A 51,693-nucleotide genomic window follows, 5' to 3' on the forward strand; every position below is an offset into this window, starting at 1 on the left:
GAGGGGTCGTCTTCTATCAGCTCTTAACTATCTCTTCTTCAATAACCTCAGGTGCTTCAATTTCTTCTACACTACTGCTGTCATCTACTTGGCCTTGATTAGATAGAACTCCCTTTAACCAGCCCATTGACTTCTTTGAATCCTTGGTCATATCTTCATCTCCTATCTACGAATGAAATAGTTGCTTCTCTAACTCTATTAAAAACGATGCAAGGGGGAAAATACCCCCTACTAAAGTAAGTTTTTTCTCTATTAATAACAGTATCCGACAATATCCCTAATATATCTTAATCTTGTTGTATGGTTATGTAGAAGAATGTCAACTGCTGTCTGATAAATAGTACGAATGGAAGGGTGGTAAATACTACTATCTACTCAAATAGAGAGTAATTTAACAGGTAAAATATGTTAAAATAAAGATAGAGATAATACTAGAATAGGGGTAAATCATGCTAGATCAAATGATGGTTGTAAAAGAAATACTTTTTCAACTTTCACAGCAAGGAAAGACCATCTTCTACTCCTCTCATAGTATGGATGTCGTGGAGAAGACCATTAACCGAATTGCATGGTTATCAAAATGGAGAAGTCATTGCGGATGGAAGCTTTGATGAGCTGAAGGAACACTGGAAAAGATATTTAATCAGCTAACTGGTTTTAATGAGCATAAGGAAATAGCAGCTGATGTTGTTTCCATTGTTCATGAGGTATGAAGTTGAAGGATCCTATCATCGTAAGAATACTAGATACGTTTAAAGGTCTATTTACTAGATTTGGTGTCGATTATGGCGTGATGAGAGAGATCTTACTCATAAAGCTGATGATGGATCAAAGAAGAGTGCCAACCATCTTTAGCCAAAACTCCTCTAGCCCTAAGAAGGAAGGAAACAAGTTCATCAAGTCACTTTGGCTATATGCCCTATATGGTTTGGTGTTAACTCCGTGTATTCTGCTAGATATACTGTAAGTTATGAATGTAGTAGTATAGGGGAGTAAAAAAAGCTTTCCGAGAGCAGGTTAAAGCTATCCAAAGGAGAGTACAGTTTACCAGATATTTCTGATAAAATAGAATAAAAAGAGTGGAGGTTTTATTTTAATTAAGTTAATGAAGGATTATGTTGATGATATTTTAGTGAGAGCTACCCACCACTCTTTGGCAATTGAAAACAACACTATTACATTAAATGAAACAATTTCTATTTTGCTTCATAATACAATCCCAGGAAGTGTGTCCGTTAGAGAGTTTTATGAAGTGGATAATCATCGTATAGCCTTCAATTTCTTGATTCAAAATCTTGATCAAGAGTTCACCTTGTCTATTTTGCATGGGGTACATTCAACATTATTGGACCGGTTACATCATGAAAGAGGAAGATTCAAGTCGCAAGGGAACGCAATAATAGGAGAAACTTTTACTACAGCTTCTCCTTTGGAAACGCCAATAATAATGAATCAGTGGGTTGATAATATCAATTATCGAATTGAATCTGCACTGTCAGAAGAGGAAATCATTCAAGCGGTATGTGAGAGCCACATTTACTTTGAAAGAATTCATCCATATGCGGACGGAAATGGTAGAACAGGCCGCCTACTTATGCTTTATCTGTTACTAAAAAACAACATTCAGCCATTGATTATTAATAAAGATGATAAGTTTAAATACATTACGTTTCTAGCTGAGCAGGATGTTTTGGGGTTTACTGAATATGCTAATGGAGTTATCCAAAGGAAGTGAAAGGTAGCAGGCCTTCTTGAATAGTGAGCCAGTGGAATAGGAAAAGGATGGAAGAATCCATATACAAAATTAACCCTTTTTCGGTATGTTTTTCAATTACTAAACAAGAAATAGAAAGCAAATGAAAATAACAGTCCAATTACTTATTAATTGGACTGTTTGTAGAGAGTTGTAGGGAGAGGAAATTATCCAATTTTTCAAGATAGTTTCCATGCTGGTATGAAAGAGTAGAACAAAAAAACCTCATAACAATATGATAGAGTATAGACCTCTACCCTACACGCACTTCACTCATCAATGCATGTGTGTTCTGATCTGGATCTTGGAAGAACACCATCCATGTTTCGGTTTGTCCTACTTTAACCACTAGGTGTGGCTCGTCTGTAAATGGGACTCCTTTTGCTAGTAAATCCTCATAGGCTTCTTTTATTTGATCTACATTAAAATAAATGATCGAGCTAGAGTAAGCAAATTGTTCTTTCTCTGGAAAAATTAAGAGAAGTCAAACTCCATGACAATCAAAAAAGGCTAAGCGATCTGTGTTAAATAATAATGGTGAGCTAAGTTTTTCCTTATAAAACTGAATAGCCTTTTCTAAATCATGAACGGGTATCGAAATTTGCCCTAATCTTTGGATCATAGTACATGTCATAACGAATAATCCTATTGTTTGGATTCCATTTTACAATAGAAGTGTTTAATTTTGGAATATATATCTAATCTTCCGCCACTGCTTCTTCTAAAACAGTTAACTTTAGCCTCGTAATTCGCTTATCTTTCATCTCATCAACTGATAATTTAATGTTTTCATAGATGATTGTTGGCTTCTCGTCTACATTCGGTATATAGCCAAGTTGACCGATGATAAATCCACTGATTGTGTCAAAATCTTCATCAGGTAAATCTATCTTAAGCCTTTCTTCAATTTCATAAAGATTTGTTGTTCCACTTATTAAATAGGTATGTGGACTAATTTCGATTATTTCCTCCTCATCTAGCTCGGGCTCGTCATGTTCATCGAAGATATTGCCCACAATTTCTTCAATTACATCCTCAATCGTTACAACTCCATCTGTTCCACCATATTCATCAATGGCAATTGCCATGTGAACATTGTATTGCTGCATATCTTTAAAAAGCTCATGTATTCGTTTTGATTCCAATACAAAATAGGGGTCGCGAATGAGTTCTCTCATATTAAAAGTTGATTCATCACAGTTTTCCACGAACTGAATTAAATCCTTTGTATGTAAAATACCAATGATTTTGTCAATATTCTCGTCATAAACTGGAAAACGTGTGTATTTTTCAATGTTAGCCATTCGGACTGTCTCGATCAAAGTTGAATCAATTGATATGGAGGCGATTTCCATTCGATGAGTCATGATATCAGAAACGGTTTTATTATCAAATTCAAAGATATTATTGATCATTATTTTTTCTATTTCTTGAATGGTTCCTTTTTCTTTTCCTACATCCACCATCATTCGAATTTCTTCCTCTGTGACATTTCCGTCCTCAGCGTTTGGATCTACTCCGAAAAGCCGAATGATTAGATTGGTTGATAAAGTCAGTAATTTTACGAAGGGAGAAGATATTCTTGATAAGTACGTAAGTGGAATAACGGCAATCATAGAAATGGCTTCAGCCTTTTGAAGGGCAAGCCGCTTTGGTACAAGCTCTCCTAATACTAGGGTGAAATAAGAAAGAACAAGAGTGACGACAATGACTGAAATCGTTCCAAGCATATCTCGGTCAATGGGCACACCTAAATTTACTAAAGACTGTGCAAGTCTACCCGCAAAGCTTTCTGCAGCAAAGGCACTAGCTAGGAACCCAGCAAGTGTAATTCCGATTTGGATAGTAGCAAGAAAACGGCTAGGCTCTGATAAAAGCTGATAAAGCATTCTTGCCTTTTTATCCCCAGCATCAGCCATTAGCTTAACTTTATTGTCATTTAATGAGATAAGGGCAATTTCAGATGCCGCAAAGAACGCATTTAAAATAATTAACACTACAAGTATGATTAATTCTGTTCCCAATGCATCAACCTCCAAGATTAACCCTATGTAAGAGCCCTCTCTTGTTTAGAGGGTCATGTTTGAACTATTAATTCGCCAATATTACTTAGATTGTGTTATTTTTATCCTTATTATGTCTAATCTGACTAATTGACTTTAGATTCCTTTTTCCGCTTCAGATGAGGTTTTTTCCTTTGATAAAAACCACCCACAAACTGCAATTAAGATCAGGACAACATAGAATGTGATCTTCCACTCTGGTGATTTGGCAAAGGCTTCAGGTAGGATCGCTAAGTCTGGGTGTGCGAGTGTGTATACGGCTAGCTTTACCCCGACCCAACCTACAATAACGAAGGCAGCAATCTCAAGACCAGGCCTTGTTTGCAATAGCTTCACAAAGAAGGTTGCCGCAAAGCGCATAATCACGAGTCCAATTAAACCTCCGGCAAAAATCACAAGAAATTTACCCCCATCTAATCCTCCGATTTGAGGTAGATTCGTATCAGGGAGCGTCATAGCTAATGCGACAGCAGCAAGGATGGAGTCAACGGCAAAAGCAATATCTGCCAATTCAACCTTGAAGACAGTGACCCAAAATCCAGATTTTTTCTTTTCTTTTGCTTCCTTTTGTTTTCCTCGATTGATGACGAGCTTCCTAAGGATATGATTAAAGGCAATAAACAGGAGATATAATGCTCCGATAGCTTGAACCTGCCATACGTTAACAAGAAATGAAATGGCAAAAAGGGATGCGAAACGGAAGACAAATGCTCCCGCGAGTCCGTAAAACAAGGCACGCTTTCTTTCTTCCTCTGGTAGGTGTTTGACCATGATGGCTAATACAAGTGCATTGTCAGCTGCTAAAAGTCCTTCAATGCCGATTAATAAGAGTAAAACCCAACCATACTCTAATAATATTGAAAGCTCCATTTGATGTAAAACCTCCTATAATTTTAATTTAGTTTTACTTGCTACGAGCATTTTGATACTTATTTTTTAAGGTTTAATGCTTGTCATCTATAGAGCCTTGGATCGAGCTAACAATACTGCTATGAAAACGAGGTGGATTCTTAATCTCCAAAGTCACCAAGGTCATAAGACTTGTTTCAAAAACAGTCAATAAAGTAACAGCAAAAAACAACTGTCCCAATGTTTCTTTCAATTAAAATCGTTTCTCCTCATACTAGTACTATTTAAAGTGAATGGCAAGAAGTCGATTTTTCTTTTACAACGTTTTTCTTCCTTTCTTTTCGAATAAAAAACCCCTACCGTTATCTGGTAGAGGTCAATTAAAAAATAAAGACCTCTACCAATAGGTAAAGGTCTTGCTAACAACGTAATGTTGCCAACAAAGCCGGGAGTGGTAAGACTCCGGAATGACGACTTTGCTGTAAAAGCTACTCCCCTTTAGGAGTTCTATTCGATTTAGTTGAGACCATCATAAGATAAAAATGAGAATTTGTCAATTACTAGGCTCAAAGATATGTAGATTGAATGAATACTATGGATATCAGGCCATAAACCCGAGTATATATAAATATAAGTAATCTAAAGGGGGAAATGGATAATGGGTAGATATGAAAAAAACTATACATATAGAACAACTCCAGCTGGCACCCTTCATGTTGTTGATCCCTCTCCGTTAAACTGGCTGTATGTTCTCTTTAATACGATGGAGGAAGCGGTTAGAGCTGATCACGAAGGGAGAATCATTCCTTCATTGGCACAGGATATGAAGTGGATAGATGACACAACTCTTCAGTTACATTTACGCAAAGGTGTGGTCTTTCATAATAATCAATTCTTCACTTCTAAGGATGTTGAGGAGAGTTTCAACCAAGCCTTGCATTGGGATGCCCCTCATCCACCGGGTACGTTTATAAATATACCAAAGGAAACGAAGCTAGAAGTTGTGGATGACTATACAGTGCTGCTTCATTTTCCAAAACCAGAAGGCTTAGCACTTGGAAAACTGCGGGGCTATCACTTTGCTAATTTGTTGTTTTGGAAGATGCTTGGTTTTGGGTATGTAAAGCTTGGAACAGCAGAGGGACATTGGTGAGTCCTTGATGCACCAGGCCCGTGGGGCACTGGGCCATTTATCCTATCAGTTGGATATTCATCTATTTATAATGTACCGGCAATCATAAAGACTGAGCCGTTTTCAGCAACATGGATTACAATGAGGGAAGATCGAACACCGTTTGTGGTTCTAGACGCAAATAGGCAATATTGGGACCGACAAAGAGGCCCGAGGGTCAGTCGTGTTGTTTTCCGTAATGACTTAACACAGAAGGATGCATTAACATTATGCACGACCACTGAGGGACGGGTAGACATTGTGACACAGGTTTCACCCGAGGATGCGTCAAAGGTAAAAGGGTCGTTGTATGCGGACTTAGTAAATGTGAATGGGAATAAAGTAGTAGCTGGTGTGTTTAATGGCTTCCTTACAGATATTGATTTTAACGATAAAAGATTGAGATTGGCACTGAATCTGGCAGTCAATAGGGATAAATTAGTTCAAGAAGGATTCTTTGGATATGCGGATGTGGTGCCGGCTCTAACCCCGCCTTGGGCATTTGATTTTCCAGGGGAGCTAACACCAAGAGAATACGAACCTGGCCAGGCTAGGCAACTTTTGGTGGAAGCAGGGTGGCCGGCAGGAAGAGCTCTAGAGCTCGCAGCACCAAAGGAGTTTGAACATGCTGCATTTGTAGTGGGATCTCAACTACAGGCATCTCTTCAAATTAATGTGAATGTCACTGTCTTCTCAAAAGAAGAAGAAGTGAAGTGGCGTAGAATTGCCGCAGAAAAGAAGTTAGTTCCGAGCTGGGATATCCTTTTAGCTACTACAACGGCACTGTTCTTAGAAGGAACACCAGCCTTTTTCCACCGAGAATTCTTTGGAGCAGATGGGGCGTTCCGAACAGGACCAGAAAACCCAGAATTTGACGCTTTATATAAGAGGATGGCAGCACAAACGGATCAAGTGAAGCTGTTAGAAGGAGCAAAGGAAATAGATAGATACACGTTTAATGAAGCACTAGGACTTTTCCTATGCAGTCCACAGGATTTATATGCCGTGAATAAACAAGTGAAATTCAGGCCGTATCGTACGACTTTTGAGTTAGCGGATACTGAGGTTACACCGTTGCATTGGTCGAGAAGATAATGCTTGAAATGGGGGGTTTGATTTTCAAATCATGCCCTATTTTTGTTTAGACTTAAAAATAGATCCGTTACTTTATAAACGATAACCCAATAAGGTAGAATGGAAGATAGGTATTTTAAAAGGGGAGTGCTCGAATGATCGTAAACTGGGGAGTTTTAAGCACAGCTACCATTGGGAGAAAGGCTGTTATTCCAGCTATTCAAAGTGTGGAAAATTCAAAGTTCTATGCCATTGCCAGTAACAATGAGCGTGTACAGGAATTTGCAAGCGAATTTGACATCCCGCATGTTTATTCTACCTATGAAGAACTGTTAGATGATCCGAACATTCAGGCTGTCTATATTCCATTACCGAACACCCTACATAAAGAATGGGTAATCAAGGCTGCTGGAAAAGGAAAACATGTCCTCTGTGAAAAACCAGCAGCTTTGACTAGCAAGGATGTTGAAGAGATGCTGGAAGCTTGCAGGGGAAATAATGTCCTATTTATGGAAGCATTTATGTATCAATTTCATCCTCAGCACCACCGGGTTAAAGAACTAATAGCGAACGGCGAAATTGGTGAAGTAAGAAACATCCGCTCAGCATTCACTTTCAATTTGGACTTTGAAGAAAACCAACAAAATATTCGCTTGAATTCGGAGTTGGGTGGAGGAAGTATGTGGGACGTTGGTTGTTATTGCATTCATGCTTCTCGCTTTCTTCTCGACCTGGAGCCAACGGAAGTGTATGTCACGGGTAAAGTACATCCCAAGTTTCATGTAGAAACAAGGGCAACAGGTATTTTGACGTTTCCAAGTGGTGTCACGGCAAGCTTTGATAGTAGCTTTGAACAACCGATGTCTGAATGGTATGAAGTATTAGGAACAAAAGGCTCGATAAAGGTTCCGTCCGCCTTCCGTCCTGATAAACGTCCAAACGGATTGGGTGAGATCGTGGTCGTAGGTGAGCATGGGCAGGAGAGAATCGAAACCTTTGGCGGGAATCCATATGAGCTACAGGTAGATCATTTTTCCGAATGTATCCTTGAAAATAGGCAGCCGAGATACAGTGGGCTTCAAACCATCCATAACATAAAGGTCATTGAAGCGAGTTATGAATCATTACAAAGGGGATTACCAGTTAAGCTATAATGACTAGAGTACTTGATTCCTATTTTAATGCCCAATGGGTTTCGATACTATTTACTTGCAAGGACAAAAGGAGAAGAGGCAGAATGATTCGGCGTTTTTTTACGTATTATGCCCCACATAAGAAATTATTTACACTCGATTTTAGTAGTGCCGTGATCGTAGCTCTATTAGAATTAGGCTTTCCACTGGCTGTACAGTGGTTTATTGATGATTTGTTGCCAACACAAAATTGGTCAATGATTGTGTGGGTGAGTATTGGGCTTTTAGCCTTGTACGTTATGAGTATGTTCCTACAATTCATTGTCAACTATTTGGGTCATATGCTAGGTATTAATATAGAAACGGATATGAGACAACAGTTATTTCAACATGTTCAAAAGCAATCCTTTCGATTCTTTGATAACACCAAAACAGGTCATATTATGAGTCGTATTACGAATGACTTGTTTGACCTAGGGGAGCTTGCGCATCATGGACCTGAGGATGTCTTTATTTCCATCATGACATTTATCGGAGCATTTTGGATTATGATGACAATTAATGTTCAGCTTGCGTTCGCTTCAATTGTTGTGATACCATTCCTGATTTGGATTGTTGTTTTCTGCAATGTGCGAATGAACAAGTCATGGAGCAGTATGTATACCAATATTGCGGATGTTAATGCACGTGTAGAAGATAGTGTGTCAGGAGTACGTGTTGTTCAATCATTCACTAATGAGGAATATGAAATTTCTAGGTTTTCTAAAAATAATCAAAAATTCCGTCGTGCCAAGCTAGATGCTTATAAAACGATGTCTTTTAGTTTATCTGGGATTTATATGGTAACACGAATCATCACACTCGTTGTTCTTGTCTATGGGGCTTGGTTAACTTTTAATGGAAAATTAACACCTGGGGAGCTCGTTGCCTTTATTCTTTTTGTCACCGTGTTAATTAAACCGATTGATAAAATTAGTGCCATTATGGAGCTGTATCCAAAAGGAATGGCCGGCTTTAAAAGGTTTATAGAATTGATGGACATGGAACCAGAAGTCAAGGATGCCAAGGATGCCATCGAGGTTCCATTACTCCGAGGCGACATTCGATTTAATGATGTGAGTTTTAGCTATGACGAGCATAAAAGTGTACTCGAAAATATTGACCTAACTATTAAAGCAGGTGATACAGTTGCGTTTGTCGGTCCATCCGGAGCGGGGAAAACAACCATTTGTTCCTTAATTCCACGTTTTTATGATGTAAACACGGGATCTATCACAATTGATGGAATGGATATTCGAGACATGTCACAACGCTCCTTGCGTTCTCAAATAGGAATTGTTCAACAGGATGTGTTCTTGTTTACTGGAACATTAAGAGAAAATATTGAATATGGAATGCTTGGGGCATCAGATGATGAAATTTCAGCTGCAGCTAGACGGGCACATCTAGAAGACTTTATTCAATCGTTGCCATATGGCTACGAAACCCAAATTGGGGAAAGAGGTCTAAAGCTCTCTGGTGGGCAAAAGCAGCGAATTGCTATTGCACGAATGTTCCTAAAGAATCCACCAATCCTTATTTTAGATGAAGCAACATCAGCACTTGATACAGAAACTGAGTTAATCATTCAACAAGCTTTAACAGAGCTTGCCAAAGACCGAACCACCTTAATTATTGCACATAGGCTTGCGACAATCCGAAATGCAGACCGCATTGTTGTGGTAACTGAAGAAGGAATTGCAGAGGAAGGTCGACATGAAGAACTCATTGAGCAAGGTGGGATTTTTGCAAATCTTCACCGTGTTCAGTTTCAGCAATAAGTATTAGAAAACCCTTAGTTAATACAACGGTTAAGGGTTTCTGTTATCTGTTTTTCGGATGAAATCGCAGGGAATACACTGCGAATGGTTTGACTATTATAAAAGAGTATTAAAAAGTAATATTGTAGAAATAAAAGGAATAGATAAGATCCATACAGATAATAAAAATGGATAATCCCTTCGTAATTGACTGTATATTTAAAATTCATCACTTTTTTAAGATAAATCATATTGGGATATATGTATTGATATTCAACGGATGAGGATGGCTAAAGGTTTTTTTGGTTAGATGAACTTTAGGTAGAGATATGTTATTTTTTATATAGATGGAAATTTTGACAGGTAAAAGTCTTATTTATAAGAAACTGCTTATATTAGGTGGTGTGAGATGACAGAGAAGGAAAAATCTTTTGAAATAATAGAGCTCTGCTTATTGGCAGGGAAGGTTATGCTACAGAACGGGGCAGAAACGTATCGAGTTGAGGATACGATGACTCGGATTGCTGCTTCGTTTGGTATTCATCAATCTCATAGCTATGTTACACCTACTGGTATTATTTTCTCCATTGATGGGATGGAGCCAACGAAGTTCGTGCGTATTTTGGAACGGACCATTGATTTGTATAAAGTCACGAAGGTTAACAGTATCTCAAGAGGTATAAGTAGTGGAGAGATTAGCTTAGCTGAGGCAATAAAAAGACTAAAGGAAGTGGAAGCAGGAGGATTTGCTTTTCCAATTTGGATTCAAATCCTAGCTGCCTCCATTGCAAGTGGCTGCTTTTTAATCATGTTTCAAGGTGATTGGACTGACTTTATTCCTGCTTGTTTAGCAGGTGGTGGCGGATTTTCTTGTTTCTTGTTTTTTAATCGACTGATTGAAATTAAGTTCTTTGCAGAGTTTTCTGCAGCACTCGTAATTGGGATCATTGCTTTTGTACTAGTCTTAATAGGGATTGGTCATGAGTTAGATAAAATCATTATTGGTTCGGTGATGCCTCTAGTGCCAGGTTTGTTGATTACAAATGCAGTGAGAGACCTTATGGCAGGTCACCTTGTTTCGGGCATCTCAAAAGGGGCTGAAGCGTTTTTAACAGCATTTGCTATCGGGGCAGGAATTGCCTTTGTACTATTACTCTTCTAGGGTTAGAAAGGAGTCAAAATGTGGATTGAACAGCTCATTACAAGCTTTGTGGCATCAGGGGCATTTGGTATCCTATTTAATGCACCGAAGAAATCCTTATTAAAGTGTGGATTTGTCGGGATGGTTGGTTGGATGGTTTATATCGTATTTGTAGAGATTAATTTAGACGTGATTCTAGCTACATTTATCGCTTCCTTTTTTATAGCTAGCATTAGTCAGTTTTTCGCTAAAATCTATAAAACACCGAGTATCATTTTTAGTGTAGCAGGAATTATTCCTTTAGTACCAGGAGGTTTAGCCTATGATGCCATGCGAAACATCGTAACAAATGATTACAATGTCGCGATCCAACTCGGGGTAAAGGTATTCCTGATTTCAGGTGCTATTGCAATAGGGCTAGTTTTTTCTGAAGTGGCGAATCAGTTGGTGATGAAGGCACAGGCACAAGGGAATAAGTGAGCAGTATCCGATAACAGGGATACTGCTTATTTTATTACTGGTTATTAGATTTTTTATCTTATCAATAAGTAAATAAGGGATATAATCTATGGCCGGAGCGGTTACGGGCCCATTGTATGACACGTGGATCAACCCAAACATTGAAAGCCGTGTGAGAGCTACCGTGCTTTCCTTGTCCAGCCAGATGAACGCTTTAGGGCAAACCATTGGTGGTCCTGTTGTTGGAGCTGCGGCTAGTCGTTACTCGTTACTCATTACGAATGGGTCTATCGTTAGCGGCATTCATTCAGCTTCCCATTCTAGTGATATATTTACATGCAATGAGGAAAAAGAAGGTCAATGTTGAAATAAAGAAGCAGGATATCACAATTGATCCCTCATAAAAAGAGAAACCCCCAACAGCATAAAACTGTTTGGGGGTTTTCTTGATAAGTTCTAGTATGTTCAAACGCTTTATTACGTTAAAGGAGTGGGGGCCAGGCCCCCGCTCCTTCATATGCCGATTTAGGGGCTACCGCGAGAAAGGGTTACCTATATTTGGTTAATTAACAGACGTGATAACCACTACTTTTATTGAAATATTCCTATGTGTCTGAGCAGTGTTTTAATTTAACTTCAACTTAGAATACTAAACTATTAAAATTGATAGAAGTTATAAAAAAAGGGAGTGATTAACCTTTTTAGGAAGTATGTATTTAAGAAATTACTTGTGCTACTAACTGTAGTTATCTCGTTAGTTAGCTTAAATTTTTATCCATTTACGAGTAGTAATTCACATGCAGCACAGTACGAAGAACTAAAAATAGAAATTGTAGATAAAGGTAAAAGCTTTGTCAATCTAGATTGGAATAATGTTGGTGCAAGTTATTATGTGTTAAGAAATGGCCAAGAAGTAGTTTATGAAGGAAGAAAAACTAATTATAAAGAAAAGAATTTGGACGCAGCTACATTCGTTGAATATTCTTTATATGCCTATGATAAACAAGATAAAGTTATTGACACTTATGAAATGACTTCTTACACTTCTTTTGAAGACAAGAACGTAATAAACTACGCTATAGGTACGAGTGACTCAGAAGTATCTTTAGATTGGAGTGATGTGCCTGATGCTTTAAAATACGAAGTATACTTAAATGATCAGCTGTTAGCTACAACAAGCTCATCTCAATTTATTCATAATTTAGAAAATCAGGGGTCAGCTCTATATAGAGTAATCGTATATTTACCGAATACTGATGAGCTACCAGAAAAAACAAATTTATCAGGAAGAGAAAATATTCCAGATAGTGAGGAAATAGTCGAAGGTGGAGAAGAATTAGGCTTAAAATATCAATATGACTTCAAATCATTATACTTCGAAGTAAATCCATTAGAAGATAAAAGTGGGTTTGATAAAGTTGAGGTAGATAAGGAATCAACTAGTAATTACTCTCTTTCAACAATCTCTGCTGCAGCTGCAACCACTACATCTGTATCAGTAAGAATTCGAACATTCATTGCAGAATCTTGTTACGAGGAATGGATTCCTGGTTCTGGTGACGGTGATGGAAGAGGACCTTCAGCAACATCAGGAACACATAGGACTAAAATTGATGTAACATCGTATTTTGGTGCAAGGAAAGATGTTACATTTTCCCTAAATGCAGGAGAAACAATAGCGTATAAATCTAATGGTTGCAAATCCGATGATGTACTAGATCGGGGAACACCTCCAATGAATGAGAGTGGAACCTACACCCATCATGGTACTTATACAAGTGTGTCTGTAAAACATAGTGTAGGCACTCCTGTTTTTGCAAATCTTTTACCGAATATTGATTATGAATTTGATCTAACTGTTTATCAAGGTGGATTCACATCAGTATCAGGAAGTCATGATGGATTTCCTGATTATGAGATTTACAGATCATCAAGCATTGGATGGGTAAGATTGTATCATTGGGATGCAAGTGCTAAAGGCCAAAGTATCTATAGCCTAAATCCACCTATGGAAATAGATTTTTAAATTTATTAAAATGAACTAATGTAATCTTCAATGTAATGGCGATAATTGAGTAATTAATTATCCCCTTATTTCTTAAAATAACTAACTTACTTTATTTTTTATCAATATGACTTTATTATTAAAATAATGAAGATACATTAATTTAAAACAACTTGCTGTGCTGTGAAATATTATTCAATAGAACGGAGGGTAATTCTTGAAAAGAAAATTACTTACATCATTAATTACATTATTAATTTCTATTCCAGTAGTGGCATACTTCTTTAATGATTTCATTTTACCCGCACATCTTGGATTACTGGGATTTGTTTCTATCTTTCTTGTACCAATTGTAATATTCTTTGGTGTTCCAGTCTCTATTCTTTCAGATAAGTTAACCAGTAGGTATACTCAAGCAAAGCGTAAATATATTTCAATAACTATACATATTTCTTCAAGTTTATTATTTTCATATCTCTTTATACTAATATTCGATAATAGATTCGTACCTTCCATTAGCAGTCCAATTGATAGATCTCTGATACTTGGGTCAGCTTTTACAGCTTTTGTTTTCTGGTCTGTTAGTGAGTACTTAAGTCATAAAACTAAAAGATAGTTATTTGCTAAAAAAAACAGAATTATTGACCACTTATATGGACTGATAAGATTAAGAGTTTCACCCTCAATCTTATAAAGAGGCTACTATACCGTTGTAATATTCTTTCGTATGCCATTGGAGACATATAGTCGTATGTCGAATGAATTCGTTTAGAATTATAGAAACTAGCTAAATACTCAAATATGCTCCTCTTTGCTTCATCTTTCGTTATGTAGCTATGGTGAAGAATCAACTCTCTTTTGATAGTGCCATGAAATAATTAAATGCAGGCATTGTCTTAACAGTTTCCTTTTCTACTCATACTGGTTGCAACGATTAGAATAATGGATGATGAAAGGCGATGGTTTTTGCGCCACCGTTGCCCTTTTCAAAGCGTTTATTACTACCTCCTTGGTCATCCGAGTCTGTATACCCCAACCTAGTATTCTCCTAGAATATAAATCCATGATAGTCGCTAAGTACAGCCAGCCTTCCCTTGTTCAAATATAGGTAATGTCACCGACCCAGGCTTCTCCGGGACGATTGACTGTAAAGTTTTGATTTAACAGGTTAGGAAATACAGGTAAAGTATGATTGGAGTTAGTGGTCGCCTTATATTTTTTAACCATTTTGGACCTTATCTTATTCCCCTGCATAATATGTGTAACCGTTTTTTTTGAGACGTTTATCCCTTTCTGGTTTAATTGTTTTGTTATCTTTGGACTTCCATAAGTCTTTCTTGACTCAATATGAGCACTTTTATTTGAACTGTTAGCTTTTCTTTGGTAATTTCTGATCACTCATTGGACAATGTTTTAAAGGAGTAGGGGCCAGGCCCCCACTCCTTTAATGCGTTACTTTCCTCCAGTGAACGATATGCCTTTTATGAAATATCGATTGAAGAATCCGTACAGGATAAGGACGGGTAATGTGAACACCATGGAGGCGGCCATGATGTAGTTCCAGTAGCTGATGTATTGTCCTTTAAATGAGTTCAAGCCAAGTGGTAAGGTGAACATTTCTGGGCTTGACATGATAATAAGTGGTTTCATAAATTCATTCCATGCACCCATGAATACAAAAATGGCTTGAGCCGCTAGTGCGGGTCTTGCTAAAGGTAGCACCACTCGGAAAAACGTACCAAACTTTGAAAGGCCATCTAGTTCTGCTGCTTCTTCAAGTTCTTTTGGGAAGTTGATAAAGAACTGACGCATCATGAAGATGAATGTAGCATTTATCGCTCCAGGGACAATCATGGCTTGATAAGTATCCAGCCATCCAAGGCTCTTTAAAATCAAGTAGTTAGGGATAAGAGTTACTTGTCCTGGAATCATTAGGACAGCTAGGATGACGATGAAAATGGATTTCACACCAATAAAGTGAATACGGGCCAGTGCATACCCAGCCATAGAATTAAACAGTAAGTTTAAAAGGGTGATAGAAATTCCAATAAATAAGCTATTAAATAACCATCTTGGAAAAAGCTCCTGCTTTATAAAGATTTGTTTATAGTTATCTAGCGTAAAGTTTTGTGGAATAAAGCTGATTGCTCCACTTACAATCTCCTCTAAAGTTTTGAAGGAAGAGGAGAGTGCCCACAAGAATGGAATGATGGTGATTATCGCATAGATCACTAACACGGTGTATAGAAAGGCTTTTCCGATTGAAAATGATTTCTTCTTCATTCGTCTCACTCCCCCTAGTATAGTTGTTCTTCTTTTGAGAATTTCCGTTGAATAAGAGTTGCAAGAAGGATGACAATGGCTAAAAAGAAGGCCAAGGCTGCTGCATATCCCATTGTATTTAATGTTTTAAATGCATATTGATAGATTAAAAGAACAACCGTTAAGGTAGCATTGTTTGGACCACCTGACCCACCGGAGAATATATAGGACTGATCAAATAGTTGGAATGTACCGATAATCCCCATAATGATGACAAATGAAGTGACAGGACGTAAGAAAGGTACAGTTACATATATGAATTTTTGAATGGCATTTGCACCGTCTAACTCTGCTGCTTCATAAAGAGAATCCGGAATATCCTGAAGGGCAGCTAAGTAAATGACCATGAAGAAAGGGGCTGTTGCCCAGATATTCATAATCATAATGGCATTCAAGGCAATGTTAGGATCTCCAATCCAATTGTACGAAGGAACACCGAAGAAGCCTAAGAAATGATTAATGAGTCCGTTTTTGTTATACATCCACATGAAGATTAGCGTTAAAACAGCAGAGGATGTTAAGGTTGGTAAAAAGTACACGATACGGAAGAAACGTTCTCCTTTTAAACCAGCATTTAGAGTGGCCGCTAGAACAATGGCTAAAAGAGTTTGTAAAGGAACAACAATAAATACATATTTAGCCGTATTCTGTAAAGCAATAATGGCCCGTTGATCTTCTATAATGTTAGCGAAGTTATTTTATTATTAGCAACTTCAATGGCTTTAAGTGTAGTGTTTCATCAACGGTACTAGCTGAAAAAGAAGAGACACGAACTGAAACACTAACCAAAGAAGAAGTGACATTCTTCTCCGAGGCTGATGCTGCAGACATTGCATTACTATTTGTATTAAACAACATGAACGAAGAAAACAACTGGGACAAAAGTACAAAAGTAGCCGAGGTCCACACTTTGTATAATCTAGAAGGACTTGTTACAGGTTACACTTTCGAATTAATGACTAAAGGGGAATATAGCGGATACATAACTATTTCTTCTAGATTAGATGAAATGCCGATTCAAGAATACTCCTATGAAAGTCTACCAGTCTTTGAAGAGAAGGTTCAACCGGAACTTCTAGAAGAAATTAGGAAGGATAAGAAGGATAAACTCATTTATAATGGCCCATTAGAATATTTTGTATTAGTTGATGGAAAGCACATTGACATGGATAAAAAAGAGGTTAAAGACTTAACCAAGATTAATAAGAAACTCCAGAAGGCTAAGAATAATGTAGATGTAGAAAAGATAAACAGGAATATGAAAAGGCTCATCAAAGATAGTTACATGGGCGGTGAATACAATGGACAACTAGAAGGATATGCTATTTCCGACCGCTTCGCATTCATGAGCGATAGATGGGGAAGTTATAATTGGCAAAACTCAGATTTCCTTTCTTCTTACACTGGTTTAGATATGAATAACTACGGTAGTAGCAACGATTGTGTAGTAGTAGCAATCACTACAGTAGCAAATTGGTATGATGATCACGGTAAACCAAATATTCCTAACTCAACATACGATATTTACAAGGATGTTTTAGTAAAGGCAAAAACTCACGGTTATACACCAAGCGGAGGGACAAATCCTACTGTTATAGATAATATTATTGAGGATAGCTTTAGGACATGGGGATATTCCGTAAATGCCAGCAACACATACGCTTGGTCATACAGTACTTTTACTAACGAGATTAATGCTAATAGACCTGTACTTTTTAATATTGGTAGCGGCTACTATGCAGCACACACTGTTTCTGTCTTTGGATATGTAGAATACGATGTAGCAAATTTTTTACAGGTTAAAGATAACTGGACTACAGCTACTAGATATATCCACTGGGGTTCAATGTGGAACGGAATTGGAAGTGTAACTAGCTTCAGGTAATTCTAATACCCTTTAATTACTCAACTTATAGAGGGTGTTCAAAAAGTCCGGCAAAAATAGCTTCAAATTTCTTCGTCAGCTCGTCTCTCCGCTCCTCACGTATACAAAACATACGCTGGCTATAAATAATTTGCCTAATTGGGTTTCGAATTTAGATGAAGAAGATTGGAGTTTTATAAAAAACTTTATTCTTTCATCTGGCTCATTAAAAGAAGTAGCTTCTCAATATGTAGTAAGTTACCCTACAGTTCGTTTGAGACTGGATAGGCTAATACAAAAGATAAAATTAAATGATGCTATATCAAATGAACCATACGTACTACTTATCAAAAAATTAGCACTAGACGATAAGATTGACATTAATACTACAAAATTATTAATTAGTGAATATAAGAAAACAATGAGAGGGGATTAGAAGTAGTGAATATTATCTGGCTAATAATAGCTATTCCTATTATATTTGCAATTTGTTTTGTGTAATATCTTCTATTAAAGACTAATCACAAACTCGGACTAATTATTCCATTCTTATCTGTCATTTTGATCAAACCCTTAGGAAATATAGGTATCATCTTAACTGTTATAACGTTTCTAATTTACTTTATACAAAGCTACACATTAGACAAAAGAAGAAAAAGACAAAAAGAAATTGATAAAATGCGAATAAATGATTTGCAATAGAAAGGAAGGAATAAATTGAAAAACAAAAAGATTTTCTTATTATTTCTAATTGTGGCTATCTTATTTTGTGGATTATATGCTACTACCTATTTCCCTAAGAGAATCATTACCATTGATCCGTCAGATGTATCTAAGATAGAAATCTTCGATGGAAATCGTGGTGATTTGCTTACTGTAACTCTACCAAATGAAGTAGAGCATATTGTTTCTAACATTAATAGTATCACTTTTAAGAAAGGAAAGTTCAGTTTTGGTTACTCTGGATACAAATTTAGATTAACTTTATACGACAATGCTGGAAAAGAGCATAAAGAGATTATTATAAATAGTAGCGAAAAAATAAGATATAATGGTTTCTTTTATACTGATGAATTAAGCAGTATTGATTATGATTATATAGACGGACTCTTCAAGGGAAATTAGTAATTGTTTGTTGATTATGTATTAGGGGATTATTGTTTGTTATCCTTAATCCATCTATTAAAGGGCATTGTGAGTAGGAAAATGCCATTTAATAGATCACTATCTTTATTGCACTAATAGTAGAGTCATTGTTGATTTTTTCAAGACCATTATTTCTGCAGTCGCTTTCTTTGTCGTACCTTTAGTTAGTGGCTTTGACATGGCTAATAATATTCAGTCACATTCAACGCCACTGGCCGAGGTTTAGACAGTTAATTTACAAAATGATCATCCTATTAAGAAGCTTCTTAATTCTTCTTCTAGAATCCCATTTATCTTTTGTAATGCTTCTCTTTTAATAACTCTGCTGTCAAATCCAAGAACATGAGGTGAAGAGAAAATGAAAAAAAGAGAAGAAGATAAAATACATACGAATTTTTCAAAAGAAATGAGCTATGGAGATTACCTTCAGCTAGATCGGATTCTAGGTAGCCAAATTCAATTATCAGATCACCATGATGAGATGCTTTTTATTGTGATTCATCAAACAAGTGAGCTTTGGATGAAACTGATCCTTCACGAAATGAATGCAGCGAAGGAGCATATTTTAATAAATAATTTAGAACCAGCTTTTAAGATGCTTTCTAGAGTAGCACGTATTCAACAGCAACTGATTCAATCATGGGAGGTATTGTCCACATTAACACCTGCTGAATATATGGAGTTCCGTGATAAATTAGGACGATCATCTGGATTCCAATCTTTCCAAAATAGAATGATTGAATTTTTATTAGGACATAAACAATCCAACGTACTACCCGTTTATCAGCATGAACCAGAGAGATACAAAATGCTAGATAATTCATTGAAAAATCGAAGCTTGTATGATGCTGCCATCCTGGCTCTATCTTTGAGAGGATTCCAAATCGATGGGGATTGCTTAAACAGAGATTGGTCAATCAGTCATTCTTATAATGAGAGTGTAGAGAAGGCATGGCTAGCGGTGTATCGGGATGTCAAAAAACATTGGGACTTATATGAGTTAGCTGAGAAACTTATAGATATCGAAACAAGGCAGCAACAATGGAGATATCATCACATGCTAACGGTTGAACGAATTATCGGGAATAAACGTGGAACAGGTGGCTCATCAGGAGTGGAGTATTTGAAGAAAGTGCTAGATTACCGGTTTTTCCCTGAATTATGGGCGGTACGGACACAGCTTTAGGTCTTTAGGTCAAAAAGAAAATATGAAAATTCACGTGCCTTTCTTACTGTGAAAGGGAGTCAGAACCGAAACTTGATGCCTCTAAGGCATCTTTTTTTATCCCCATATTCACATTTAACTACATTTGAAAAATCAATACTGAGGAAACGTTAAGAGCCGTCTTTACAACGTAACAATGTTATGTTAAATTTATATCGATGTAACATAACATTGTTTTACTAGGAGGTGATAGCATGGATGAATCATTGTTATCAAAGAAGGAATTGCTCGAACACACAGGTATATCCTACGGACAGTTGTACCGATGGAAACGCATGAATATCATTCCGGAGAATTGGTTTATCAAAAGATCTAGCTTTACAGGGCAAGAAACCTTTTTTCCAAAAGCTAAGATTCTAGAGAGAGTAAGGAAGATCATCGAGTTAAAAGATGAATATTCGTTAGAGGAGCTAGCAAAATTCTTTTCACCTAACCCATCTGATATAGAACTAGCTATAGATGACAGCCAGGCGAGCAAGCTAGTCAAAGAGGAAACGATCCAACTCTATAAATCTATCTTTACTGATTTGGATAAACTCACATTCAACCATTTATTTTTTATGTATTTTGGTGAAATTCTTTCAGCTAATAAAGTAATCACCCTAGAAAGAGCCTTCCTGGAGTTATCCTTTATCCAAAATTTAAACCATAAACAAATTGATGGGCCTTTACAACTAATGGCCATTTTAAAGAATCAGGAAACAATCTGGTTACTTGCGCCATTTGGGACTTCAATCAAACTCGAGGATCAAGCAAGTATCTATGTGGAGATCAGCTTAGTAGAACACTTGAATGAATTGAAGATTAAGCTTTCAGGATTAAATAAATAAAGGGGATGGGACGGATGAAAACGGAAGCAACTGTCAACCAAAATGTTAAAATTAATGGCTCAGGTACGGCTGGTGGTGGAATATATGATGAAGTGAAGATCAATGGTAGTGGGAAAATTACAGGAGACATTGAGTGCCGAGTGTTAAAGATTGATGGTTCGGGCAAGGTACAAGGTGATGTTAAATCAGAGAGCGTAAAGTTTAATGGCTCAGGAAGTTTTGAAGGAAACGTGTATGTGACTAAAATGAAAATTAATGGATCCACGTCAGTCCTTAAAAATGCGATTGTGGATGATTTAGAGATCAATGGATCCAGCAGCTTTAAACAAGATTTACAGGTGGGGAATTGTGAAATCAATGGAATCAGCAAGGTTTATGGAAAAGTGACCGGTGGAGAAATCAAAGTGAACGGGATGCTAAAAGTAAAAGAAAGCTGTGAGGTAGAGCGTTTCATTTCGTATGGAGCTGTTGAGATAGAAGGTCTTTTAAGTGCCGACCATATTGAGTTAAACCTCGACTATCATTCATCTGCTAAAGAAATAGGCGGTGAGAGAATCTCTGTCAGACAATACAGTTCACACAAAATGATTAAACATATTATCAACTTTTTTAGACAGCGTACAGATCTGCTTGAGGCTGATTTGATTGAAGGTGATGAAATCGATCTTGAAATTACAAAGGCCAAATTAGTTAGAGGGAAAAAGATTGTGATCGGGGAAAAGTGTGAGATTGAAAGAATCGAATATACAGATTCAATAGAAATCCACCCTAGCTCAAAGGTGAAGGAATCGGTGAAGATATAGATGATGCATAGTTGAATAAGTAAAACAGCGGGCATATACCGGTAACCAAAGAGGTAGTTAGATGCCCATGAACGGAACGGGGAAAAGGGCGTTTGACGTTAACCAAAGGAACTCCATGAGGCCAAACTTAGGAGATTTTGTCTTACAAAATGTCAACTTCCAAAGTACTATCAAACTAAACAACAAAAAAAACGGAACTCTTTATAACGAAGAAGTTCCGTTCTTAATTTAGGATTTTTTAGTTTTGATCGGCTAATTCCATTTGTAAATATCTTCTTGTGTTGGGTCCATAAATACCATCATCGGCAAGGGCTGCGTAAGTGGACTGAAAACGGCGAACAGCATCCTCTGTTAATGGACCATAAGATCCGTCAATGAACTTAGGGTCAAAGTTGATTTGCTGTAATGCTCGTTGTAGTTGCTTTACGTCTTCACCTGTGTCACCAAAACGAAGTGTCTTTTCAGGTAAAGGAAATTCATTTCTAGGATTACTTGAACCAAGTACTTCGTTTAATTTGTCCAATGTCAAAGGACCAACTAAGCCATCTACTCTCAGACCGTACCTTCGCTGAAATCTCATGACGGCAACTTCTGTTTCTGATCCAAATCTTCCGTCTGCACCGTATCTAGGGAGTGGGAAGCCAGCTTGAATCAAGTCTTGTTGAACCTCTCGAACAAATTCTCCATTATCACCTTCACGTAAAGGTAGACTGACCGTAACCCCTTTTACAGCGGGAGCGGGAGGTGTTTCGACAACAACAACACCAGTATCTTGACCCTCAACAAAAATGGTTTGATAAGTTTCCTTAACGTCAGACAAAAACTGATTAAACGAAATGCCATAACGTTGTAAGGCATTTTCAGGATCACGTCTTCGTTCAGGATCAAGTGTGCTATGCGCGACAATGTCATCATTTGGATTTAGACCGAATAAATCAAGCAGATACGCGTGGTACCATACATATCTGTTATAGGCTTCAGTGAAATTAATACTACCACCAAAGCATAGTTCTACACCAATAGCTGCTCGGTTTGCGTCAGCCCCGTAAAGTCGATTATCAGTAGATACGTTATATCGTACATGATAGGCAATTTCATCAAGTGGAATAATCTCTAAAATATACTTGTCATCTATAAACGTGTGGGCAGAGGCAGAGGGCTGTAAATTATTAAAGTAGTTTCGGTTTGCATAAGCTGTAGACCCGGCATTTCCGGTATCATGACTAACGATAAACCGAATATCATTGTTACTTGTTCCAGGACGTGAGTTTCCCTTGTCAATATAATCTCTTGTAATGGTGTATTTCATGTGAACCTCCTTTAAATTTAAATTCATAGTAAGTATATGAAAAAAATTTAAAAGGGGGTTAGGCAAAATGTAAGATTAGTGTTTTTGTCTGCAAAATGTAACAAAAATGAGAAAACCGTACCTATATACTAGATACGGTTTTCTTCCTTTTATTCGGCAGAAATCTTCTTTAAAGGCTGATCGGCTGGACCTTCTACAACTTGACCCTCATATGAGAATCTTGAACCATGACAAGGACAATCCCAAGTGCGTTCCCCATTATTCCACTCGACTTCACAGCCTAAATGAGTACAGGTGGTATCCACGATATGCAGCTTTCCATTGGCATCCTTGTAGCAGCCTGCTCTTTGACCATTGACCTTTACAACCGATCCTTCATCGTTCTGAAGTTCCTCTATCTTTTTATGAACCATTCCTACTTTTCCTGAAACAAAATGCCCTGCAACATCTGCATTATGTGTAATAAATTTCTTAATAGAAGGATCACTGTAGAACCTTGAAGGACTGTATAGTTCTTGATAAGGGCTATCCTTCTTTAAGATAAGGTTGCTTAACAGCAAACCAGAAGCAGTTCCGTTTGTCATTCCCCACTTCCGATAGCCCGTTGCGACTAAGATGTTCGGACTATCCTTTTTGATAAACCCAATATACGGGACTTTATCTAATGTAGTTAAGTCTTGGGCAGACCAACGATTTACGATTTCTTCTATCCCAAAATGCTCCTCACCAAAAATGGCTAAGTTTTTATAATGCTTCATTGTGTCTGTGCCATGGCCTGTTTTATGCTCATCTCCAGCTACAATCACGAGATTTTCTCCATTGTAAGGAGTATACCGGAGGGAACGGGTAGGTGATTCAGCCGTTATGTACATTCCGCCTGGGTATTTCTTTTTCGTACGAATAGCTAGTAAATACGAGCGCTCTGCATACATTCTTGTAAAATAAAACCCCATACCATCGTAGAATGGAAAATGAGAGCAAGAAACTAGATAGTTACACGTTATATGGTGCCCATCACGTGTTGTGACAATAGGGTTTGTTCCCTTTTGAACCTCTGAAGCAGTTGTATGTTCAAATAGGACTCCGCCATTGGCTATAATCTCATCTACAAGTACTTTTAAGAACTTTAATGGGTGATACTGTCCTTGCTCCTTCATGACAATCGCGGTTTTCATTTCTAAGTCAAGAGGCATGGAAGATACCTTTTCTCCCGGAATCCCAAGCTTGAGATAGGCTTCTGCCTCTTTTTCCATTTTAGAGACATACTGATCTGAGTTCGTATAAATATAGGCATCATCCTCGATAAAATCACAGTCGATTCTTAATTCATGTGCTGTACGCTTGATAAAATGTAAGGCTTCAGTATTGGCTTCGTAATAAAGCTTTGCTTTTTCTTCCCCAAAATGTTGAATAAATTCATCATAGATAAGTCCGTGCTGTGCGGTAACCTTGGCTGTTGTATGTCCCGTTGTTCCGTTGAGCAATTTCCCTGCTTCTATTAGGGCTACCTTCAAACCTTGCTTTGAAAGAAGATAGGCAGTTGTGATTCCTGATATACCTCCACCAATAATGGCTACATCTACAGACATATCCTCACTAAGCTTCGCAAAGCTTGGAAGCTTTGTCGTATCTCTCCAATAAGGCTCTGGAAATTGAGGGAGTTTTGATTCCCAATTTGTCATGGCAATACCTCCTAAAATAGTTCTGTGCTTACTTTTACCTATTATTCCCTTCTCTATACTTTCACGTGGTAAAACAAAAAAGAGCACTCTAGTGAGTACTCTCTGCAAGGATAAATCGGATTTGAGAAAAAAACCTGCTTACTCAGCAGGTTCATCCTTTAATTTACTGTGCTTTTTTGTGACCATTCTTCTACATCCCAAACCTTTGTAATCCAATCCTCGTAAAAATCAGGTTCATGGCATACAAGAACGATTGTGCCTTTATAAGCCATCAATGCTCGTCTTAACTCTTCTTTTGCAACCACATCAAGATGGTTCGTTGGCTCATCAAATAATAGCCAGTTACTTTCATCCATTAGGAGTTTACAAAGTCGAACCTTGGCTTGCTCTCCTCCACTTAGCTGGCTCAATGGACGAGAGATGTGTTCATTTTTCAAGCCACATCTTGCAAGAGCTGCCCGTACTTGGTGTTGATCCATCCCAGGATATGCATTCCAAATAACATCAATGGGTGTAATGTTTTCAACCTTAACTTCCTGTTCATAATAACAAGGGAAAAGATAATCACCTTGAATGGCTTTACCGCTTAGAGGCTTAATCTTGCCTAAAATCGTTTTTAGCAGGGTTGATTTTCCGACACCGTTACAACCGACAATGGCAATCTTTTCCCCACGTTCAATGATCATTGAAAGCTTGGGAAGGAGCGGGGTTGTGTACCCTATTTCAATCTCCTCACCTTCAAAAACATAACGACCACTTGCACGAGATTCCTTGAATTCAAAGGTCGGTTTAATTGCTGTTTCAGGCCGATCTATACGTTCCATTCGATCCAACTGCTTTTGACGGCTTTTTGCTCGTCCAGTTGTCGAGTAGCGTGCTTTGTTTTTGGAAATGAACTCTTCTTGTTTTTTAATATGATCTCTCTGTTTTTCGTACGCGTTAATATGCTGATTCTTATTCATCTCAGCTAGCTCTAAGAATTTCTCGTAAGTTGCTGTGTAACGGGTAAGCTTGCTGAATTCCAAGTGGAAAATAACACCCGTCACCTGGTTCATAAACTCAGTATCATGTGAGATTAAAAGAAACGCATTTGGGTACTCTCGTAAATAATTAATGAGCCAACGTATATGCTCAACGTCCAGATAGTTAGTTGGCTCATCTAGTAAAAGAACTTCAGGCTGCTCTAGTAAAAGTTTAGCTAGTAAGACCTTTGTTCGCTGACCACCACTAAGTGCTGAAACATCTCGGTCTAGTCCAATTGCATCAAGACCAAGCCCACGAGCAGTTTCCTCAATTTTAACATCAAGCATATAGAAGCCACCTGCATCAAGTCGGTCTTGTATGTCAGCCATTTCATCAAGAAGCAGTTCTAATTCTTCTGAAGTAGCTGTTCCCATTTTTTCAGTGACAATATTTAGTTCCTTTTCTTTCTCATAAAGCGGCAAAAAGGCATCACTTAAAATGTCACGTATCGTTTTACCACGAGTCAAAACGGTGTGCTGATCAAGGTATCCATATTGAACAGTTGGTAACCAATCAACACGACCTTCATCATATACAATGTGACCAGTTAATATATTCATAAGTGTCGATTTTCCGACCCCATTAGCCCCGACCAAGCCAATATGCTCACCAGCTAAAAGGCGAAATGACACATCCTTAAATAACGTACGATCACCAAAAGTATGGCTTAAGCCTTCAACAGTTAGTATACTCATAATCTATTAAAGCCCCCAATTTCTGCATTATTTCTTGCATCATCATACTATGTTCTGCACATAAACGCTACACTTCTCTACTGTTAAACGAGGAAAAATTAGGGCGAGTAACTGTGGAAAATGTCGTTTTCCTTGAGCCTACTTTGAATTAATAGGAAAGAAGAAGTAAAATGTAGATAAACAATTGAGGAGAAAATTAAAACGATGACCAGAAAGTTTGCGGTTACAGAAGCAGGAAAACAGCGAACACAGGAGTAAAATATGATATCCTATAAAGGGATAATTTAATAAGCAAATACTTTCTTCTTTTTTCGAGAATTCTTTTGTTTTGTAAATACATAAGCGCTTACATTTTATATGAATTAAAATCATGGAGGGATTGAATATGTCGAGTAAAACATTAGAATCATTTTTAAATGAAAATCTTGAGGACTTAAAAACCAAGGGCTTGTACAATGTGATCGATCCGCTAGAAAGTCCAAATGGTCCTGTCATTACAATAGATGGAAGAGAGTTAATCAATCTTTCTTCTAATAATTACTTAGGGCTTGCAACGGATGAGAGATTGAAGAACGCAGCTATTGAATCTGTCAAGAAGTATGGTGTTGGGGCAGGTGCTGTTCGTACGATTAATGGTACATTGAAGATTCATCTTGAGCTTGAAGAAAAGATTGCTGAGTTCAAACATACAGAGGCAGCGATTGCATATCAATCTGGGTTTATGTGTAATATGGCGGCCATATCAGCTGTTATGGATAAAAATGATGCCATTCTTTCTGATGAGTTGAACCATGCGTCCATCATTGATGGCTGTCGTTTATCAAGAGCGAAGATTATCCGTGTGAATCACTCTGATATGGAAGATCTTCGTGCAAGGGCGAAGGCAGCTAAAGAATCTGGACTTTATAAGAAAATCATGGTGATCACGGACGGAGTATTCTCGATGGACGGTGATATCGCAAAGCTACCTGAAATTGTTGAAATTGCTGAGGAATTTGACTTAATGACCTATGTGGATGATGCTCACGGATCGGGTGTACTTGGCAAGGGGGCGGGAACAGTTAAGCACTTTGGATTATCTGATAGAGTGGACTTCCAAATCGGAACACTTTCTAAAGCCATTGGGGTTGTAGGTGGATATGTGGCCGGTAAGCAAAACCTAATTGACTGGTTAAAGGTAAGAAGTCGTCCGTTCTTATTCTCAACATCTTTAACTCCAGCTGATGTTTCAGCTAGTATTGAGGCGATTGATATTCTATCCTCTAGCACAGAGCTACACGAAAAGCTTTGGGAGAATGGGGACTATTTGAAAAAGGGCTTAAAAGAGCTTGGTTTCAATATCGGAAACAGTGAAACACCGATTACTCCTTGTATTATCGGAGACGAAGCAAAAACACAAGAATTCAGCAAGCGTTTAAATGAGGCTGGGGTTTATGCGAAGTCCATTGTGTTCCCTACCGTTCCACAAGGTACTGGAAGAGTCCGCAATATGCCAACTGCTGCTCATACAAAAGAAATGCTAGACCAAGCAATTTCTCTATACGAAAAAGTAGGGAAAGAGATGGGGATCATATAATAGTTATTTGCGAGGGAAATCAATTGGTACATTAAAAACATTTTGGGGGATACTTTTCATGAAAAAAATTATGTTGACCGGAGCGTTAGGTCAAATTGGAACAGAACTAACCGGAAAGCTAAGAGGAATTTATGGTGCAGACAATGTCATTGCGACTGATATCCGTATGACTGAGAGTGATGTGGTTACATCTGGACCGTTTGAAGTATTAGACGTAACGGACGCAAAGAAAATGCATGAGATTGCCAAAAAGTATGAAGTAGACACGATGGTTCATTTAGCCGCTCTTCTTTCAGCAACGGCAGAAGCAAAGCCTTTACTTGCTTGGAACTTGAACATGGGTGGTCTTGTTAACGCATTAGAAGTAAGTAGAGAATTAAGCTGTCAATTTTTCACGCCTAGTTCGATTGGTGCATTTGGTCCAACCACGCCAAAGGATCAAACTCCACAGGAGACCATTCAACGACCAACTACCATGTACGGAGTGAACAAAGTAGCTGGCGAGTTATTATGTAATTACTATCACCATAAATTCGGAGTGGATACGAGAGGACTTCGTTTTCCAGGCTTAATCTCGTATGTGGCCCCACCCGGTGGCGGAACAACAGATTATGCGGTAGAAATTTACTATGAAGCAATCAAGAAAGGTGCCTATACTTCCTATATAGGAGAAGGAACTTATATGGATATGATGTATATGCCTGACGCGTTAAATGCAATCGTGAACTTGATGGAGGCTGATCCTTCCAAGCTTCATCACCGTAACTCGTTCAATGTTACAGCGATGAGCTTCGAGCCGGAACAAATTGCAGCCGAGATTCGTAAGCACATGCCTGCATTTGAAATGACCTATAACGTGGATTCTGTTAGGCAAGACATTGCCAACAGCTGGCCGAACTCGATAGATGCAACCGCTGCATCGACGGAATGGGGCTTTGCAGTCGAGTATGACCTTGAAAAGATGACAGTAGATATGTTACAGAAGCTAAAAGAAAAATTAGTGTAAAATAAGGGGCTGATCTTAGGGATTGGCCTTTTTATCTTAAAAATAGTGCAATAGTTCACTTTTTGATGTTCGTTTTCAAGTGGACTTAGCCACTATGCCTTATATTCCTAGCTTTACAGGCGGTATTTAGATGAGATTAAAGTAATCCTTCATGCATCTTAGGGTAATTTATCGGCGATTATCCCGTTTTATCAGCGATTATCGGAATATATCAGCGATTATTCAAATATATCAGCGATTAGCAAAATATATCAGCGATAATACGTTGGATGCGTCAAGATCATTCCATGTTCTTGGCGCTAGCCTATTTTCTCTAACACGTCTTAAAAAGGATGGATGTTCTATGTCCAAAGAAAATACATTACTAAAATTAGGGAGCATTTTTAATCATTTAGCTCCTTATCAATTTATTAAAGCAAGTGCATTACTGTTGCAGGGTGTACAGGTCAATGAGGAGCAGAATCAATCCATCAGTGTCCAATGGGATTTATTTGAGGAGGTCTATATTCACTTCAAGGATCAAGAAGTTTCACCGATTACCGAGTCAGCAACACAAGCCTCTTTTATCATGAGCTTTGAGGGAATCTCAGTCCAGGTAGAGTGCCAGTTTAATAGGACGGTTAAAACAGATCCATATCGAATTTCTGTTACTCATAAAGGGGAACCGATTTGGGTGCAGTCCATGTATGCCTTTCTCTACGACAAGACGTTAAACGAGAAGTATGGAAAAGAAATTCATGCCTATTTATCACAAGCCCAGCATGACATTACGAAAATCAATCATTCTGCCTGGAATCAAGAGCAATATGATGCTCTCACTCAGCGTTATGGAGATCCGCACATTCTAGCCGATAAAATAGGAGAAAATCCGACATGGCGTTTGCATCCATTCTATAAACACATGGGACTTTTAAGTGGGAAAAAAGTAGTTCACTTATTAGGATCCAATGGAATAAAAGGTGTGGCCTTATCTCTATTGGGAGCAGACGTGACGATTGTCGACTTTTCTAAAGAGAACGCTCAGTATGCAAAAAAGCTAGCTGGATTTGCTGAAACAACTATTGAATACATTCAATCGGATGTGTTTTCCATTCCGGAAACCGATTTAAAAGGAGATGCTGATTTTGTCCTAATGGAGCTGGGTGTATTACATTATTTCGTGGACCTTCACCCTCTAATTAAGATTATCAGATCCATTTTAAAGCAAGGCGGGCAATTTCTCCTTCATGAATTCCATCCGATCTCTACAAAATTAATTACGTCCACTGGCAAAAAGCACAAAGTGACAGGTAATTATTTTGATCCAGAGATCGAGATCCGTAACGTTGCATTCTCTAAGCATATAGAAAATGGAGATCAAGAATCCTTAGCCAAGGTATCACAACGAAAATGGACAATAGGTGAAGTGGTAACGGCAATTGCCAAGGAAGGACTCGTTATAAAAGTTCTTGAAGAAGAACCCAATCATAAAATTCACGACATAGGCTTACCAAAGACCTACACAATCCTTGCAGAAAAAACCAATTAAGAACCTTATAAATATTGAATATTGATGGTGAGTTTGTCATAGGCTTAATTGTTGAATAATTTAAAAGGAGGGTTACGTCATGAATACCTTTACAAAGAACCCCATATGGCGTTGCCCTTCTAGTGGATGGTAATAAAAAAAAGACATATTGCAAGTACATGCAGTATGTCTTTTTAGTTTGGAATCAAATCTCTTATCCTTGCATTGATTTCTTCACAACCATCTTCGTCTCTAAAAATATGAACCATTTTGTCTTAGACACTGTATAAATGGTGAGTGCTGTCCAAATACAGATAAACGAGAATAAGTGAACCTCTGTAAATGGTTCTTTATATAGAAAGACTCCGATTAATAGCATGAACGTTGGAGCAATGTATTGAAGAAATCCAATCATTGAAAGCGGAATTCGTTTGGCTCCAATGGCAAACAACAATAAAGGAACGGCTGTGACAATTCCTGCCCCGATTAAGATAAGACTTGTATCAAGTTCTGTAGCAAAAGAACCACTACCATCCGCATGAACAAAACTTAGAAAGAGTAAGGCAAAGGGTGTAATAAACATGGTTTCGATGGCGAGGCCAATCATGGCACCTAAGTTAACCATTTTCTTGATAAGACCGTACACACCAAAACTAACTGCGAGTACTAAAGCAACCCAAGGGACTGAGCCAAAGTGGGTAGTTAAATAAAGCACTCCGATCGTTGCTAAAACAAAGGAGACCGTTTGCCACTTTGTTAATTTTTCCTTTAGCACGACAATACCAAGGAGAATACTGACAAGCGGATTGATATAATAACCTAAACTGGCTTCAACGACCTGATCGGTATTGACTGCCCATATATACAAAACCCAATTCATGCTAATGACAACCGAGGCAAAGGAAATGGCAAGTAATCGCTTGCGGTGAGTCAATAATTCCTTCATCTCGAACCATAATTCCTTGTATTTACCTACAAAAAGTAAAATAATAAACATGAATAAAAAAGACCATACAATACGATGTGCGAGTATTTCTCCAGGTGTTACGTCTTGCAGGAGTTTCCAATATAAAGGTAGAATACCCCATATTACATAAGCAATAGAAGCGGAGGCAATTCCTGTGGTCTGGATTTTAGTATCCGATGGGTTCATAAGTGTTAACCTCTTTTATTATTTTTGACTTAATTCAGTTTAGGAGGATTTCCTGAAAATTGCAATCAATATATTTTCGAGTATCGAAATACCATGTATAACACTTTAATAGGAAGGTGACGAAAATATGCGTGAAACTAGAAAATTAACAGAGAACGACTATGAACAAAGCTTAGAGTTATCACAATATGCCTTTCAATACACAGTCGCAGAAGCAGACAAACCTAAAAGAAAAGAGTCATTAAAAAGGCATGAGGTTTGGGGAGAATTTGAACAAGGAGCTTTGACTTCAAAAGTACATGTACTGTCATTCACTATTTTTTTAGGTGAAACGGAAATGAAAATGGGCGGTGTTGCGGGTGTTGCAACATGGCCAGAGTATAGAAGGAATGGAAGCGTGTCACGATTGTTATCGATTTCTCTTCAATCTATGAAAGACAAAGGACAGGTGATTAGCTTCCTTCATCCTTTTGACATCGATTTTTACCGTCGATTTGGGTGGGAGCTATGCTTCTCTCAAAAGAAGTATGAGATTGAAAAAGCCAACCTGCACTTAATGGAAGCAACACCAGGGACAATTAAGCGTGTAACAGTCAAAGAAGATTTGGATACCTTGAACCGAATGTATGAAGGGTATGCCAAAAACTATAACGGAATGCTAAAGCGGGACTCTTATTGGTGGGAAAACCATGTGTATTCAACAGGGTTTCAATTTGCTGTTTATTTTAACGAGAAGAATGAAGCAAATGGATATGTCTTCTATAAAATTTCCGACAATATAATGGATGTTCAAGAGTTTATATATGCAAATGGTGAAGCAAGAAGGGGATTATGGAATTTTATTTGTCAGCATGATTCGATGGTTGATAAGGTGAAAATGCTGGTTTCAGAAGATGAAGGCTTTAATTATTTATTGAAAAATCCAAAGGTGAAGATTGAAAATGTTCCTTACTTTATGGCCAGAATTGTTGATGTTGAAGGCTTTTTGAATCAATATCATTTCCTGAAAACGGACGAAAGGCTCGTCTTACACATAAGAGATGATCGTGCCGTATGGAATAATCGTTCCTTTCAAATTGAGGATGGAGCAGTTACCGAAGTGTCACTGGAGTATAGGGGGATAACCGTCGATATTCATTCCTTAACAGCTTTATTGATAGGTTCGCAAACGGCCATGTTTCTTTATGAAGCGGGGAAGCTACTGGGGACACCCAATGATATTCTGGTTTTAGAGAGAATGATTCAAAAAAGACCTACTAGCATCTTAGATTTTTTCTAACGTAAGACCCAAAAGATTATCTAAATTCGAACAAAAATTTACAATATAAAAGTAGAATAAATTCATTGTTGTTTTACAAACTAGTAGTATCAAGGAAAAGGCTTGAGTTGCTTCGAAAAATGGACAACTCAGCTTTTTTGTTTTTGTGAAATTACAATGAAGGGATGTAAAAAGTGAAAAGAAATATTGTGTTAGTAATAAGTTTAATTTTAACCATGCTTATAAATATATCTCCAGCTCACGCAGCTGAAATTACTATTCATGTGGTGAAACCTGGTGAAAATTTAGGAGCAATTGCAAAAAAATATGGTACCTCTGTAGAAGACCTAAAAGTAACAAACGGACTTTCTTCTAATGTAATACATAAAGGGCAAAAATTAAAAATCTCTCCTAAAAAATATAACATGCAAGGTCAATACATTCTTTTGACAAAGGAAGAATTTAAAGAGTGGCTATTTAACAATGAATTTAATAGAAAAATAAGCATAATCCAACAACATCACACATGGTTACCTTCCTATAAACATTTTCATGGCTCTAATCATTTTAATATATTGCATGGTATGGAGACATACCATGTTAAAAAAATGCGATGGAAGAATATTGCTCAAAACATAACGACATTCCCAGATGGATTAGTAGCCGTTTCTAGGCCGTTTAACATGGCTCCTGAAGGTTCAATTGGACCAAAGGCTAACGCTACAGGAATCTCCATCGAAAATATTGGGAATTTTGATATTGGCTGTGATGTAATGTCGAAGGAACAAAAGGAAACCATTGTTTATATTACTGCCTTGCTTTGTATAAAATTCGGGCTAACTCCCTCGATTGACACGATCACTTATCATCATTGGTGGCATTATAAAACCGGGGAACGAGTATTGGATAACGCCGCAAAGTATGATGTTAAAACGTGCCCTGGCACTGGCTTTTTCGGAGGAAATACCACAGAGAATGCAAAAACTCATTTTTATCCTCTGGTCTCACGTAAAATGCAAGAAATTCTAGCATCAATGAATTAAACGTAGCAAATCAGGTCAGAAGAAATAGGTACAAACGTTCATTGTTCAATTTTACCAATTTTGTTAGAATGAATGTAACAGACAAGGTATATACATGGAAATATCCATACAAAACAAACAGACAGGTGTCTACAGTCAGAGGATTCATTTTCTCTGGCTTTTTTTTATAAATAAAGGAGGGAGAGGGTTAATTATGTCTTTAACGGTAATGAACATCTTCATCGTTAGCTTGACAGGTGCTTTAACAGGAATGGTCGCACACCTTATCCGAAATGAACGGATTTTGTTGTTTCCAAAACGTAGGCATCGACCGAAAGGAATTGATTTAGGATTTATAGCGGATCTACTGGCAAGTAGCTTAGCTGCTCTTTTTGCCAACACGTATTTATTTGCACCCACTGATATCGGAGAGATGATCGGTATTGCCGTGATGGCCGGTATGGCAGCAGAAAGCATTCTTTTACAAAAAGAAATACGAGTTGAACGAACCAAAACCGAAGAGCTAGAAAAAATATCGAGGCGCATAAGTGAACCGAAGTGAATGAATTCCCCAATCTGGTTATATACTGATTAAGGGCTGAAACAAAATTTCGAAAAAAATGAGACTAGGATAAAAGAAATGTGCCAAAAGGTAGATTAATTCGTGTAAAATAGGGTAAAAGATAGAGAGAGATGTTTCTGGGAGGAAATAGTGTGAGGTTATTAGATTCCATGACAGATGTGCAACGCAAGCAGTACGAAGGGCTCCTGCAAGAGCTAAAGCACGCGACCACAGTGAAAGAGGTAAGGCTAATTGCAGCGGAGATTCATAAGCTTTTGGATGAGCTAGAAGAGAATATAGAGTGAAACCTTCGCCTTTCTGCCAGACTAGATAGGTGTTTTTTTTTTTTTGGGGAAAAATAAATAGGAAGGAACCTTTATCTAATTATTAGATACAAGTTATGGATGAAACAGCATTCAAAGCAGAGAGTATTAAGAAATCATTTGAATAGGGCTTCCCTCAAATAACTCTTACCCAGTAAAAGGGTGGGAGTTATTTGTTTCTTAGATTTGAAGATATGGTTAGACTTGGTTAGTATGAGAGTATGAATCTTTAAAGTAGGAAGGTGTTTGTTATGAATCCAGTTATTGATACTATTCTTAATCATCGTTCGATTCGTTCTTTTGAAGATCGACCTTTAACAGAGGAGCAAATTCAGTTGATTGTGCAGTGCGCGCAGGCTGCTTCAACATCCAGTTATATTCAGGCTTATAGCATCATTGGCATAACGGACCCTGAAAAGAAGAAGGAACTTGCAGCCTTAGCAGGTAATCAAACCTACGTGGAGTCAAATGGACATTTTTTCATCTTTTGTGCGGATCTACATCGTCATGAGCTTGTTGGAAAAATGGAACAGACAAATGTAGAGGAATCCCTTGAGAGCACCGAAAAATTTATGGTCGCCGTTATTGATGCTACGCTTGCTTCTCAGAATGCTGCTCTAGCTGCGGAGTCAATGGGGCTAGGGATTTGTTATATAGGTGGTTTGCGTAGCAATTTAGAAGAGGTTTGTAAGCTTTTACATGTTCCTGATAGAGTCATCCCCTTGTTTGGTTTAGCTGTTGGATACCCAACCTCAAATTCTAGTAAAAAACCTAGATTACCTTTAGCTAACATTTACCATGATAATCAATATGAGCAGGATAGCGCAGTATCAACACAGCAACTAATTCAATATAATAGAACCATTTCCTCTTATTATGAAGAGCGAACAAGTGGAAAACGTTCGGACACATGGACTTCGCAAATGGCTTATATGCTAAAGACACCGAAGCGAATGTATATGAAGGAGTTTGTGGAGAAGAAGGGCTTTAATAAGAAGTGATAGGAGGTAGCGCGTGTTCAGTAATGGATGCGTGCTATTTATTATACATACTGCAACCTTTTTACACTAAAACAAAAAATAGTATATATATGGAAAACGGCACATTAATGTGCTAAATCCGCTTATAAATCAGGAAAACGGCTTATAAAATTGCCGATTCCGCTTCTAAATTTCAAAAACGGATCATATATCTCAAAATCGGCTTATAAATGTAAATGATACAAACTAAACCCTACCCAAACTGCTTAATTTATTGATAAACAAGACAAATCCTTCAACCCAGAGGGATTTTCTCTACTTTTCCAACTTTTTTATCGACTGAACTTCAAATGTGTTCATCTTCTCGGCCAAAACATTGAGATTTTCTTCAACTATCAAGCTTTCAACGTAATCTTTCTTTAAAAAACCTTCCTCAACCATATGCTCCAATAGTTGAACAAATTTGGTATAGTATCCATTGATATTATAGAGTGCAATTGGTTTGCTGTGATAGCCAATTTGGTACCATGTCATCACTTCGGCTAGCTCCTCGAGTGTCCCGATGCCACCTGGTAAGGCAATGAAGCCATCTGAAAGCTCATACATTTTAGCTTTTCTCTCATGCATGTTTTCAACCACGTGTAGATTTGTGAGCTCAAGATGATCCACCACTTCATACAGCTTTTTTGGAATAATTCCAGTTACTTTCCCGTCGTTCTCTTTTGACTGAGCGAGAAATCTCGCCCATGACGCCGACGTTTCCTCCGCCATATATAAGTTCAATATTCTGAGCTGCCAAAAACGTCCCGAGTTTCTTCGCTTGTTGCATGTACTCCGGATGATTGCCTACGCTTGAACCACAAAATACACTAACACTTTTAAGGTTTTTCATCATACTCTCCTCCGATTCAGAAAGTCCAATGTCCTATCATTTCATTTTCACATATGTCCCTCATAAAAATCCATCCTGCTTCCTACTTATTTTGGACAATTGATGAATACAGTATGTTTGTGGTGATTTTAATGGGATAAATTTGATATAATAGGCTTTGGTGCTTTATTATGAGAATGAAGCAAGATAGAATCGTTCACATTAGAAGTAAGATGTTCTAGTGTCAAGAGAACTGTAAGGAGTGAAATCATTGAAAAGAGTATGGTGGAAAGAAGCAGTTGCTTATCAAATATATCCTCGTAGCTTTGTGGATTCAAATGGTGATGGAATTGGTGATATAAAAGGAACCATTTCAAAGCTGGATTATTTAAAAGAGCTTGGAATTGATGTAATCTGGATTTGCCCGATTTTCAAATCACCGAATTCTGATAACGGGTATGACATAAGTGACTATCAGGATATTATGGAAGACTTCGGGACAATGGAGGATTTTGATCTTTTATTAAGTGAAGTACATAAACGCGGCATGAAATTAATCTTAGACCTAGTTGTCAACCACACAAGTGATGAGCATCCTTGGTTTATCGAGTCTCGTTCCTCTAAGGATAATCCGAAGCGTGACTGGTATATTTGGCGTGATGGGAAAGAAGGCAAGGAACCTAGTAATTGGGAGAGTATTTTTAGTGGCTCTGCTTGGGAGATGGATGAAGAAACAAAGCAATATTATCTACATGTATTTGCGATTAAACAGCCTGATTTAAATTGGGAAAATAGCGAAGTCCGTGATGCAGTTTATGAAATGATCCGTTGGTGGTTGGACAAGGGGATTGATGGTTTCCGTGTCGATGCAATCTCTCACATTAAGAAAAAAGAAGGCTTCCCTGATATGCCAAACCCAGAAAAGCTGGACTATGTATCATCTTTTGATGGACATATGAACCAAGAGGGAATTCAGGAGTATTTAGAAGAACTCAAAGAGCAAACGTTTGCACGATATGATGTGATGACAGTCGGTGAAGCAAATGGTGTAAAACTCGAGCAAGCAGATGAGTGGGTTGGAGAAGAAAACGGTAAATTCCATATGATTTTCCAATTTGAACACTTAGGTCTTTGGGAAAAGGGGAATGAAGGTTCAGTTGACCTAATTCAACTTAAGGAAACCTTGACTAAGTGGCAAAAGGGTTTAGAAGGGAATGGCTGGAATGCATTATTTCTTGAAAACCATGACCAACCACGTTCCGTTTCGACTTGGGGCAATGACGAGGAATACTTGCAGGAGAGTGCAAAGTCGCTAGCTACATTGTATTTCTTAATGCAAGGAACACCGTTTATCTATCAAGGCCAAGAAATCGGAATGACCAATGTCCGATTTGAAACGATCCATGAGTATGACGATGTTGGAATGAAGAACTACTACGAAATTGAAACGGCTAAAGGACGTCCGCATGAAGAAATCATGGAAATCATTTGGACAAAGGGCCGTGACAATTCACGTACTCCCATGCAATGGGATACCACGAAAAATGCTGGATTCTCAACTGGAAAGCCATGGATGGGCATGAATGAAAACTATGTAACCATCAATGTTGAAGCACAAGAAAAAGACCCAGAATCCATTTTAAACTTCTATAAGAAAATGATTCAACTTCGAAAAGAAGAAGAGGTTTTTGTCTACGGTAATTATGATTTAATCCTTGAAGAAGATGAGCAAATCTATGCGTATACGAGAACTCTGGGAGAAACAATTGCTATTGTAATTTGTAACATCAGCAGTGAAATAGCCGAGTATAAGTATGCAAAGTCACCACTTTCTAATAAGCAGCTTGTTCTGCAAAACTATATGGTAGAGGATCATAGAGAAAGTACTACTTTTGAGTTAAAGCCTTGGGAGACTAGGGTATATGTGGTGAAGTAAGAATAACGAACTGACAATGGGATGGAATCTAAATGGTTTCATCCTTTTTGTATTGTTGGAAATATTTTAAAATGGTAAAGGAAATATTTGTTTGAAAGCGAATGATATAAATGTCGTTCTGAGTTAAAGGGACAATCATTATAAAAAATAAAATTATGTTATTTTTAAATATTTAAAATTATCTTAATAAAATAATTATACTCTTTAAATTAGAAACATTAGAAAACTACGTTCTTTTATCATTATCAGTTGAAAAATAATTTTTACTTTGGGGTGATCATCATTAGGAAGTTAGTGAACATAATACTAATTTCTAGTATGTTACTAGCAGGCTGTCAATCTGATTTAGGAAGAGTTGTCACTTCAATCAAGCGTACTGAGAATATTGAGGCTTTAAATAAGTTTGTAGAAAGAGTGAAGAAACATGAGAAAGCAAAAGTGTTAATCTTAAGTTATGGCATTGAAGGGCAGCGGATTGAAGAAACATTGTCATTTGATGGGAAAGGTATAAATGGAATTAGAACGGTAGAAGGCGAGTTTAATGAGGAATATGTTTGTAACAGTATTCAAGTAGAGGAAGAAAAGGATAATAAGGTCTATTTCCTAAATGCGTGTAAAGGTGAATCAGGAGGTAGTATGGATTATCCAATATTGTCTGTTTCAAATAGATAGTTAGATTAGAATTGAAGATTATTAATTGGGTTTTGCTAGTTACCTAGAAAGGAGCATCCAAATGAATTTTGACATTAAAGAAGCCATTGAGGTTCTAGAACGGACTCCACAAACATTGGAACATTTCTTATCCGGATTATCTGTTGGTTGGTTGCAGTGCAATGAGGGAGAAGGAACCTGGAATGTTTCTGAAGTAATTGACCACCTCATTGAGTCAGAGTATACAAACTGGATACCTAGGCTATAAATGATTCTCCAGAATGGCGAGAACAAACCATTTCCTGTGTTCGTTCGTTTTTCGCATTTAGATGGAAGTTCAAAATGTTCCATTCAACAGAGATTGCTAGATTTTGATGAAATTCGCAAACAAAATATTATTCCCTTCTTACTAACATCACTACCATATTAAAATGAAGTGATTATTATACCCTTCTTCCATTGAAGTTGTGAGGCTAGAACAGTAGCATTAGATAACCAGAATTTTACTGAAAAGATGCTCAATCTTATTGAGGGTTAAACAACGGTTGTGAAGTAATCAGAATATTAAGGTGAATTATTTTCGTTTTAGATTGAAATAGGGTAGTCTTAGTGTATAAGGACAGGGGGAGATGTAATGGAGCATTTACTTGAGGTATCAACTACTGAGAAAAAATCATTAGAGGAATTAATTCAAGGCAAGAAATCCCTCGTTGTTTTTGTGCGCCACCTCGGCTGACCGAGCTGTCGCCAATATATCACGCAGTTGCGTGATCAGTTTACAAACATTTCTCAATTTGATGTAAATGTTTTGGTTGTCGCACCTTCAAAGGCAACGTTTATTCAACAATTCCAAAACGTGTTTGGACCGTTTCCATTTCCAATCTATGGTGACCCTAGTCGTAAACTCTACCGCCATATGGGACACGTATCAATGGCGAAATGGAAGCTACTAGGAATGGCTGCGATAGGGTTTATATTTGGAAAGGTGAAGGATTTCATACCAAAAGAAGAAGCAAAAAAGAAGTTTGTGTTAAAATCGATGAAAACCCAAGATGTCTTTATCCAAGGCGGTACTTGGCTCTACTCGAGTGAAGGAAAAATCATTTGGAAGCACATCGACCAAAATCCAGAAAAACATGCGAAGATTCATGACATCATGGAACAACTACAAAAATAACCATATCTACCCCAAAATAAAACCCCACGTCATTTATGACGTGGGATTTCTTCATCACAGTACCGATTTAAAGCAGTGGGGGTCAGGCCCCCACTGCTTTAAAGGAGTAAAGCGTTTATCTGTTTTCAAGCTTTGCTAGTTCTGTTAGGATTTCTTCGTTTTCTGGTAGTTCGCTGATTGGGTGCACGTCGATGAAGCGGATAATTCCTTCTTTATCGATGATGAATAGTGCGCGTTCTGACATTCCCTTTTCATGGCGAACGCCATATGCATCTGTAACAGCCCCTTGTGGGTTGAAATCAGAAAGTAGTGGGTATGTAATTCCACCTAAAGATCTTTGCCATGCTTCATGGCTAGGTACACTGTCTACACTGATACCCAGAACCTGGGTATTTAGGCCTTCAAAATCTTCGAGAGCATCCTCGTATGAAGGCATTTGCGCGCCTCAGACAGGGGTCCAATCTAGGGGATAGAATGCAATGAATACATTCTGTTTGCCAAGATAGTCTGATAGACTAACTTCGCGATTGCCGTGTGCATTCAGTGTAAAGTTTGGTGCTTTATCACCGATTTTGAGCGTTTTTGATTCAGTTGCTCCTTTTGGCATCGTAATTCCTCCTCTGTAAAGTATAAAATGTATATAATTAACCGGGAGAGCATAGGCTCACGCGGTGAATTAACTATATTGTGGCTTCATTTGCTTACGTTTGTTGACGTGCTGATCTGCCCCAAGTGCAGCGATACATCCATCAGCCGCCGAAATAACAGCTTGTTTAATCGGAGTTCTTCGTGCATCTCCACCTGCAAATACGCCATCTATATTCGTGCGTAATGTGAAAGTATCTACGTTGATATAGCCTTCAGCATCGCGTTCAACAGCATCCATTAAGAAATCAGTTCCCGGCTTTAATCCTGCTAAATAAAGGAATACACCATCAATTTCCCATGTGACTTCATTTTTCTCAGCGTCCCTGACAATCATGCGTTCAACCTTTTTATCACCATGGATTTCTTTCAATCGATGATTCCAGTGAATAACGATATTGTCCTTCGTCTTTAGCTCATCAACAGTGGCTTCACCTTTGAGCTTATTCGTCGGAACTAACAGATTTACTTCCTTCGCAAACTTAGAAAGAGCTAATGCCTCATGTACGGCTTCTTCTGTATCACCAACAACGGCAACGGTGCGATTCATAAAGAAAGCGGCATCACATGTTGAGCAATAGCTTACACCACGACCTGTAAACTCTTCTTCCCCTTTAATCTTACTGCCTGGTGCTTTGGCGCCGACCCCAATAAAAATACTCTTTGCTTTAATCACACCATCTGGTAAAACTAACCTTTTTACATCTTCGTCAGAGAAATCGACACTCAGAACATTCGATCGAATCATGGTTGTCCCAAAATCCTTCGCTTGAGCATGCATTCTCTCGAGCAATTCTTGTCCGGTAAGTTCACCGGGAACTCCAGGGTAGTTGGCAATTTTATGAGTGATAGCAAGTGTACCAGAAGAAGGAGATTTATCAATCATTAACGTTTTTAGTCTAGCACGGGAGGCATAGACAGCTGCAGAGGATCCAGCAGGGCCTCCTCCAATTGTAACAAAATCATAGATTTCGTCAAAAATTTCTTTTGTTGGTTCGACAAAAAGTTCTTTTGCTTTCTCCTCAGTAGAAGCTTCTTTTGGCTTCTCTCCTGTCACACCAAGCGCTTTTTTCATTTTATTTGGACGGTAGCCGATAAAGGCTTCGCCATCAATATACACGACTGGGGTAGAAAAAATCCCTTGCTCATGAAGGTCTTCAAAGAATTGAGGGTTTTCTGCTACATTTTTTTCTTCGTAGGAGTAGCCCCATTCCTTTAACTCGTTTTTTATTTTTTCACAGTATGGACAGCCAGTATTACTATATATCACGATATTCGGCAATTTTTTTACCCCCTTAATCTATATAACAGTTATTACTTTATAATAATTCTAAATAAGAGTCAAGTCATTCGACCTGATAATCATTTTAAATAAAATGAGTGATTACTCACTTTACAATTCTAATGAATGGAATTATTATATAATGAGTAAGTACTCACTTTTTAAAAGGAAGGCGGAATCATCTATGGTAGGAATAAAAGTTAAGGTTACGAATGTCAACAAGAGCTTTGGAAAGAGATCCGTTCTCCAAGATATTTCATTGTAAGTAAAAAGAGGTGAAATTTTCGGATTACTGGGACCATCTGGAGCCGGTAAAACAACATTAGTCAAAATGATGGCAGGGATAGATGAGGCTACTTCAGGTGAAGTGACGGTTCTGGATACAAAAATGCCAAATCTAACCTTGCTGAAAAAAATAGGATACATGGCTCAATCAGAAGCTCTATATACGGAGCTTACTACATTAGAGAACATGAAGTTTTTTGCAACCATTTATGGTTTAAAGGGTTCAAGAAGAAAGGAAAGAATTGAGAAGGTAATGAGTTTAGTCAACCTTGTTGATGAGATGAAAAAACCGGTTAATGAATTCTCAGGAGGAATGAAGAGACGATTGTCACTTGGAGCCGCTCTATTACATGAGCCAGAAGTGCTTATTTTGGATGAACCAACAGTAGGTATTGACCCTGTGCTTAGGCAATCCATTTGGAGTGAGTTACGAAAGCTCAGTTCAAAAGGAGTAACGATTATTGTCACTACTCATGTAATGGATGAGGCTGAGAAATGTGATCGTCTAGGGATGATACGAGGTGGAAGGTTGACCGCGATCGGAACACCACAAGAACTGAAGGACCAAGCAAAAGCTAGTACTATTGAAGAAGCATTCTTAAAGTTCGGGGGTGTACAGGAATGAGAATAACTGCACTAGTGACAAGAATCATCCGTCAATTTATGCGGGATAAGCGAACACTAGGAATGATGATTGTTGCACCAATTCTTGTTTTATCCTTAATCTCAGTTGTTTTTTCGGGAGAGGATGTCCAACCGAATATTGGCCTTGTCCATTTAAATGAAGTCATGGTCAATGCTTTTGAGGATGAAGGTTTGACTACTATTGAATACTCAACTAATGAAGCTGCGGTTGAGGGTGCTAAACAAGCAGAAATCCATGGATTTATTGAGATGGAGAATAACCTACTAGAAATAACATTGGAAGGTAGTGATCCAGCTAAAAATAAAGCCGTACTCGTAACCATTCAATCTACACTTCAAAAGTTAAAGTCACCTCTTGAAGCGGAAGAACCTATTATTACCTATATTCACGGTTCTGAAGATATGGAAACATTCGACTATATTGGCCCGTTTTTAATTGGATTCTTTGCTTTCTTCTTTGTTTTCCTCATTGCAGGTGTCTCATTTTTAAGAGAAAGAACAACAGGAACACTTGAAAGATTACTATCTACCCCCTTACGACGATGGGAAATCGTGACTGGGTATGTAATAGGGTATGGTATCTTCACCACCATCCAGTCCATTATCATTGTGTGGTTTTCAATCAAAGTGTTAGGTATCATGATGGCTGGATCCTTTTTTTATGTATTACTTATTACATTTATGCTGTCGATCACTGCGCTAACTCTAGGAACACTTCTTTCTGCCTTTGCAAAAAATGAACTACAAATGATCCAGTTTATCCCGATTGTTGTGGTTCCACAAGTATTCTTCTCAGGCTTATTTGCAATAGAGACTATGCCCAATTGGCTTCAATCACTTAGTGTAGTGATGCCATTAACCTATGGAGGGGCTGCTATGAGAGAGGTTATGATTCGTGGAGGAGGCTGGGTATCCATCAGTACAGAAGTGTTCGTACTTCTCGGTTTTTCTTTACTCTTTATGGTGTTAAACACACTTGCTTTAAAAAGACATCGAAGGCTTTAAGCTTTGTTTCATCTTTCCATAATGTTTATAATAAAAGAATCATGAAAGAAGAGTAGGGGTCGGGAAATGTCTGAGCAAGGATGGATTCAGGAGTTATTACGTGTAGAAAAAAATGAAGACGTTAAGTTTAGTGAAAAGCAACTTAAAATTGTCGAGGCAGCCATCGATATATTTTCAGAAAAAGGATTTGCTGCTACTTCAACAAGTGAGATTGCAAAGAAAGCGGGAGTAGCAGAAGGAACCATTTTTCGGCATTATAAAACAAAGAAGGATCTACTATTCTCTATTGTTCGTCCCACAATAGAAAAGCTGCTAGCTCCACACTTCGCGAAAAGCTTTGCTAAAGACGTATTCGAAACCGAGTACAACAGCTATGAAGAATTTGTTAAGGCGCTCGCAACGAACCGATACAAATTCTTAAAAGGGCATTTTCCAATTGTGAAAATATTCGTACAGGAAATTGCTTTTCACGAAGAACTGAGAGGTCCTTATATTCAATTATTCAAAGAACATATATATAAGCATTTTAAGAAAATTGTGATCCAGTTTCAACAGAAAGGTGAGCTCATTGACTTACCTCCAGACACCATCATCCGTTTGACCATATCGACAATTATGGGGATGTTAGTCGTTATTCATTTCCCTCTAACGGATGATGATTTTGAAACAGAGCTCGAACGTTCCATTGCGTTTATTATGAAAGGGTTATCCACAAAGTAAACCTAAAAAACCAAGACAGGAAAAACCTTTCAAATAAAGGGATTACCTGTCTTTTTCTATGGTGTAAAAAATCAAAACTTGATAAGTCCATTTAATTATGTTTTAATATGTTTAAACACTTAAACATTTAAACGGAGGAATGAATCATGTCAAAAACAGCATTAATTACTGGAGCTTCAAACGGAATCGGAAAAGAACTTGCCTATCACTTTGCAAAGGATGGAGTCAATCTAGTTCTGGTTGCAAGAAGTGAAGATAAGCTACAAGAGCTGAAGAAGGAATTAATGGGGAAATGGGACATTCAAGTAGAAGTGATGAGTCGGGATTTAAGCAAGATGGAGGAAGTCCAATCTCTAGATAAGGAACTGAAAGAAAAACAGATTAAAATTCAGTACTTAATTAATAATGCGGGCTACGGTTTATTTGGTAATTTTACTGAGACTAATATGGATGAAGAATTAAATATGATTGATTTAAACATCAAATCTTTAACCCTGCTTACAAAGCTACTTGTGAAGGATATGGTCAAGAATGGAGAAGGTCGCATATTGAATGTTGCTTCAACAGCTGCTTTTCAACCAGGCCCTTTAATGGCGGTGTATTATGCTACGAAGGCTTATGTTCTCTCCTTTACAGAAGCATTGGAAAATGAACTACAAGGAACAGGTGTCTACGTGTCTGCGTTATGTCCAGGTCCTACAGAGACAGGCTTCGGTGACAGAGCAAACCTATCAAGTTCAAAGCTTTTTAAAGGTAAATTGATGAGTGTAACAGAAGTAGCAGAAGCTGCCTATGCGGGATTAACATCAGGTAAGTCTCTTATCATACCAGGCTTCCAAAATCGTATGTTGACTGTTTTGGTAAGGATATTACCTAGAAAAACGATTACAAGCATTGTACGAAATGTTCAAGAAAAGATATAATATATAGCATAAAAGAAGGGTGGAGATTTTCGGTGGGGCAACAGGCAATTGATACATTTCGGAAATGTATCCCCTTATTCCAAGCATTAAGTGACCCAGCCCGTCAGGATATCATCCTTTTACTCGCCAATCATGATGCTCTAACAGTCAATGAGATTGCTGCTCAATCAACATTGTCGAGACCGGCTATATCACATCACTTAAAAATATTACGAGACCTTCATCTTGTAACGATTGACCAGCAAGGAACTAAAAGGTATTATTCGCTGGCTTTAGATTCCTCGATGGAACTGCTTAAACAACTCATACAAACTGTTGAAGAAACATGTTAAGAAAAGTGGATGATCTAATCATCCACTTTTTATTTTAAAAACAGCTATACAATTGGCTCAAAATAAACGTTTTCGATTTCAAGAGTGCAATCCTTCCCTGTATCATAAGATAGATTCCCAATCTTACCTTTTAGCAAATTGTATACCTCTTGATTTCCTGTTTTCCAGTAATCGCAAATAAGGGATAGTATTTGAACTCCTTCTTTTTCTGCTTTATTGAAAAGAGTGAGAAAGGATTCTGCGGAATGTTCTTGATTATTCGTTGGATGAAGCCATTTTGTCGAGTTTTCATTTAGGTAGTCCTTTTCCTCCAGCTTTTTTTGATAGGAAAAGGAAGAGATTCTTTCCTTTAGTACTTTGTTCTTCCAACCAGTAGGATCATGAAGGACCTTCAAAGCCTTTATCATATGCTGATACGAATGATTCACATAGCTCTCGGGCATTTTTTTTTCTTCCTCAGGGAAAGTCTCTTTAATGAGTTCAGACAGCATCTGCTCAATTGGCTCATATAATGTAGGTCCGATATATATTTCCTTATAGACAGGAAGCTTGTAAGTATCAACATTTCTCCATCGTCTCATTAGCACCGTGTCGATAATAATCTCTAACTTTTGATGACGATTACCTTCATTTCCAGAACGATAAATGATATAAGGATGTGTATTTCGGTCTAGGAGGTGATGCGTGACAAATCCTAGAATATAAGCTGTTAGTTTAGTATGGTTCTTATGCTTGTAACCGTAGTCTATCATTTGCATTAAAAACAGACCGCATTGCTCATAGTGTATCTTCAGACCAATCTCTGTTACAGGCTTTGCTCGCCATGGCCAAAAATTATGATAAAAAAAGGGATCGGGACCTTGTGTTCCTAATTGAAAATACGGTTTAACATCCTCTATAATATCGCGTAAGCCGGCTTGCTCCGCTACCTTTTCACCGAATAAAATATGAGTCCAAACATTTGGCACTAGATTCACCTCTCCTTCCAACTATTGTTTTCATCCATTACAAGGGATCTTTTTGAATCACTATATAGCTATTATACTCACCAACTAAAACTGGAAGAAAGTAAAAAGGTCGAATTTTACAAAAACTTCACACTAAAGATCTCTCGATGAAAAAGTAAACTCCATCTCAATGTGATTTTTGAAAGAAGTATGTAAAATACATATTTTACATTTCTGTCACAATTAGACTATTATTTAAGGGTCCTCATCTACTTGGCGACACGTAAGGAAGACCGATTAGTGAATATAAAAGAGATTGCAGATGTGTATGAAATTTCTAAAAATCATCTAATGAAGGTGGTTTTTGACTTAGGAAAGCTTGGGTATCTTGAGACGATTAGAGGCAGGAATGGTGGCATCAAACTAGCTCTTGATCCTAAGGATAGTAATATTGGCGAAGTGGTTAAAAATACAGAAGAAGATTTTCACAGGGTAGAATGCTTTGATTCTTCTAAAAATGAGTGCGTCATCAGCCCCAAATGTAAATTAAAAAATGTTCGGCATGCGGCTGTCAAAGCGTATTTACAAGTATTACATAGCTATACTTTAGCAGATATTGTTTGAAAATAAAGTAGATCTACAACAACTATTTCAAAAATGAAAACACTATGCTTTTCTTCCTAAACATAGTGTTTTCATTTCTAGAACACATACGGACCAACCATTACCACCATCATAAACAAATGAAGTAAGACAATGTACGTTACTTCACTTTCCTCGCCCCAATTTGGATTACGGAAAAACTTGTAACTGAACAACGCAATGGCAATCGCCAAAAGGGGTAATATGTATTGACTAAACGAGAAAGCAATGAAAAATGGACCATCTAGGATAACGTTTGGTTCAAAGAAGCGTTGCACAAAGATAAATTGGGTAATGAAATAAGAAACAATCGCCAACCACTTTGCTCTAGTTTTATTGTAGACGTTGAGCACATTCATTCCAATGACAACAATGGCGGGTGGGAACAAAACGAGAAAAGAAACTAATAGAAAAATTAAGGCACCAGAAGAAGATAACAAGGTTCTTGAAAGTGCATTTATATAATCCTGTTTCGAAAGCTGTAAGCTAGCCTCAACTGCCTCAGTATGTGTACTTGCACCCATAATGGAATATTTCATCGTTGATGCCTCAAAGTCTAACCATGTGATGAATGACTGGTCAACCCAAATGGGCTTTGATGAAGGTAAATCTGTGGTACTTATTCTAGTCGCCTTCCATGTTTCGTCTATTTGACTTGCCATGAAGATATTGACAGCATCTGTATCATTTAGGGTAGATTCTGAAGCAAATAATAGCTTGACCGTGCCATCCTCGTGAAAAATGTTAAACCCTTTTATTAGACCTAGCCTATTTGCCGTTTCTGAATCATTGATTCTCAATTCACTAAATGCTTCGTACCCGGTAGGATTAGCAAGTGATAGGTTCGCATATTGATTGGTTAAGGTTAGTTTTCCTCCACCCTTTCGACTAGAGGTTGTTAGAATTGTATGAACATTTCCATCCATTTCTAAATAATCTAAGCCGGCGTATGTTGCATAATTTGTGTCATATTGGAATAGTTCCGTACTTTTCCAACCCTCTTTATAAAGTGTAAAATTTAGTAGTCCGGCATCACCAGGTGTAGCCGTTACAAAAGAATTCTGCTGTAAGGTAAGAATTAGGTCTTCTGCTGGACTAGACTGATCTGCTATTTTAATAGGGTCAAAGGTTGATAGATTGATGATATAAAGCCCTTGTTCCTGACTCACTACCACTAGCCCTTCGTTAGCCTTTAACAAATTCACGGATTCTAACAGCTTTTTTGGATCACCACTGCCATTCTGGTAATACAAGGTTTCTTCTTTTACATATAAGGCATCAACTCCATTCGTCCAAAAGGAGTCTTGAGATGTGACTGGTGCTTTTATCTCCCCTAGATTGCTGACGGAAAGATCAGGATTCACTAAATATTGATTTATTCCCCCTGTTTTACCTGAAAATAGCACGAGTTGGTTATCATCAGTCACGATAAGAGGTGAACGGTTGTCAGACTTCATTTGTAAATCAACAGACCGGCTCCAAGGCATCTTATTAGAATTCTTCTCCGCGTCTAAAAGATGCAAATATTGAAATGTAGTGAAGATAAGAAATATAACTATAAATGGAAGAACAACTCTCCATTTTTTAAATTGTTCCTTCATAAGAATCCCCCAATTACTTCTGTATCTGTGAAAAGTCACAATAGTATAATAACATAATTGGAAAATAAATACACCAGTAGTTAAGGGTATATGAAAAAATATAAGGACGACTGCAACTTCAATTTTTACCTGTATAATAGAAAGAAATAACTTGAAAGGCGGATCTAAATGAAGTATTCAATTGTTCTGTTTGATGGTGTGTGTAACTTATGTAATGGTGCCATACAGTTTCTACTTAAGTATGATAAGAAAGAGCGACTTCGCTTTGCCTCACTGCAATCAGAGACAGGTCAACGGTTGTTGGCACAATATCAGCTACCGACAGATGATTTTGATAGCTTTGTCGTGATTGCTAATGGGAAAGCTTTTAGGAAATCAGTTGCTGCTTTAGAGATATGTAAACAGCTTGGAGGATGGTTTATACCTTTTTTAATTTTTCGTGTAGTACCTAGTCCAGTTAGAGATTCCATATATAGCGGGGTGGCTAATAATCGTTATAAGTGGTTCGGAAAACAAGAGCATTGTATGATCCCAACACCAGAGTTGAGGAAGAGATTTTTGGAATAATAATAGGACTGATTGATGAAGAATAAGAGGTGTATTATTGTTGAATCTCCCTTTCGAAGAGAATTTGAGTTTTTCTAGTTCTAACTGTTGTGGCTATAACTTGATTATTGTTAAGGCGTTATGTTATTTTTTTACTAGTAACTGTACCTTGAAAGTAAAGGTTGGAATGAAAGGACGTTCGATATGTCGAAACAACAAATTGGTGTCATTGGTTTAGCTGTAATGGGGAAAAACTTAGCTCTTAATATAGAAAGTAGAGGCTATTCAGTAGCCGTTTTTAACCGCTCACCGGAGAAGACAGATGCTATGATACAGGAAAATGCGGGGAAAAATGTATTGCCTACATATACAATGGAAGAATTCGTTGAATCTCTTGAGACACCACGTAAAATGCTGTTAATGGTACAAGCGGGTAAAGCAACAGACGCGACGATCGATCAGTTAGTACCTCTGTTGTCACAAGGAGACATCATTATTGACGGCGGAAATGCCTTTTTCGTTGATACGATGCGCCGTAATAAGGAACTCGCTGAAAAAGGAATTCGTTTCGTTGGAACGGGTGTTTCTGGTGGGGAAGAGGGTGCTCTTCTTGGACCTTCGATTATGCCAGGTGGACAAAGAGAGGCCTTTGAATTGGTTGAACCGATTTTGAAGGGTATTTCCGCGAAAGTTGATGGAGATGCTTGTTGTACCTATATCGGTCCAGATGGAGCAGGACATTATGTGAAAATGGTCCATAATGGAATTGAATATGGGGACATGCAGCTGATTAGTGAGGCCTATTTCCTATTAAAACATGTGGCTTTAGTATCAGCAGAGGAGCTTCATGAAATTTTCTCTGACTGGAATAAAGGTGAGCTTGATAGTTATCTAATTGAAATCACAGCTGATATTTTTACAAAGGTTGATGAAGAAACAGGAAAGCCAATGATTGATGTGATTTTGGACATGGCTGGACAAAAAGGTACAGGTAAGTGGACAAGCCAGAGTGCATTGGATTTAGGAGTTCCACTACCTATTATTACCGAGTCGGTTTTTGCTCGATTTATTTCAGCTTTGAAGGATGAGCGTGTGAAAGCGAGCAAGATTTTGAAAGGACCAGAAAAGAGTTTCACTGGTGATAAAAAAGAATTCATCGAAGCTGTTCGGAAAGCCTTATATGCAAGTAAAATAGTGTCCTATGCCCAAGGGTTTGCTCAAATGCGTGCAGCCTCTGAGGAGTACAAGTGGGATTTAAATTACGGAGAAATCGCCATGATTTTCCGAGGGGGCTGTATCATTCGTGCCCAGTTTCTGCAGAAAATTAAAGAAGCCTATGATCGTGAACCGGGACTTGCTAACCTAATGCTAGATCCTTATTTCCAGGACATCATTGAGAACTACCAATCAGCGATGCGTGAAGTGGTCTCGATCGCAGTGATGAACGGTATTCCAGTACCTTGCTTGTCAAGTGCCATTGCTTACTATGACAGCTATCGTACGGAGACTCTCCCAGCTAATTTATTGCAAGCACAGCGTGATTATTTCGGAGCACATACTTACCAGCGTGTGGATAAAGAAGGAACGTTTCATACGAATTGGATGGAATAATAGAAGAGAACCCCCGTTTTTCTTGGAGAAACGGGGGTTTTTATTAATTTCTCACACTTTGTATGGAGTTTTCGGTTACTTTAATCTGGCTGCAGTCCTGAATAGGGGCTAATCGAGACAGAGGGTGTAGGGTTAGAGTGC

Annotated in this window: 49 protein-coding genes and 8 pseudogenes; 38 read left to right on the plus strand and 19 right to left on the minus strand. The window is 37.9% G+C overall.

Annotation, left to right across the window (positions count from 1 at the left end; all coding sequences use genetic code 11):
* Positions 1–16: 16 nt before the first annotated feature.
* On the minus strand, positions 17–151 hold the full coding sequence (locus ACOI1C_RS17835; protein WP_422511952.1) for a hypothetical protein: 135 nt from the start codon (positions 149–151) through the stop codon (positions 17–19).
* A gap of 304 nt (positions 152–455) precedes the next feature.
* Here ACOI1C_RS17835 and ACOI1C_RS17840 point away from each other — a divergent pair.
* From ACOI1C_RS17840 to ACOI1C_RS17850, 3 genes and pseudogenes are all read left to right on the plus strand, one after another.
* A pseudogene (locus tag ACOI1C_RS17840) lies at positions 456–713 on the plus strand (ABC transporter ATP-binding protein); the annotation flags it as partial.
* 2 nt (positions 714–715) lie between these two features.
* Positions 716–967, plus strand: coding sequence for a hypothetical protein (locus ACOI1C_RS17845; RefSeq protein WP_422511953.1), 252 nt, complete (start codon positions 716–718; stop codon positions 965–967).
* Positions 968–1,105: 138 nt separating this feature from the next.
* Positions 1,106–1,735, plus strand: a complete 630-nt coding sequence (locus ACOI1C_RS17850; protein WP_422511954.1) for a Fic family protein — start codon at positions 1,106–1,108, stop codon at positions 1,733–1,735.
* Between the two features lie 271 nt (positions 1,736–2,006).
* On the opposite strand, the pseudogene ACOI1C_RS17855 reads toward ACOI1C_RS17850, so the two are convergent.
* The 4 genes and pseudogenes from ACOI1C_RS17855 to ACOI1C_RS17870 form a co-directional block, all read right to left on the minus strand.
* Positions 2,007–2,387, minus strand: a pseudogene (locus ACOI1C_RS17855) (VOC family protein).
* Positions 2,388–2,451: 64 nt separating this feature from the next.
* Positions 2,452–3,777 carry a hemolysin family protein gene (locus tag ACOI1C_RS17860; RefSeq protein WP_422511955.1) on the minus strand — a complete coding sequence of 442 codons (1,326 nt, stop codon included), beginning with the start codon at positions 3,775–3,777 and terminating at the stop codon, positions 2,452–2,454.
* Between the two features lie 135 nt (positions 3,778–3,912).
* Complete coding sequence (locus ACOI1C_RS17865; RefSeq protein ID WP_422511956.1) at positions 3,913–4,686, minus strand: TerC family protein; 774 nt, start codon at positions 4,684–4,686, stop codon at positions 3,913–3,915.
* A 73-nt stretch (positions 4,687–4,759) separates the two neighbouring features.
* Positions 4,760–4,918, minus strand: coding sequence for a hypothetical protein (locus ACOI1C_RS17870; protein WP_422511957.1), 159 nt, complete (start codon positions 4,916–4,918; stop codon positions 4,760–4,762).
* A gap of 405 nt (positions 4,919–5,323) precedes the next feature.
* Here ACOI1C_RS17870 and ACOI1C_RS17875 point away from each other — a divergent pair, with 405 nt between their 5' ends.
* From ACOI1C_RS17875 to ACOI1C_RS17910, 8 genes are all read left to right on the plus strand, one after another.
* Positions 5,324–5,818, plus strand: coding sequence for an ABC transporter substrate-binding protein (locus ACOI1C_RS17875; protein WP_422511958.1), 495 nt, complete (start codon positions 5,324–5,326; stop codon positions 5,816–5,818).
* 120 nt (positions 5,819–5,938) lie between these two features.
* Positions 5,939–6,931 carry an ABC transporter substrate-binding protein gene (locus ACOI1C_RS17880; RefSeq protein ID WP_422511959.1) on the plus strand — a complete coding sequence of 331 codons (993 nt, stop codon included), beginning with the start codon at positions 5,939–5,941 and terminating at the stop codon, positions 6,929–6,931.
* 134 nt (positions 6,932–7,065) lie between these two features.
* The gene (locus ACOI1C_RS17885) at positions 7,066–8,064 is read left to right on the plus strand and encodes a Gfo/Idh/MocA family protein (protein ID WP_422511960.1); all 999 of its coding nucleotides are present in this window, start codon (positions 7,066–7,068) and stop codon (positions 8,062–8,064) included.
* Between the two features lie 83 nt (positions 8,065–8,147).
* The gene (locus ACOI1C_RS17890; protein ID WP_422511961.1) at positions 8,148–9,863 is read left to right on the plus strand and encodes an ABC transporter ATP-binding protein; all 1,716 of its coding nucleotides are present in this window, start codon (positions 8,148–8,150) and stop codon (positions 9,861–9,863) included.
* A gap of 388 nt (positions 9,864–10,251) precedes the next feature.
* Positions 10,252–11,004 (plus strand): threonine/serine exporter family protein, encoded by a 753-nt coding sequence (locus ACOI1C_RS17895; protein WP_422511962.1) that lies wholly within the window; start codon positions 10,252–10,254, stop codon positions 11,002–11,004.
* 18 nt (positions 11,005–11,022) lie between these two features.
* A complete protein-coding gene (locus ACOI1C_RS17900; RefSeq protein WP_422511963.1) occupies positions 11,023–11,463 on the plus strand; it encodes a threonine/serine exporter family protein in 441 nt (146 codons plus the stop codon).
* Positions 11,464–11,551: 88 nt separating this feature from the next.
* On the plus strand, positions 11,552–11,809 hold the full coding sequence (locus ACOI1C_RS17905) for a hypothetical protein (protein WP_422511964.1): 258 nt from the start codon (positions 11,552–11,554) through the stop codon (positions 11,807–11,809).
* A 321-nt stretch (positions 11,810–12,130) separates the two neighbouring features.
* Positions 12,131–13,468 (plus strand): DUF3238 domain-containing protein, encoded by a 1,338-nt coding sequence (locus tag ACOI1C_RS17910; protein ID WP_422511965.1) that lies wholly within the window; start codon positions 12,131–12,133, stop codon positions 13,466–13,468.
* Positions 13,469–14,085: 617 nt separating this feature from the next.
* Here ACOI1C_RS17910 and ACOI1C_RS17915 read toward each other — a convergent pair.
* From ACOI1C_RS17915 to ACOI1C_RS17925, 3 genes and pseudogenes are all read right to left on the minus strand, one after another.
* Positions 14,086–14,829 (minus strand): annotated as a pseudogene (locus tag ACOI1C_RS17915) (IS3 family transposase); the annotation flags it as partial.
* A 70-nt stretch (positions 14,830–14,899) separates the two neighbouring features.
* On the minus strand, positions 14,900–15,730 hold the full coding sequence (locus ACOI1C_RS17920; protein WP_422511966.1) for a carbohydrate ABC transporter permease: 831 nt from the start codon (positions 15,728–15,730) through the stop codon (positions 14,900–14,902).
* Between the two features lie 14 nt (positions 15,731–15,744).
* Positions 15,745–16,446 (minus strand): annotated as a pseudogene (locus tag ACOI1C_RS17925) (carbohydrate ABC transporter permease); the annotation flags it as partial.
* A 119-nt stretch (positions 16,447–16,565) separates the two neighbouring features.
* Between ACOI1C_RS17925 and ACOI1C_RS17930 the strand changes: the two are divergent.
* The 7 genes from ACOI1C_RS17930 to ACOI1C_RS17960 all read left to right on the plus strand — a co-directional run bounded on the left by ACOI1C_RS17930 (position 16,566) and on the right by ACOI1C_RS17960 (position 21,869).
* Positions 16,566–17,654 carry a hypothetical protein gene (locus ACOI1C_RS17930; RefSeq protein WP_422511967.1) on the plus strand — a complete coding sequence of 363 codons (1,089 nt, stop codon included), beginning with the start codon at positions 16,566–16,568 and terminating at the stop codon, positions 17,652–17,654.
* A gap of 115 nt (positions 17,655–17,769) precedes the next feature.
* Positions 17,770–18,069 carry a DUF2089 family protein gene (locus ACOI1C_RS17935; protein WP_422511997.1) on the plus strand — a complete coding sequence of 100 codons (300 nt, stop codon included), beginning with the start codon at positions 17,770–17,772 and terminating at the stop codon, positions 18,067–18,069.
* 281 nt (positions 18,070–18,350) lie between these two features.
* Positions 18,351–18,758, plus strand: coding sequence for a hypothetical protein (locus tag ACOI1C_RS17940; protein ID WP_422511968.1), 408 nt, complete (start codon positions 18,351–18,353; stop codon positions 18,756–18,758).
* Between the two features lie 379 nt (positions 18,759–19,137).
* On the plus strand, positions 19,138–19,965 hold the full coding sequence (gene kynA, locus ACOI1C_RS17945) for a tryptophan 2,3-dioxygenase (RefSeq protein ID WP_422511969.1): 828 nt from the start codon (positions 19,138–19,140) through the stop codon (positions 19,963–19,965).
* Between the two features lie 233 nt (positions 19,966–20,198).
* The gene (locus ACOI1C_RS17950; RefSeq protein ID WP_422511970.1) at positions 20,199–20,834 is read left to right on the plus strand and encodes a DUF4004 family protein; all 636 of its coding nucleotides are present in this window, start codon (positions 20,199–20,201) and stop codon (positions 20,832–20,834) included.
* A gap of 14 nt (positions 20,835–20,848) precedes the next feature.
* On the plus strand, positions 20,849–21,637 hold the full coding sequence (locus ACOI1C_RS17955; protein WP_422511971.1) for a polymer-forming cytoskeletal protein: 789 nt from the start codon (positions 20,849–20,851) through the stop codon (positions 21,635–21,637).
* A 61-nt stretch (positions 21,638–21,698) separates the two neighbouring features.
* Entirely contained in the window at positions 21,699–21,869 is a 171-nt protein-coding gene (locus ACOI1C_RS17960) for a hypothetical protein (protein ID WP_422511972.1), read from the plus strand.
* A gap of 6 nt (positions 21,870–21,875) precedes the next feature.
* Here ACOI1C_RS17960 and ACOI1C_RS17965 read toward each other — a convergent pair whose 3' ends face one another.
* From ACOI1C_RS17965 to ACOI1C_RS17980, 4 genes and pseudogenes are all read right to left on the minus strand, one after another.
* The gene (locus ACOI1C_RS17965) at positions 21,876–22,457 is read right to left on the minus strand and encodes a peptidoglycan-binding domain-containing protein (protein ID WP_422511998.1); all 582 of its coding nucleotides are present in this window, start codon (positions 22,455–22,457) and stop codon (positions 21,876–21,878) included.
* Positions 22,434–22,946: pseudogene (locus ACOI1C_RS17970) on the minus strand (N-acetylmuramoyl-L-alanine amidase family protein); the annotation flags it as partial. The gene ACOI1C_RS17965 and the pseudogene ACOI1C_RS17970, both read right to left, overlap by 24 nt.
* 149 nt (positions 22,947–23,095) lie before the next feature.
* Positions 23,096–24,628 (minus strand): FAD-dependent oxidoreductase, encoded by a 1,533-nt coding sequence (locus tag ACOI1C_RS17975; RefSeq protein ID WP_422511973.1) that lies wholly within the window; start codon positions 24,626–24,628, stop codon positions 23,096–23,098.
* 158 nt (positions 24,629–24,786) lie between these two features.
* Positions 24,787–26,346 (minus strand): ABC-F family ATP-binding cassette domain-containing protein, encoded by a 1,560-nt coding sequence (locus ACOI1C_RS17980; RefSeq protein WP_422511974.1) that lies wholly within the window; start codon positions 26,344–26,346, stop codon positions 24,787–24,789.
* Positions 26,347–26,731: 385 nt separating this feature from the next.
* Here ACOI1C_RS17980 and ACOI1C_RS17985 point away from each other — a divergent pair, with 385 nt between their 5' ends.
* The 3 genes from ACOI1C_RS17985 to ACOI1C_RS17995 all read left to right on the plus strand — a co-directional run bounded on the left by ACOI1C_RS17985 (position 26,732) and on the right by ACOI1C_RS17995 (position 30,456).
* Positions 26,732–27,922: a glycine C-acetyltransferase gene (locus ACOI1C_RS17985; RefSeq protein WP_422511975.1), complete on the plus strand. Its 1,191-nt coding sequence runs from the start codon at positions 26,732–26,734 to the stop codon at positions 27,920–27,922.
* Positions 27,923–27,980: 58 nt separating this feature from the next.
* Complete coding sequence (locus ACOI1C_RS17990) at positions 27,981–28,928, plus strand: L-threonine 3-dehydrogenase (RefSeq protein ID WP_422511976.1); 948 nt, start codon at positions 27,981–27,983, stop codon at positions 28,926–28,928.
* A 343-nt stretch (positions 28,929–29,271) separates the two neighbouring features.
* Positions 29,272–30,456: a class I SAM-dependent methyltransferase gene (locus tag ACOI1C_RS17995; RefSeq protein WP_422511977.1), complete on the plus strand. Its 1,185-nt coding sequence runs from the start codon at positions 29,272–29,274 to the stop codon at positions 30,454–30,456.
* Between the two features lie 193 nt (positions 30,457–30,649).
* Here the strand turns inward: ACOI1C_RS17995 and rarD are convergent, their stop codons facing one another.
* Positions 30,650–31,588: an EamA family transporter RarD gene (rarD, locus tag ACOI1C_RS18000; protein WP_422511978.1), complete on the minus strand. Its 939-nt coding sequence runs from the start codon at positions 31,586–31,588 to the stop codon at positions 30,650–30,652.
* 127 nt (positions 31,589–31,715) lie between these two features.
* Here rarD and ACOI1C_RS18005 point away from each other — a divergent pair, with 127 nt between their 5' ends.
* From ACOI1C_RS18005 to nfsA, 5 genes are all read left to right on the plus strand, one after another.
* Positions 31,716–32,867: a GNAT family N-acetyltransferase gene (locus ACOI1C_RS18005; protein WP_422511979.1), complete on the plus strand. Its 1,152-nt coding sequence runs from the start codon at positions 31,716–31,718 to the stop codon at positions 32,865–32,867.
* A gap of 173 nt (positions 32,868–33,040) precedes the next feature.
* Positions 33,041–33,889 (plus strand): LysM peptidoglycan-binding domain-containing protein, encoded by an 849-nt coding sequence (locus ACOI1C_RS18010; protein WP_422511980.1) that lies wholly within the window; start codon positions 33,041–33,043, stop codon positions 33,887–33,889.
* 193 nt (positions 33,890–34,082) lie between these two features.
* Entirely contained in the window at positions 34,083–34,430 is a 348-nt protein-coding gene (locus ACOI1C_RS18015; protein ID WP_422511981.1) for a DUF4257 domain-containing protein, read from the plus strand.
* Between the two features lie 152 nt (positions 34,431–34,582).
* A complete protein-coding gene (locus ACOI1C_RS18020) occupies positions 34,583–34,735 on the plus strand; it encodes a hypothetical protein (protein WP_422511982.1) in 153 nt (50 codons plus the stop codon).
* A gap of 269 nt (positions 34,736–35,004) precedes the next feature.
* On the plus strand, positions 35,005–35,754 hold the full coding sequence (nfsA, locus tag ACOI1C_RS18025; RefSeq protein ID WP_422511983.1) for an oxygen-insensitive NADPH nitroreductase: 750 nt from the start codon (positions 35,005–35,007) through the stop codon (positions 35,752–35,754).
* A gap of 294 nt (positions 35,755–36,048) precedes the next feature.
* On the opposite strand, the gene ACOI1C_RS18030 is transcribed toward nfsA, so the two are convergent.
* Positions 36,049–36,504 (minus strand): TIGR00730 family Rossman fold protein, encoded by a 456-nt coding sequence (locus ACOI1C_RS18030; protein ID WP_422511999.1) that lies wholly within the window; start codon positions 36,502–36,504, stop codon positions 36,049–36,051.
* Complete coding sequence (locus tag ACOI1C_RS18035; RefSeq protein ID WP_422511984.1) at positions 36,407–36,628, minus strand: LOG family protein; 222 nt, start codon at positions 36,626–36,628, stop codon at positions 36,407–36,409. Before ACOI1C_RS18035 ends, ACOI1C_RS18030 begins: the two co-directional genes overlap by 98 nt.
* A 247-nt stretch (positions 36,629–36,875) precedes the next feature.
* Here ACOI1C_RS18035 and ACOI1C_RS18040 point away from each other — a divergent pair, with 247 nt between their 5' ends.
* The 4 genes and pseudogenes from ACOI1C_RS18040 (at position 36,876) to ACOI1C_RS18055 (ending at position 40,368) form a co-directional block, all read left to right on the plus strand.
* Positions 36,876–38,540, plus strand: coding sequence for an alpha-glucosidase (locus tag ACOI1C_RS18040; RefSeq protein ID WP_422511985.1), 1,665 nt, complete (start codon positions 36,876–36,878; stop codon positions 38,538–38,540).
* A 294-nt stretch (positions 38,541–38,834) separates the two neighbouring features.
* Positions 38,835–39,212 carry a DUF4362 domain-containing protein gene (locus ACOI1C_RS18045; RefSeq protein ID WP_422511986.1) on the plus strand — a complete coding sequence of 126 codons (378 nt, stop codon included), beginning with the start codon at positions 38,835–38,837 and terminating at the stop codon, positions 39,210–39,212.
* A 61-nt stretch (positions 39,213–39,273) separates the two neighbouring features.
* A pseudogene (locus ACOI1C_RS18050) lies at positions 39,274–39,588 on the plus strand (DinB family protein); the annotation flags it as partial.
* A 366-nt stretch (positions 39,589–39,954) separates the two neighbouring features.
* On the plus strand, positions 39,955–40,368 hold the full coding sequence (locus ACOI1C_RS18055; RefSeq protein WP_422511987.1) for a peroxiredoxin-like family protein: 414 nt from the start codon (positions 39,955–39,957) through the stop codon (positions 40,366–40,368).
* Positions 40,369–40,483: 115 nt separating this feature from the next.
* Here ACOI1C_RS18055 and ACOI1C_RS18060 read toward each other — a convergent pair whose 3' ends face one another.
* Positions 40,484–40,975, minus strand: a complete 492-nt coding sequence (locus tag ACOI1C_RS18060; RefSeq protein WP_422511988.1) for a peroxiredoxin — start codon at positions 40,973–40,975, stop codon at positions 40,484–40,486.
* A 69-nt stretch (positions 40,976–41,044) separates the two neighbouring features.
* Entirely contained in the window at positions 41,045–42,295 is a 1,251-nt protein-coding gene (locus ACOI1C_RS18065) for an FAD-dependent oxidoreductase (RefSeq protein ID WP_422511989.1), read from the minus strand.
* 184 nt (positions 42,296–42,479) lie between these two features.
* Between ACOI1C_RS18065 and ACOI1C_RS18070 the strand changes: the two are divergent.
* From ACOI1C_RS18070 to ACOI1C_RS18090, 5 genes and pseudogenes are all read left to right on the plus strand, one after another.
* A pseudogene (locus tag ACOI1C_RS18070) lies at positions 42,480–43,205 on the plus strand (ABC transporter ATP-binding protein).
* Entirely contained in the window at positions 43,202–44,230 is a 1,029-nt protein-coding gene (locus ACOI1C_RS18075; RefSeq protein ID WP_422511990.1) for an ABC transporter permease, read from the plus strand. Before ACOI1C_RS18070 ends, ACOI1C_RS18075 begins: the two are co-directional and overlap by 4 nt.
* A gap of 66 nt (positions 44,231–44,296) precedes the next feature.
* The gene (locus ACOI1C_RS18080) at positions 44,297–44,950 is read left to right on the plus strand and encodes a TetR/AcrR family transcriptional regulator (RefSeq protein WP_422511991.1); all 654 of its coding nucleotides are present in this window, start codon (positions 44,297–44,299) and stop codon (positions 44,948–44,950) included.
* A 143-nt stretch (positions 44,951–45,093) separates the two neighbouring features.
* Entirely contained in the window at positions 45,094–45,873 is a 780-nt protein-coding gene (locus tag ACOI1C_RS18085) for an SDR family NAD(P)-dependent oxidoreductase (RefSeq protein ID WP_422512000.1), read from the plus strand.
* 32 nt (positions 45,874–45,905) lie between these two features.
* A complete protein-coding gene (locus tag ACOI1C_RS18090; protein ID WP_422511992.1) occupies positions 45,906–46,205 on the plus strand; it encodes an ArsR/SmtB family transcription factor in 300 nt (99 codons plus the stop codon).
* A gap of 44 nt (positions 46,206–46,249) precedes the next feature.
* Here the strand turns inward: ACOI1C_RS18090 and ACOI1C_RS18095 are convergent, their stop codons facing one another.
* Positions 46,250–47,173, minus strand: a complete 924-nt coding sequence (locus tag ACOI1C_RS18095) for a zinc dependent phospholipase C family protein (protein WP_422511993.1) — start codon at positions 47,171–47,173, stop codon at positions 46,250–46,252.
* A gap of 213 nt (positions 47,174–47,386) precedes the next feature.
* On the opposite strand from ACOI1C_RS18095, the pseudogene ACOI1C_RS18100 reads away from it, so the two are divergent.
* Positions 47,387–47,813 (plus strand): annotated as a pseudogene (locus ACOI1C_RS18100) (Rrf2 family transcriptional regulator).
* Positions 47,814–47,853: 40 nt separating this feature from the next.
* Here ACOI1C_RS18100 and ACOI1C_RS18105 read toward each other — a convergent pair.
* Entirely contained in the window at positions 47,854–49,395 is a 1,542-nt protein-coding gene (locus ACOI1C_RS18105; protein WP_422511994.1) for a hypothetical protein, read from the minus strand.
* Between the two features lie 168 nt (positions 49,396–49,563).
* Between ACOI1C_RS18105 and ACOI1C_RS18110 the strand changes: the two genes are divergently transcribed.
* Positions 49,564–49,962 (plus strand): thiol-disulfide oxidoreductase DCC family protein, encoded by a 399-nt coding sequence (locus ACOI1C_RS18110; RefSeq protein WP_422511995.1) that lies wholly within the window; start codon positions 49,564–49,566, stop codon positions 49,960–49,962.
* 183 nt (positions 49,963–50,145) lie between these two features.
* A complete protein-coding gene (gene gndA / locus ACOI1C_RS18115) occupies positions 50,146–51,552 on the plus strand; it encodes an NADP-dependent phosphogluconate dehydrogenase (protein WP_422511996.1) in 1,407 nt (468 codons plus the stop codon).
* The last annotated feature ends 141 nt before the right edge of the window (positions 51,553–51,693 follow it).

This window comes from Bacillus sp. DJP31 (genome assembly GCF_049310945.1).
Classification (GTDB): domain Bacteria; phylum Bacillota; class Bacilli; order Bacillales; family SA4; genus Bacillus_BS.

Bases quoted from the DNA above. Each gene is read 5' to 3' on its own strand.
- ACOI1C_RS17980 (WP_422511974.1), bottom strand. From the start codon at position 26,346: ATGAGTATACTAACTGTTGAAGGCTTAAGCCATACTTTTGGTGATCGT.
- ACOI1C_RS17920 (WP_422511966.1), bottom strand. From the start codon at position 15,730: ATGAAGAAGAAATCATTTTCAATCGGAAAAGCCTTTCTATACACCGTG.
- ACOI1C_RS17885 (WP_422511960.1), top strand. From the start codon at position 7,066: ATGATCGTAAACTGGGGAGTTTTAAGCACAGCTACCATTGGGAGAAAG.
- ACOI1C_RS17900 (WP_422511963.1), top strand. From the start codon at position 11,023: ATGTGGATTGAACAGCTCATTACAAGCTTTGTGGCATCAGGGGCATTT.
- rarD (WP_422511978.1), bottom strand. From the start codon at position 31,588: ATGAACCCATCGGATACTAAAATCCAGACCACAGGAATTGCCTCCGCT.
- ACOI1C_RS17835 (WP_422511952.1), bottom strand. From the start codon at position 151: ATGACCAAGGATTCAAAGAAGTCAATGGGCTGGTTAAAGGGAGTTCTA.
- ACOI1C_RS17995 (WP_422511977.1), top strand. From the start codon at position 29,272: ATGTCCAAAGAAAATACATTACTAAAATTAGGGAGCATTTTTAATCAT.
- ACOI1C_RS17960 (WP_422511972.1), top strand. From the start codon at position 21,699: ATGCCCATGAACGGAACGGGGAAAAGGGCGTTTGACGTTAACCAAAGG.
- ACOI1C_RS18080 (WP_422511991.1), top strand. From the start codon at position 44,297: ATGTCTGAGCAAGGATGGATTCAGGAGTTATTACGTGTAGAAAAAAAT.
- ACOI1C_RS17985 (WP_422511975.1), top strand. From the start codon at position 26,732: ATGTCGAGTAAAACATTAGAATCATTTTTAAATGAAAATCTTGAGGAC.
- nfsA (WP_422511983.1), top strand. From the start codon at position 35,005: ATGAATCCAGTTATTGATACTATTCTTAATCATCGTTCGATTCGTTCT.
- ACOI1C_RS18030 (WP_422511999.1), bottom strand. From the start codon at position 36,504: ATGGCGGAGGAAACGTCGGCGTCATGGGCGAGATTTCTCGCTCAGTCA.
- ACOI1C_RS17895 (WP_422511962.1), top strand. From the start codon at position 10,252: ATGACAGAGAAGGAAAAATCTTTTGAAATAATAGAGCTCTGCTTATTG.
- ACOI1C_RS17955 (WP_422511971.1), top strand. From the start codon at position 20,849: ATGAAAACGGAAGCAACTGTCAACCAAAATGTTAAAATTAATGGCTCA.
- ACOI1C_RS18005 (WP_422511979.1), top strand. From the start codon at position 31,716: ATGCGTGAAACTAGAAAATTAACAGAGAACGACTATGAACAAAGCTTA.
- kynA (WP_422511969.1), top strand. From the start codon at position 19,138: ATGAAAAAAAGAGAAGAAGATAAAATACATACGAATTTTTCAAAAGAA.
- gndA (WP_422511996.1), top strand. From the start codon at position 50,146: ATGTCGAAACAACAAATTGGTGTCATTGGTTTAGCTGTAATGGGGAAA.
- ACOI1C_RS18075 (WP_422511990.1), top strand. From the start codon at position 43,202: ATGAGAATAACTGCACTAGTGACAAGAATCATCCGTCAATTTATGCGG.
- ACOI1C_RS18015 (WP_422511981.1), top strand. From the start codon at position 34,083: ATGTCTTTAACGGTAATGAACATCTTCATCGTTAGCTTGACAGGTGCT.
- ACOI1C_RS18035 (WP_422511984.1), bottom strand. From the start codon at position 36,628: ATGATGAAAAACCTTAAAAGTGTTAGTGTATTTTGTGGTTCAAGCGTA.
- ACOI1C_RS17880 (WP_422511959.1), top strand. From the start codon at position 5,939: ATGAGGGAAGATCGAACACCGTTTGTGGTTCTAGACGCAAATAGGCAA.
- ACOI1C_RS17905 (WP_422511964.1), top strand. From the start codon at position 11,552: ATGGCCGGAGCGGTTACGGGCCCATTGTATGACACGTGGATCAACCCA.
- ACOI1C_RS17890 (WP_422511961.1), top strand. From the start codon at position 8,148: ATGATTCGGCGTTTTTTTACGTATTATGCCCCACATAAGAAATTATTT.
- ACOI1C_RS18110 (WP_422511995.1), top strand. From the start codon at position 49,564: ATGAAGTATTCAATTGTTCTGTTTGATGGTGTGTGTAACTTATGTAAT.
- ACOI1C_RS17850 (WP_422511954.1), top strand. From the start codon at position 1,106: ATGAAGGATTATGTTGATGATATTTTAGTGAGAGCTACCCACCACTCT.
- ACOI1C_RS18105 (WP_422511994.1), bottom strand. From the start codon at position 49,395: ATGAAGGAACAATTTAAAAAATGGAGAGTTGTTCTTCCATTTATAGTT.
- ACOI1C_RS17990 (WP_422511976.1), top strand. From the start codon at position 27,981: ATGAAAAAAATTATGTTGACCGGAGCGTTAGGTCAAATTGGAACAGAA.
- ACOI1C_RS17975 (WP_422511973.1), bottom strand. From the start codon at position 24,628: ATGACAAATTGGGAATCAAAACTCCCTCAATTTCCAGAGCCTTATTGG.
- ACOI1C_RS17865 (WP_422511956.1), bottom strand. From the start codon at position 4,686: ATGGAGCTTTCAATATTATTAGAGTATGGTTGGGTTTTACTCTTATTA.
- ACOI1C_RS17875 (WP_422511958.1), top strand. From the start codon at position 5,324: ATGGGTAGATATGAAAAAAACTATACATATAGAACAACTCCAGCTGGC.
- ACOI1C_RS17950 (WP_422511970.1), top strand. From the start codon at position 20,199: ATGGATGAATCATTGTTATCAAAGAAGGAATTGCTCGAACACACAGGT.